Source organism: Micromonospora jinlongensis (assembly GCF_013410645.1).
GTDB lineage: Bacteria > Actinomycetota > Actinomycetes > Mycobacteriales > Micromonosporaceae > Micromonospora > Micromonospora zamorensis.
Genome location: NZ_JACCHK010000001.1, coordinates 115,343 through 173,013, shown reverse-complemented (window position 1 = coordinate 173,013; position 57,671 = coordinate 115,343). Strand labels below are relative to the sequence as shown.

The following is a 57,671-nucleotide window of genomic DNA, read 5'->3' as shown; positions in this document are numbered from 1 at the left end:
GGAAATCCCGTCTGGCAACCCTCACCCTGAGCCTGGCCACGGCCCTGGCCGCCACCCTCACCCTGGCAGCGCCCGCCGAGGCCGCTCCCAGCGACCATTACGTCGCCCTCGGCGACTCCTACTCTTCGGGGGTGGGTGCCGGCAGCTACACCGCCGAGAGCGGTTCCTGTCAGCGCAGCACCAACGCCTACCCGGCGCTGTACGCCACCAACGTGCAACCCGCGTCGTACCGTTCGGTTGCCTGCTCCGGTGCCACGACCGCCAGCGTGATCAACACGCAGCTCAGCGCACTCAGCACCACCACGACCCTGGTCAGCGTCACGGTCGGCGGCAACGATGTCGGGTTCGCCAACATCATGACCACCTGCGTGCTCTACGGGACCAACGACTGCGTGGCCGCCGTGCAGGCCGCCGAGGACAAGGCGCGGGCCGATCTCACCAACCTGCTGCGCACCGTCTACAACGGAATCCGCACCCGTGCGCCGTCGGCCCGCGTGGTGGTCGTCGGCTACCCGGTGTTCTACCAACTGGGCACGACGTGTGTCGGGCTCAGCGCCACCTCGCGCGCGAAGATCAACGAAGGTATCAACCTGGTGAACGACCTCACCCGAAGTGCCACCCAGGCCGCCGGCTTCACCTTCGCCGACGTCCGGTCGCAGTTCGTCGGGCACCAACTGTGCAGCTACGGCGACAAGTGGTTGCACGCCCTGAACTTCGTCAACCTCGGCATCTCCTACCACCCGACCGCGGCCGGCCAGTCCAGCGGCTACTACCCGGTCTTCCGCTCCGTCGCCGGCTGACGTCGAGGGCACGCGGGGCGAAACCCATCGCCCCGCGTGCCCCGTCGAGCTCGGTCGGCCCGTACAGGATCAGCACTCCGGCCTACGGGCCGAGGAGATGGTCACGTGAGGAAGCCGTGCAGCGCCGCCGTGAGGTCGTCGGGGTTCTCCTCGGCGACGTGATGCCCGGAGTCGATCGGGTGGCCGCGCAGATCGTCGGCCCAGGGCCGCCACACAGCGAGCGGATCACCGTACAGGTCCTCCATGTCGTCACGGGTCGACCAGAGAAACAGCGTCGGACAGCGGACTGTGCGACCGGCACGCCGGTCGGCTTCCTCGTGCTCCCGGTCGACACCCAGGCCGGCGCGGTAGTCCTCCAGCATCGCCCGGACCGTGGCCGGGTCATGGATGGCCTCCCGGAACTCCTCGTGATTCTCGGCCCCCATGCTCTGCGGCTGGGCCTTGCTGCCGTACCAGGCATCGGGGTCGACGGCGATGGCCCGCTCCGGCTTGTCGGGCTGCGCGAAGAAGAACCAGTGGTACCAGTCGTGGGCGAACCGCGCGTCGCACCTGGCGAGGGCCTCACTGATGGGCACACCATCGAGAACCACGAGCCGGCTGACCACGTCCGGGTGGTCCAGTGCCAGGCGCAACGCCACGTAGCAACCACGGTCGTGCCCGACCGCGGCGAACGTCGGATGACCCAGGTTGTCCATCAGTCGGACCATGTCCCCCGCGACCGCCCGTTTGGACTGCTGCGAGTGGTCCGGGAGGATCTTCGCCTTGCCGGACCGCCCGTAGCCGCGCATGTCAGGGCAGACGACGGTGAAGCCGCGTCTACCAACTGCGGTGCCACCCGGTGCCACGTCGACCCGGTGCGCGGATGCCCGTGGATGAGGAGCACCGGGGGCCCCTGTCCGGCATGCCGGACACGAAGGTCCACCTCCCCGACGTCGACCCTCTCGTCGGTGAAACCGTCAAACATGCGCGACGAGTATCCGAGCCGCCCGTCCCGCAAACCTGCGCCCACGTACCGTCTGGTCAGGGGCATCGACCCGGTTCCGGCCGCGAGGGCCGTCACCCTCGTAACCCCGGAAAAGCTCAGCGTGTACGGACGTCGCGCGTGGCGCCTTCGGCGATGGCCCGGAGTTTGTCGGGGTTGGCGACGTTGTGGATGGCGATGATGCGCCCGCCGGCTTCGACCTCGACGGTGACGGTGGCGACCACACGACCCGGACCGCGGAACACCATACCCAGCCCGCCATTGATCTCGACCAGCTCGGCGCTCATGTCGGCGGGCTCGACACCCTGGTAGGTGACGGTGCCGATGGCCGCGAACCAGGCGGCCACCGTCTGTGCCCCCGCCACCGGACGCATGGCCTGGCGGACCTTGCCGCCACCGTCGGTCCACAGTGTGACGTCCGGCGACAGCAGCTCCATGAGGGCGTTGATGTCGCCGCCGGTCGCGGCGACGAAGAACCGTCGGGTGACCTCGTGCTGCCGCGACCGGTCCGCGACGAAGCGTGGCCGCCGGGCCCGTACGTGCTCGCGAGCGCGGTGCGCGGCCTGGCGCACCGCGGCCTCGGAACGGTCCACCGCTTCCGCGATCTCGGCGTGGCTGAGGTCGAAGACCTCCTTCAGTACGAACACCGCGCGCTCCAACGGACTCAGTGTTTCCAGCACCACCAGCATGGCCATCGAGACGGACTCGGCGGTCGTGACGGCGTCGGCGGTGTCCCCGGTGGTGAGAATCGGCTCCGGGAGCCACGGCCCGACGTACGTCTCACGCTTGTGCCGGGTGGAGCGCAGCCGGTCCATCGCCAGGTTCGACACGATCCGCGTCAGATAGGCCCTGGGGTCAGCCACCTGCGCACGGTCGGCGGCCGACCATTTGAACCAGGCGTCCTGGATCACGTCCTCGGCGTCGGCCGCCGTGCCAAGAATGCGGTAGGCCACCGAGAACAGCAGGTTGCGATGCTCGTTGTAGACCCGCTGGTCGAGTTCCCGGAACGGATGGGTCACCGCGCGTCCCGGACCCGGGTGAAGCGGCCACCGCGGGGCCAGAACGCGCCCGCGGCGGGCATCCTCTTCATGCGGCCGAATGTCGGCCAGGGCGAAGCGCTCACCATCTCCTTGTACCAGGCCGCTCTGCGGCCGGTCAGACACATCCGTCGAGGACTGTCGTCGGGGTGGGTGAACTGGACGACGGCATCGTGCCGTCCCAGACTCACCGGCGTGTGGTAGTAGCCGAAGCGGAAAGGCCTGGCCTTCCTACCCTTGAGCGCGCGGACGATCGCGACCGCGGCGTGCACCCCGGTCGGCATGCCACCCTGGCAGGTGCCGTGCATGACGCCGTAGCTCTGACGGATCGCTGCCGCGTCGCCCACCGCGTACACGTCGGGATGCGACACCGACCGCAGCGCGGGGTCGGTGACGATCCGGCCGCGCTCCTCGACGCTGAGGCCGGCGGCCGCAGCCAGCGGCGACACCCGCGTGCCACTCGTCCACACCACGACGTCGGCGGCCATGATCTCCCCACCAGCCAACTCGACCGAATCGGGCAGCACCTTCACCACCTCGATCCCGCTGCGCACCTCGACGCCCATGCGCTCAAGCGCGGACCGCAGATACGCCCTGACCTTTCCGATCATGGTCGCGCCGGGTTCCTGCCGACCCAACAGCACGACGTTCAACTCCGGGTGCCGCTCGGCGATCTCCGCAGCCGACTCGACGCCGGTCAACCCACTGCCACCGACCACCACCGTGCCGCTGCCGAGCCGCGCCAGCCGGTCCGCCAGCAACTCGGCGTCCTGGACGCTGTTCAGCGTGTAGGCGTAGTCCTCGACACCCGGCACCGCCGCCGTGTCGGCCACACTGCCCAACCCGTACACCAGCGTGTCGTAGTGCAGCACCCGGTCGTCGTCGAGCCGCACGGTCTTCGCATCCGCGTCCAGCGCCGTCACCCAGCCGCGCACGAACTGCGCGCCCGTACCCTCCAGCAACTCCGGGATGCTCATCTCGGCGAGCCGCTGCCCGGTCGCCGTCATGTGCAGTCGCAGGCGCTCGGTGAACCGCTCCTGCGCGTTCACCAGGGTCACCCGCACATCCTGGCGGCGCTTGACCCGAGCCGCGAGCTGGATCGCCGCGGCCATCCCCGCGTACCCCGCCCCCAGAATCACCACCCGGTGCGCAGCCGCCCTCCCGACCTCGTGCTCTGTGCTCATCGTTCCGCCTCTCTCCTCCCGCTGACGACCACCAGACGCAAGCTGCCGCGGTGTCCGTGACATGAGATCGACGTGACGCACGACATGGTCGACGTTCGCGCCCGCGTTGATCCACACCTCGCCACCGCGTCCGGTGAACGTTCCCGTTAGAGCACCAGCCGAGCAGGGCGCGGAGTTTCGGGACGGCTTCGGTGCCGGCACTCCGCCCTGGCTGTCGACGCGTTCGTCCGACAAATTCGCTATCTGGCGGCCGGAGCGCAGTGATACACAACCGAGGTGCAAAATACCTTGGAGTTCCCCGAGGTCCTGCGGCTGATCGCCGACCGCTCGGCCGCGTTCCGCGCCGCGATCGCGTCCGCCCCCGACCTTGACGTCCAGGTCCCGACCTGCCCGGACTGGTCGCTGCGCGAACTGGCGCAGCACATCGGTGACGGCCGCCGCCGCCAGGCCGCCATCATCGCGGCGGGCCCGGGCGCTGAGCCCCCGGCGAGGACGGACCCGAAGGGTGCCCCGACCGCGCCCCGCGACCGCGAAGCCCTGGACGCCTGGCTCGCCGAGTCGACCGAGCTCATGCTTGACGCGATGCGCGAGGCCGGCCCGGACCGCGGCTGCTGGACCTGGTGGGGCAGCTCGCAGGCCCCGCAGACCAGCGGAGCCGTGGCCCGGCACCAGATCCAGGAGATGGCCGTCCACACCTACGACGCCCAGCTCACCCAGGGGGCCGCACAGCCGCTCCCGACGGACGTCGCGGTCGAGGGCGTCGACGAGTTCCTGACGACCGTCTCGGCGACGACCGTCCCCTGGCCGTTCAAGCCGGCGACCATCGACCTGCACACGACCGAGGGCCGCTCCTGGCGCCTGACCCTCAACGCCGACGGCGTCCGCTGCGACGACCTCGCCACCGACGCGGCGCCAGGCGACATGGCGATGCGAGGCACAGCGAGCGAAATGATTCTCTACTTCTACGAGCGCCTTCCGCTCGACGCACTGGAGACCACCGGCGACACCGAGCCGATGGAGCAGCTCGCAGACTGGGACCCGACCGCGTAAGCGCGCATTTGTGACGCATCTGTCGGTTGTGCTGGGCTCCGCCCGTACCCTGCGAAGGTCAGGCTCCGATCGCCGGTGTGTGGCTGCCGTGCCGCGGCGCGGCAGCCACACGGGGCGTCACTTGTTGTGCTTCTCCTGGCACGGCACGCAGAAGCGCGCGTGCGGGAGAACCTCGAGCCGCTCGGCCGGGATGTTCTGGCGGCACTTCTGGCAGGCACCGTAGGTGCCTTCGCTGATCCGGCTCAGCGCACCGGTGATCTGCTCGATGTTGCGGCGGGTGGCCAGCAGCAGCGCAGACTGGTTGTGGGCCTCGCTGGGGTCGCCGGTGTCCGCGTTGAGCTCGGTCAGTTCCCGCAGCCGAGCCGTTTGTGCGGCGAAGTCGTCCGCCAGGGACGCTCGCAGATCAGCCAGCCAGCTCTGATCAACAGCACGATGATCGACGCTCATGGTCTACCTTTCCAGGGAAAAAGAAAAAGGGCCGAAGCTCGAATAGCTTCGCCCTGCGGTCGTTCTGGGATGCAACGATTCCGCGGGAGGGTCTCGGCCGATTGGCGGCGGGCTCGACAGCTTGTGCGAGGGCGCGATGTGCAGCGCGCGGACAACCGGCACGCGCATCCCAACCGTCAGGCGTCGCTCCGTCGCTACGCGAGCAGCGGCAAGCGCTGCCAGCGCAGTGACGACAGACGAGCAGAAAGTCACCGACGGCATGCATCCACCATAGGGGGACTCCTGCGCTAAAGCCAACGCCTGCGGAGGGACCCCACCTTGGCCACGGCGTGCGACCCGAAACGTCTCTTCGCAGCTCAGACTGGACGATGACGGCACCGAGCCACCGGCAACGGAGGCCTGTAAAGCCGCGCCAGTCCGCTCGAAGACAACAGTCAGCTGGGCGGAGAGGGACATTCCAGGACGGCGATCGAGTTTCCGGCGAACAGCCCCAGGTGCGGATGCCCGGAGAAGATCTGAACTGCCTCGTCGTGCGAGCCCGCTTCCACGATGGTGTAGCCGGTCAGGGCGTCGGTGAAGTCCTCGACACCCCGCGCCGTGACCAGCTTCTTCGCGTTCAATGGAGCGCCGGGGTCGACGAGAGCCCTCTCGTTGGTCTGCGCCCATGACGCCCACGCGTCGAGAAACTCAGCCTGCTGCTGTTCGGTGAGTTCGGCCTTGCCGACCTCATCAGCTGCGCCGTTGAAGAGTGCAAGGAACTTACCCATCCCCGCATGTTACGACGGCCTGCTCATGCCACAGCGGGCCGAACTGTCGGAACGGAGTCCGGCCGCGAGGCTGGCTCTGGGTGTGCAATTCGACCCGACCTGGCCTGGTACCCCGCCGGCGTGGTCCCCCTGGTGGTGCTGCACCACCTGGCATGCGCCCACCACCGCCGCGCGAGGTTGCCCCTCCCACAGCCCGCCGACTGATACGCGCGAAACCTGGGACGGGCGATCAGCCGCTTCGGCGATTGCCGTACTGGCGCGGGCTCTGGACCGAGCCCCGGCCGCCGAGGTGCTGGCCCTTTCCGTGCGGTTGAGGCGAGACGACCTTGCCCTTCGCGCGACGGGCAGCCCGATTCGAGGGAACGGCAGGCTGGTCGGTCTCGTCCGTGGTTGAGGTGTCGGCGTCCGCCGCGTGGGCGTCTTCGACGGGCTCAGGCTCCGGCATCGGTATCTCCCTGGGTTCTTGGGCAGTGCGGACCATCGGCAGCCGACGGACGCGGGCTACTCGACGCCGGTGTGGGCACCCTGACGGTAGCGCAACGCCGGGACCTTCCGATCGACGGTCTCCAGCCGCCGCTGACGTTGCGGCGAGCACTCTTGTACGCCGCCGGGCTTCTTCGCGGCGTACCCCAGGCGGCAGGAGGTCGCCCGACGGCGGGCGCGCTGCGCCCGCAAGCTCGACTGTCGGCGACACCGGCGATCCACTCGACCAGGTCGGCTGGGCAGGGTGCCCGGCGGGGCGGTCGAGGCACCTCGGGGTACGCGACAGGGTGGCTGAACGCGAATCCCACCTAACTCGGTAATTCTGCCCCTAGATTCGATGCGCAGGACGCAGCCGAACCGGGGAGAGACGTGGACAGCTATCCGGCGATCGAGGATCACGGACTCATCGGCGACCTGCAGACCGCCGCGCTGGTGACGTGCGACGGGACGGTCGACTGGTTCTGCGCGCCGCGATTCGACTCGCCGAGCATCTTCGCCGCGCTGCTGGACAAGGAGAAGGGCGGTTACTTCCAGATCGCGCCGCACGACACGCGGTACGTGACCAAGCAGCTCTATCTGCCCGGCACACCCATCCTGATCACCCGGTTCATCAGCGCCGACGGGGTGGCCGAGGTGATGGACTTCATGCCGGTCACCGGCGAGCGGGCCACCGACGCGCACCGCCTGGTCCGCATCGTCAACATGGTCCGGGGGAGCATGCGCTTCCGGGTGGAGTGCCGGCCGCGGTTCGACTACGCCCGCGAAGAGCATCAGCTGGAACGCCATCGCAACGGCTATGTCTTCCGCAGCCGGTCGATGACGATGACGTTCAACCCGGTCGACCCGGTACGGCAACTGCTCGCCGAACGCGGGAACGTCCACCTTGAGGGCGGCGACCTGGTCGCGTACGGCACGCTCAACGAGGGTGACGCGGGCGGAGTGGTTCTGGAAACCGCCGGCACCGAGCCGCGCATCTTCTCGCCGGAAGAGGTCCAGGGCATGTTCGAGTGGACCCGGGACTACTGGCGGCGCTGGCTTGAGCGCTCCCGCTACACCGGCCGCTGGCGGGAGATGGTCGAGCGCTCCGCCATCACGCTGAAACTCATGACGTACGCGCCGACCGGCGCGATGATCGCCGCCCCCACCGCGGCGCTACCCGAACTGGTCGGCGGAACCCGCAACTGGGACTACCGCTACACCTGGGTACGTGACACGTCGTTCTCGGTGCACGCGCTGCTCGGCCTCGGCTTCACCGAGGAGGTCAGCCGGTACATGAACTGGCTGGACGAGCGGATCCGCGAGGCCGGCGAGCACCAGGATCCCCTGAAGATCATGTACCGGGTGGACGGCTCCTCCGACCTGCACGAGGAGGTGCTGGACCATCTGGAGGGCTACCGCGGCTCGCGGCCGGTGCGGATCGGCAACGGCGCCGCCGACCAGATCCAGCTCGACATCCACGGCGAGGCGCTCTACGCCATGCACCTCGCTGACGAGCAGGGCATCCGCGTCTCGCACCAGGTGTGGAAGAGCACCGTCCGGCTCGTCGACTGGCTCTGCCACAACTGGGACCAACCCGACGCCGGCATCTGGGAGAGCCGCCACCACCCCCGCAACTACACCTTCGGTCGGGTGATGTCCTGGGTCGCGCTGGACCGGGCCATCCGGCTGGCGACCCGCACCGGCCGCCCGGGGGACATGAGCTGCTGGACCGAGCAACGCAACCGCATCTACGACCAGGTCATGGCCCGCGGATACAACCGGGCGCGCGGCACCTTCGTGCAGGCGTACGACGAGTCCGTGCTGGACGCCTCGCTGCTCGCCATGCCGTCATTCGGTTTCGTCACGCCGAGCGACCCGCTGTGGCAGTCGACCCTGCACGCCATCGAGCGCGAACTGGTCTCCGACAGCCTGGTCCACCGGTACGACCCGGTCCACTCCCCCGACGGTCTCCCCGGCCACGAGGGCACCTTCAACATGTGCACCTTCTGGTATGTGGAGGCGTTGGCCCGTTCCGGCCGCCTGGACGACGCCCGACTCACGTTCGAGAAGATGTTCACTTTCAGCAACCACCTCGGCCTCTATGCCGAGGAGATCGCCGAGACCGGGGAGCAGATCGGCAACTACCCCCAGGCGTTCAGCCATCTTTCGTTGATCAACTCAGCACTGACGCTCAACGGCCTGCTCGACGCCGAGGCTGACACCCGGCGCCGCCGGTAGCGCGGGCACGCTCCGGTCGGCAGTGCAGACCCGGCGCTGGGATGGGCTTGACGCGCGGAGGTCCATCACGCATGGTCGACCTGCATCGACATTCTTGAATGCACTGACACGGGGAGGACTGATGAAGGCCTTCGTCACCACCGCCTCGGCCGCGGCCCTGCTGCTCCTGGCCTCGGGCGGCGCATCCCACGGTCGGCCAGCGGCCGACGCGCCCTGCACCGGACAGATCCACCCGAACCCGGGGTTCGAGCGGGGCACCACCGGCTGGACCGCCGGCCCCCGCATCGTGGTGTTCGGCGACGCGACCCGGCCCGCACACACGGGCCGCGCGTACGCCACGTTCGCGGGGCTGGACGTGACACGCACCGACCTACTGCGCAGCACCGTCACGGTGCCGGCCGGCTGCGACCTGACGGTCCGCTTCTGGGTCCGGACCATCACCACGGAGACCAGCCGCGGCGACTACCTGAACGTCGGCATGGCGGTCACCGGGATACCCCCGAAGACGAGGTTCTCGCTGGCCTTCGACGGCGGGCCGCAGTGGCGGCAATACAGCATGTCGACCGGGACGGCGACGACCGAACGCACCGCGACGGTCAGCTTCCTCGCCAGCGAGACGGCCGGCAACGGCGCCACGGCCTTCGACGTCGACGACGCGACGTTCGCGCTGAGCTGACCACAGCGTTTCGGCCCCTCCCGATGGTGCTGTCGTCGGGGATTCACATCGTGGGCGCGTGGATTGTCGAAATGCCCCCGCAGATCAGATAGCGACCGAACTGTCAATGAGCAAATCGCGATTGGGTGAGGCCACAAGCGACCCGGAACTGCAAGGCGTTGAGACGCCCATCTCGGTCGGCGGAGTTCCTGGCCGACGAGAGAATTGCTCCCTATGCTTGCCGGCGGAATGCACTGCGGCTCATCCGGGGCCGAGGGGAACACCCATACGAGGATTTGCGAATGCGCCGGAATTCTGCCCTGAACAACGGCACTGCTGATGCCAGCGGAGTAACACCGGGCGACGAACCGCCAACCTCCACCCCGGAGGGAGGCGCCCGCCAATCTGCCATCGCCGAGGAACAGGCGTTCCTCGACATGGCCACGGCCCGGCGCGACAGGCTGACCGAGCACCTGGAGGTCGAGCTCTCGTCGGAGGCCCTGGACGCGTTGGAACATGCCCGGCAGCGCATGCTCCGCCAGCAGTACGAAGAGCTGCGGCGAGCTGGGGAGGGGCTGGTCTTCGGCCGCCTCGACGGCCTTGATGGCACCGTGCGACACGTGGGCCGTATCGGTCTCCGCGACGACGTCGAGGACAGTGAGCCACTGCTGGTGGATTGGCGCGCTCCCGCAGCTCGGCCGTTCTACACCGCGACGGCCGTCGACCCCCAGGGTCAGGCGCGGCGGCGTCACGTACGCACGGAGGGGTCGACCGTCGTCGGGGTGGACGACGAGCCGCTGGACGGGAGCATGACGGCCGAACTCGTCGGTGAGGGCGCCCTCCTGGCCGCCCTCGACCAGCGGCGCACCGGTGTCATGTCGACGGCGATCTCCACGCTGCAACGCGAACAGGACGACATCATCCGGGCCAGGGCGACCGGCCCGCTGGTCGTTCAGGGCGGTCCCGGCACCGGCAAGACCGTGGTTGCGCTGCACCGCGTCGCCTACCTGCTGTTCACGTACCGAAAGATGGCCGACCAGGCGGTCCTGGTCCTCGGTCCCTCGCCACGTTTCCTCCAGTACATCGGCCAGGTGCTGCCCGCCCTCGGTGAGACCGCCGTCGTCTCGGCGACCTGCGACACCCTGCTGGCCGACATCCCCGTGGGCCGCGAGGAGAGCCGGGTTCTCGCCGAGATCAAGGGCCGCGCCCTCTGGCAGCCCGCGCTCGAGAGCTACGTCGCGTCGCTGCTCCCCCGACCCCGTGAGCTGAAGCTGCGCTGGGAGGGCGATTTCTACGTCATCGACGCCGCAACGGTGGCGCAGGCACTCGCCTCGGCGGTGCAGGGACGCCCCTACCACCGCGCCCGCGCGGCGTTCGCCGAGCAGTTGCACCACCTCCTCGCCGACGCCGTCGCCGAGCAGCGCGAGACGCTGATGAACGAGATGGAGGAGGGCTTCGAGGACATCCTCGCCCGCGTCGACAAGGGGATGGAACAGGACCACCGTCCCCTCCGGACGTCCACCGGCAGCGACGTCGACGGACTGCTCTCCGAGGAAGAGATCGAACACCTGCGTACCCGTATCGCCGAGAACGCCACCATCGCCCGGTTCGTCGAGGCATGGTGGCCCACCCTCGACGCCGAAACCCTGCTGGGTGACCTCCTGAGCGACCGCGCCCTGCTGGCCCGGATGGCCCCACAACTGTCCCCGGAGGAGATCACCGCCGTCTCGGCCGAGCCCGCCCCCTGGGCATCGAGCGACATACCCCTGCTCGACGCCCTCGCCGACCTGCTCGGCGACGCCGACGCCCCGCAACCACAGGGCGAGTTCGTCGCCGACCACGCTCGCCGGCAGCGCGGCTGGGTGTACGGCCATGTCGTCGTCGACGAGGCGCAGGAGCTGTCCGAGATGCAGTGGCAGATGGTCCTACGGCGCTGCCCCAGTCGCTCCATCACCGCCGTGGGCGACATCGACCAGGCCGAGGCAGCGCACCGGCACACCAGCTGGGCACAGGCGGTGCAGGCTGCTTTCGGAGACCGCTGGACCGCCGCGGAACTGACCATCTGCTACCGGACCCCACGTGAGGTCATGGACCTCACCGAACCGGTCTTGAAGAGGGCTGGCAGCCACAACGCGCCGCCACGGGCGGTGCGATCCTCCGGCATCGCCCCCTGGCAGCTCACGGTCACCCCCGCCGAGCTCGTCGACGCCGCCGCCCAGGCAGTGCGAGAGCTCCAGCAACGATGGCACGGCGGCATGGTCGGCGTCATCGCCCCCGCCGACCGCGTCGCCGAACTCCGGGCCGTGCTGAGTGATGTGCCAGTGCTCACCGCGACCCAGTCCAAGGGTCTGGAATGGGACGCGACGCTACTCATCGACCCCCAGGGCATCGCCGCCGAACCGCGCGGCTGGAACGGCCTCTACGTCGCGCTCACCCGATGCACCCAGGAACTCGGACAGCTGATACTCACGCCGTAGTCGGGCTCTTCACAGACGAGGGTGTAGTCGCGGACCTGGGCCTGCGGGTGGCGGGATCAGTCGTTGGTGGACGTCTCTGGTCCGGGCACGGCATATCGGGCGGCGATGGTGCGCACGGCCTCGTCGACCACCTGAGCGACGCGTTCGGCGCTCACCTCCCAGCCGGGCACGAGGAGTGTCGGCCAGAAGACGTAGTTGGAGATCATGCCCAGGAACTGGGTGGCTGCGAGCTCGACGTCTTCTACCCGCGCCGTTCCCGCCTCGTGCTCGGCCAGGAGGTAGCCGCGTACGGACTCGAAGTAGGGCATCTTCCCGTGCGAGAACTGCGCGTGGGCCAGCTCGGGGAATCGCGGCAACTCGGCGATGACGATTCGGAACAGGTCGGTCATCCGGGGCTGGCTCAACAGCTCGGCGTAACGGCGACCGATGGTGCTGAGCCCGTCGACGAGGTTGCCCGCCGGCGGAGGATCCTCTTCGTCAGCTGTTGCCCAGGACTCGTTGACGATGGCGTCGAACAGGGCAGCCTTGCTCGGAAACTGCTTGAACAAGGTGGCCCTCGAGACGCCCGAGCGCTCTGCGATCTGCGCCAGCGACGTCCGGTCGTAGCCCAACTCGAGGAACAGGGCGGTCGCGGCCGTCACGATCAGCGCGCGCTTCTCCTGGGCTACGCGCTGGTGGTACGTCGTCACGACCCTGCTCATGAACCGAGCATACGAGGTGAGTGGCTTGACTCACCACTTCCACGGGCCTAGTGTCAGGGCAATGGTGAGTCGCTTGACTCACCATCGGCCGGTGTTCATCACTGATGATCCCGGTCGGTCACCCCGTACCGAAGGAACATGCGATGAACCGCTTCGACAACCAGACCGTGCTCGTGACCGGTGGGACCGGCGGCCAGGGCTCGAGCCACGTACGGGCCTTTCACGCGGAGGGCGCGAACGTGGTGATCGGCGACATCGACGCCGAACGTGGCGCCGCTCTCGCCGACGAGCTCGGGACGCGTGCTCGCTTCGCCCACCTCGACGTCACCGACGAGAGCTCGTGGTCCGCCGCTGTGCAAACCGCCGAGAGCGCCTTCGGCGCCCTGAACGTGCTCGTCAACAACGCGGGCGTCCAGAACCCGCCGGCGCCGATCGAGAACACGGACCAGGCCACGTGGTCGCGCATCCTCGACATCAACCTCACAGGGACCTTCCTCGGCATCAAGGTCGCCGCCCCCGCTCTGCGCCGCGCAGCAGGGGGAACCATCGTCAACATCGCCTCGACGATGGGCCTGGGCGGCACGGCGCACTACGCGCCGTACGTCGCCAGCAAGTGGGCGGTACGAGGTCTCACTCGAACGGCAGCGCTCGAACTCGGCCGCGACCACATCCGTGTGAACACCATCCACCCCGGCGTGATCGCGACCTCCTTCATCCAAGAACCAGCAGCTGGCGCCACGATGGCAATCGCCGACTTCTACTCACCCGAGCCGTTCGCCATCCCCCGCCTCGGAGAGCCGACCGACGTCACCCGGCTTCTCCTGTTCCTCACGTCATCAGACGCCTCATTCATCACCGGCTCGGAGTACGTCATCGACGGTGGACTCCTCCTCGGCCCCGCCCTTCAGACCGAGACCGCATGAGCACTCCGGGCACGACCGGATGGAACGACTCCGCACGGGACGCGTCCCTGTCCCATCTGCCCGATCCCATCCGGCGAGCCATCGAGCTCACACCCGCCGCGGGCACCAGCGAACGGATCATCGACATCACGACGTTGGGGCGTCGCACCGGCCGACCACGCCGCATCGAGATCTTCTTCTACCGCGCCGCGGGCGCCACCTATCTGTGTAGCGGCGCTGGCGGGGCCGCTACCGACTGGCATGCGAACCTTCTCGCCAATCCCACCTTCACCTTCCACCTCAAGCACGGGATCCGTGCAGATCTGCCCGCACGGGCCACGCCGGTCACCGACCCAGCTGAACGTCAGGCCGTACTGGCGGAGATCGTCGCGGATCTCAATCAGCCCCACGACCCCGGCACCATCCGGCCGACCCGGCTCGAAGATTGGGCGGACAGCCGGCTGATGCGCATCAGCTTCCGCCCGCACCCTCAACCGTGAAGAGCCGGTATTCACCACACTCTTCGACAACACCTCCGGATGTTGGGCGTGTTCTCGGGCCGAGAGGAGCCGTAGGGGTTCCGAAAGCGTCCGCGGCCAGTTCGACGGTAGCGGCCGTCGTACCCTCCGGGGATGAGGACATCGATCTTCCGGTCGCCGATGACGTGGGCTGGTCTCGCCGCCGTTGTCGTCGTGGCGGTTCTGGCCGCCTACTGGTTCCAGCCGTGGAAGCTGTTCACCGACACGTACGTCGACGAAGCGCTTCCTCCGGCCGGGGCGACACCGGCCGCCACGACTCCCATTTCCACGCCCTCGTCCCCCACAGCATCGGCCACCACCCCTGCGGTCAACGAGATCCTGGCCGCGGGCGAGTTCGTCACCCATGAACACGAGACGACCGGCAGCGCCGAGATCGTCAGGCTCGCCAACGGGCGCCACCAGCTCGTCGTGAAGGACCTGAAGACGTCGAACGGACCGGACCTGCGGGTGTGGCTGACCGACCAACCGGTCACCCGAGGCTCGGACGGCTGGCGGGTGTTCGACGACGGCGAATGGGTCGAGCTGGCGAAACTCAAAGGCAACAAGGGCAACCAGGTGTACGAACTACCAGCCTCGGTTGACCCCCGCGACTTCCGGAGCGTCTCCATCTGGTGCAAGCGATTCGCGGTCTCCTTCGGCGCGGCCGACCTCACGAGCGCCTGACCGGGCACGCGCCGCCAGGGACACGGAGTGTCTCGGTTGCGCACCGCTGATTAGATGTGCTGATGGATCCGTGGGAAGCAACATTGCTCGTCATCGCCACGATCGGGTCGGTCGGGGCTGCGATCGGAGCCTGGTTCCAGGAGAGGCGCAGCTCGGCGACCCAGCTCGCGGCCGTGCAGCGGAAGCTCGATCTGGTTATGGATCACCTCGGCATCGTCGCGCCCGTGGAGTCGGAAGTGGTCCGGCATCTGGAGAGCGGACGGGTGATCCAGGCTGTTCGCGTGTACCGCAAGCAGACTGGCGCGAGCCTGGTCGAGGCGAAGCAGGCGGTGGACCGCATCGCCACCGGGCTCCATCTCCAGCGGTAGGGCCGCAGTCCACATCCTCTCAGAGGGTCAACCGGTCCCGGTGGCGAAGGGGCCGCCGTCACCGAACGCGAGCCGCGCGAAGTTCTCGGCGATACGGCGATGTCCGGCAGGGTCGGGGTGCACCTCGTCCGGTAGTGGGAGTTCGGCGTAGTCCGCCTCGCCGTACAGGTCGCGTCCGTCGAGGTAGTGCAGGTTCGGGTCGTCGGCCGAGCGCTGGTCGACGAGCCGGGCGAGTTCGTCACGGATGATGTTGAGAGTCAGCCGCCCAGCGCTGCGCTCGGCCGGATCGCCGGTGGCCTTGAACCGCAGGGTCCCGCCCGCGAAGTCCGGCGCGAGAGGGCCGGGCGTGTCCTCCTGAACCGGGCACAGGATGGCGGACACGACCAGCAGTGGTGTGGTCGGATGCCCCTCGCGGACAGTGTCGAGGAAACCATGGACAGCAGGGGTGAAGGCGCGTAGACGCATCACGTCACTGTTGACGATGTTGATGCCGATCTTGACGCTGATCAGGTCCGCGGGGATGTCCCGCATGGCGCGGGCGGTGAACGGGTCGAGCAGCGCGCTCCCGCCGAACCCCAGGTTGACCAACTCCACGCCGCCCTCGGCCGCGGCCAGGGCCGGCCAGATGGCGGTGGGATGATCGGCGTTCGAGCCATGGCTGATGGAACTGCCGTGGTGCAGCCACGTCCGGCGTCCGTTGGGCGGGGTCTGCTCGACAGGCGCGTCGGTGCGCAGCGCGATCAGCTCGGTCATCTCCCTGTGCGGAAGCCAGATCTCGACGTCTTTCTCACCCTCGGGCAGATCCGCGAAGCGGGCGGTGCCGGCCGACCCTTCGGCGAGCACGGAAGTCTGGGTGAGCATGTTGGTGACGGTCCGGACGTTGCCTCCGGCCACCGAGGCCTGCGCGGTCAGGCGGCCGTCGATCAGCAGGTCGTAGACGCCGTCCGGTGGCGGCGGAAAGCCCTGGTAGACCCGCCTGGTGGGCAGCGTGTCCAACTCGATCGTGGTGGCCCGGGTACGGAAAGCCAGCCGCACGCCGGAGGGCTGAGCCTCAGCCATGGCCAGTTGGTCGTCGGGGATCTGCCGGCGCGCCCGCGCGGTCAGCCGATGCGGCAGCAGACCGCGCGCGGTCACCTCCACGTCGACGAAGCCGCGCAGCAGGTCCGGAGTGACCGGGGTGGTCCAGTGCTGCCCGGTGGTCATTGACTCAAGCCTCTCAAGCTCATGGCCCCGCAGGATCGCCCGGGCCATCTGCGCGTGCCGGCTGCCAGCGCTGGCGGCCACCGTTCCCGGATCAGGGCGAAGTCGCATCACCTCGTGGTGACAGTAATTCTAGGATTCGGCTAGGGCCGCGCAGCCCGGAGACCAAGGATCACCTCGGGGCGAAGACTGTGCGCCCACTCGGAAGAACCACAGCAGGAAGGACAGCGGCATGACCGACCGCGACCGCGCCACCCCGGCCATCCCGGACGACGATCCGGGTCGAACCCTGACCGTGGCCAACCCCGACGACCCCGCAACCACCTACATCTCTCTCGCCGGTGGCACCTACGCCATGCTGATCACCGGCAAGCAGACCAACGGTCAGTACTGCCTCATCGACATGCGCATCCCCGACGGCGGAGGACCGCCGCCACACCGGCACGACTTCGAGGAGATGTTCACCATCCTCGAAGGCGAGATCGAGTTCACCTTCCGCGGAGAGAAGCACCTCGTCCGAGCCGGTTCCACCGTGAACATCCCGGCCAACGCGCCGCACAATTTCCGCAACACCTCCGGCGCACCCGCCCGCATGTTGTGCGTCTGCACCCCGGCAGGCCAGGACGAATACTTCCTCCGCGTCGGCGACGAGGTCGCCGGCAAGGACGCAGCGCCGCCACAGCTCACCGACAACGAGATGGCGGAGCGCCGGCAACGCGCGGCCGATCTGGCGCCCGAGTACCGCACCGAGATGCTCTGACCGACCAGGGCCGGCCAGAGAACCCGGGAGTAAGACGTCCGGCGCTCATCGCTCGACCCGTACCGGCGCGGTTTCCCGGGCGAAGCGCAGCAGGGCGGTGAATGCCAGCGCGGACGTCACCGCTCCGCCGGCGAGGCGTACCCAGTGGCCGGCGACGAACTCCTCGGCGACCTGGCGCAGATACTCCGGGGAGTGCGTGCCGACCGGGTCGACGAACATGATCTCGTTGCGCGGCCAGAAGAACACCACCGAGAACAGGAACTCGCAGGCGATGAAGACCACCGCGGCGGCGGCGACGTACCACCGCAGTCGCCGATTGCGCCACGTGAGGGCGGTCGCGGCGAGGCTCGTCAGGACGACCGAGGCGCCCAGCGGCGGGAAGTAGTCGCTCGGGCCGCCGGCGACCAGGAACTCACGGGCCCGGTCCAGCGAGGCGGGGGCGTCCCCGAAGATGTTCGGGTAGAGCATCACGGTCTCGGCCGCGACCCCACCAAATGACATCATCGCCGCCCAGACGAGCACGATGAGCACGATCCAGGTCAGTTTGATACGGGACACAGCAGCACTTCTCCTTGGTTTTCGGGCCCTGCGGGCACGATCTGTGATGTCGCCGTCGACGCTAGGTCGCCAACTCGGGACCGTCTGCCGCGCAGACGCGCTCGCTGGCATCGCTTCTCGACGTACGTGCCGGCGCGGGGGTGATGCCTGCGGACGGCAGCGGCGCGGACCCGCACCGACTTAGGCTCACGGACGTGCAGGCCACCTCACCCACCCGAACCGAGGCGCTGCTCGCCGTGGCCATCCTGGGCCTGGTCACGGCGGCGGTCGTGACCGAGGGCGCGTCAACCTCCCAGGCGGCGTTGGCCGGCGGATTCGGGGTCGGACTGGCCGTACTGCTGCTGGTGGCCCGGCGTTGGACGGTCCCCGCGCTGCTGGCGACGGCCGCCGGCATCCTCGGCTACTACGCGCTGGAGCTGCCGCCGGTCGGCGTGGCCGCCCCGGCCGCCGCCATCCTCTACGTGGCCGCGCAGCGGGGCCGGGTGGTCCCGGCCGCCGCCGTCGGCGGGAGTCTGCTGATCGTCTCGGTGGCCGCCCGGCTCGTCGAGGGAGACGACATCTCTGTCGTGATCGGTGCCGGTCTGGGTTCCGAGGCCGCCCTGATACTCGCCGTCATCGCTCTGGGTGACGCCGTCCGCAACCGGCGTTCGCTACGGGCCGCGCTGGCCCGGCAGGCCGCCTTCGCGGCCGAGGAACGCCGCCGGGAGGCCGCCCGGCAGGTCGAGGCCGAGCGGCTGCGCATCGCCCGGGAGGTGCACGACACGCTCGGACACACGATGTCGGTGATCACCCTCCAGTCGGCTGTGGCGCGGGAGGCACTTGCCGATGCCGAGCCCGGGCAGGCCGAGGCCGCCCTGGCCGCGATCCACTCGGTGAGCGGCAGCGCCATGGCCGAGCTGCGCGCCACGTTGGGCACCCTGCGTCGCGAGCCCGGACCGCGCGAGCCGGCCCCCGGTTTCACCCAGCTGCGTACGCTCGTCGAGGGCGTCCGCCGCGGTGGGCTGCCGGTCGAGCTGCGTCTCGACGGCTCGGTCGACGCCCTGCCCACGGTGGTCGGCAGCACCGTCTACCGGATCGTGCAGGAGGCACTGACCAATGTGCTGCGCCACGCCCACGCCACCCGCGCCACGGTGACGATCCGGGCGACCCCGTCCGGGTTGTCGGTGGAGGTCGTCGACGACGGCCAAGGATCTGCCGGCGGCACGGCAGGTGAGACGGGTCAGGGGCTGCGCGGCATGTCGGAGCGGGTTGCCCTGCTCGGGGGCACCCTCGATGCCGGCGAGGCCGCTGACGGCGGCTTCCGGGTCTCGGTCCACCTGCCGCTGGCCGGGATCGCCGCATGAGCGACGTACGCGTCGTCCTCGTCGACGATCAATACCTGGTGCGCACCGGACTCCGCGCGTTGCTGGAACGCGCCCCGGACATCACAGTGGTCGGCGAAGCCGACGACGGCCGGGCCGCCGTGGCAGTCGCCCGCGAGCAGCGGCCCGACGTCGTCCTGATGGATGTCCGGATGCCCGGTGGCGACGGCATCGAGGCAACCCGCCGCATCCTCACCGACCCGACGCTGGCCGACGTTCGGGTGGTCATGCTGACCACCTTCGACGACGACGAGTACCTCTTCGACGCCATCCGCGCCGGCGCTGCCGGCTTCCTGCTCAAGGACACCCCGCCCGACGCCCTGCGGGACGCTGTCCGCGTGGTGGCCGGCGGGGACGCGCTGCTGTCACCGGCGGTGACCCGGCGGGTGATCGCCGCGGCGGCCCGCTCCCCCGTCGCGGACCCGGCCCGGCTGACCGGGCTCACCGGTCGGGAACGCGACGTCCTGGCACAGGTCGGCACCGGACGGTCGAACGTGGAGATCGGGGCGGCCCTGCACCTCAGCCCGGACACCGCCCGCACGTACGTGAGTCGCCTGCTGCACAAGCTGAACGCCCGGGACCGCGCCCAGCTCGTGGTCATCGCGTACGAGAGCGGGCTCGTCCGCCCCGGCGATGGCTGAGCCTCTCCGCTGACGGTGGCCGGCCAGCGGGTGCTCCCCGCCGGCCGGCCCCTCGGGGTCAACGTCCGTAGAGCTCGAATTCGTAGAGCGAGAACCCGTACGAGGTGGCCCGCTTGACCCCGTACACCCGCACGTAACGGGCGCTGACCGGGGCGAAGGTGGCGTTGTCGACGCCGCCGTTGCCGGACGTGGTGCTGAACACCGGCTGCCAGGAGGTGCCGTCGCTGGAGACCTCGATCCGATACTCGCTGCCGTACGCGGCCTCCCAGCGCAGCACCGCCCGACTGACGGTCTGCGTCGAGCCGAGGTCCACCCGGAGCCACTGGTTGTCGTTGTAACTGCTGGACCACCGGCTGCCGAGGCTGCCGTCGACCGCCTTGTTCGGGGTGTTGCCGGTCAGGAACTGGGTGCTCGATGCGGTGGCCGGACGGCCCTGCGCCAGGTTCGTGAGGTTGTCGCCACGCCGCGCCGGGAACGAGACGACCTGCTGGTAGGTGGGGCGGTTCTGCCAGGCGATCAGCGGCTGGGTGATGCCGCCCAGCCCGGACTGGGCGATGGAGTCGGCGCACCACTGGTCGCCGGCTCCGCAGGACGCGTCACCGGGGTAGACCGTGGCGGTCGGCACCGCGGCGGCCTGGCCGAGCGCGTCGAGCAGGGCCTGCCGGCACGCGCCGAGGTTGCCGTTGCCGCAGTACGCGCGCCCCGGCCCGCCGGCGACGGGGTCGCCGAGCACGGTGCGCAGGTCCTTGTCCACATAGCCCCACCAGCCGTACTGGAACGACGAGCCCTTGTGCGCCTGACCCTGCGGCGTCCAGCTCACGGCGCCGTCACGCCCGCCGTTCTGGCCACCGGACGGCGCCTCGTTCACCTCGATCGCGTCGACGAGGGCGGCGTACAGGTCGGGCCCGAGGCCGGGGCGGAACTGGGCCGCGGCCAGCAACGGCCACCAGGCGTCGAAGATCCGGATGGCCTCGGCGTGCTGGTAGACCTTGGAGCCGGGTGCCGTCTCCACCCGGCGGGTGCCGGCCTGCTGCCAGGCCCGCAGTTTGCTCACCGCGGCGGCCAGCGCCGGGTCGGTGACCGGCGTGCTGTCGAGCACCCGCAGCAGCTCGCCGAGGACCTGCTGGCCGCGCAGATCGGTCACCGCCGCGTCTGCGGTGATCTGCACGACGTCGGCGCGGCCGAGCTTGCGTTGGGCGATGGCTGCGCGCACCGGACCGTCCAGCAGTTGAGCCCTGTGCACCGCGCCGTAGCTGAAGTTGCCGTCGGCCGCTCCGAAGTCCCGCGCCTGCTTGTTGTTCCAGCTCACGTAGTAGTCCTGGTCGACCGACTGGGGGTGGGCCGACGCCGGGGTGTAGGTCGCGTCGTTGGTGTCCGGGTTCCAGCCCACCCACTCGTAGGCCGGCTCGGCCCTCGTCGGCAGGTTCGGGTCGGCGGTGGAGGGTCGCACCGGGTTCGAGCCGGAGTTGAAGTACGCCGCCTCGGTCGAGTTGACGTAGAACCAGTTGAACGCGTACCCGACGTTCGCCGCGGACGCCTGGAACGCAGCCGCGCTGCCCATCGCCGACGGGTCGTTGTACGCCTGGAAGCCGATCGCCGAGTCGGCCTCGTGCCGGTAGGTGGAGCGCAGCTTGGTAAATGCGGTCGGCTGACCGTTGACCAGGCCCCGGTAGGACACCAGCCCGTACTTCGTGCGCAGTGCGCGCAGCGTGTACGAGCCGGCCGGGGTGGAGTCGGCGAGCGTCGGCGACCAGGAGTTGCGCCGCTCCAGTGCCTCCATCGCCAGGCACTGGCCCCGGTAGAGGTAGCGGTTGGAGCGCAGCGTCGGGGCGCTGCCGTCGGTGGTGCACAGCGGCACGGCGTACGTGTCGGTCAGGTCCTGGGAGGCGGAGGTGGCGCTCCAGGCGTAGTCCTGACCACGACCGAGCAGCACGTAGAGGTTCAGTCCGGCGAACGCGGCGCCGCGCGCGCTGATCCCCGGTCCCTGGAGTTCCTGGAGCATGAGCAGCTGCGGGGCGAAGTAGCCGGTCTGCGGGCCGAACACGGCGACCGGGTTGCCGGTGGTGGTGTGCCGGCCGGAGACCACCACCGCGTTGGACATGCCGTGCGCGCGCAGGTTGGAGAGCCCGCCGAGCAGCCCGTCGGTGGCGGTGCTGGCACCGGCGCGGGCGGCGGCCCCGCCGCTGGCGTCGTAGGCGAGGGGCTCGGCGACAACCGTGCCGGCGTCGGGGAGCACCGCGCTGGTCGCGCCCGGCGGTGTCGCGCCGTACGGGAAGCTCTGCCCGTCGTGCAGCGTCAGCACCGTCTCCGGGTCGTTCTGCGAACGGAACGCCTGCCAGACCCGGTCGCCCTCGGTGGTGCCGTACTTGGCCCGGGCGGCTACCCGGACCAGCGCGGACTGGACCTCGCTGCCACCGCCTCCGCCGAAGAGCCCGCCGACCACACCGGCGGTGGCGATCAGGTCCGTCATGGTGAAGTGCGTCGGTTTGCCGGCGCCGGTCAGCACGTACTCGCCGGGGTAGTTGTCGTCGGCGATCGACTTGTCGATGTAGGCATTGATGCCGGCGATGTAGTCGACCACGTCGGTGTAGAGCTGCTGACCCCGGGCACCCTTGGTGCGCAGCGCGTCCACCTGGGCCTGGAGATCCGCCTCGGTGTAGGGCGAGTTGGCCCAGACGCTCTGCTCCAGCTCTCGGTTGCCCGGCGCGCCGCCGGCGAACGAGGTGACGTTGCCTCGGCCGACGTGCCGCAGCAGGTCCATCACCCAGAGCCGGTCCTGGGCTCCGGCGTAGCCGGCGCCGAACATGGTGCCGGCGCGGGTGGTGCCGGTGATGTGCGGGACGCCGGTGGCCTTGTCCCGAACGATGGTGACGTCCGCGCGCGGTGAGACGGTGCTCTCGACCTGCCCGGCGGGGACGCCGAACGAGGCGTCGTTGTAGAAGTGGGCGATCTGCTCGTCGGTCAGCCCGGCGTAGTTGTAGACCAGGTTCGCGTACTCGTCGAGCTGGTCGCTGGAATGCGCCGGGCGGGTGCCCAGCGCCTGGTGGGCCAGGATGGCGACCAGTGTGGCGTTTCCGTTCTGCCCGGGGGGCAGGATGTCCGCGCACTGGCCGAGGCAGTAGTCGTCGGGGGTGAAGGTGGCGGCGAGCGCCGGTGACGGCGGGATGGCCGTCAGGACGCTCGCAGTCAGGACGGCGGTGGTGAGCGCCGCGAGGCGGGCGCGCAGGGCGGGTCTGGGCATGACGGTCCTCCGGGGACGCGGAGTCGGGCCGTTCGGGTACGCCCGGCTGCCGCTGCCGACCTGTCGCCATCCGTGCCCGGGCGTCCTACCCGGAGGCGAGAAAGACTCACGTCGATCTCGACAATGATCGGCACAGGATGACCCTTCGGGATAGTTCTCGTGCACCAGCTGCCAATGCCGACGTTTCGCCGCCCACCGCCGTCGGTTCGACGGGCAGCCCATATTCATCATCGTGAACGTCTTCACTTGACCAAGGTGAGCGCGTAACCTTCGTGAAACAACTACTGAAACGATTCATCCCAGCCCCCCGCCCCTCCCCCGTTCCGGGCCATCCACCGTCTGCGCCCGTGCCGGGAGACCGCCGCCCAGAAGGATGAGGACCTGGAATGATGCGCAGAACGCGCCGTCGCGCCGCACCCTCCGCGCTTCTCGTGCTGCTGCTCGGCCTGACGCCGTTGGTGGCTCCCAGCCCAGCCACCGCGGCGTCGGCAGCCGCGACGCTGACCGCGACCGACCTGACCACCGAACGCGCCACCGAACCGGTCGGCCTGGACGTGGCGCAGCCCCGACTCGGCTGGCGGATCGACGCCACCGCCCGGGGCGTGCTCCAGGAGTCGTACCAGGTGCGCGTCGCCACCAGCGCCGAGCGTCTCAACGCCCCCGACGTCTGGGACAGCGGCCGGGTCCGGTCGCGGCAGAGCGTCCTCGTCCCGTACGCCGGCCCGCAACTGCGACCGCGCACCCGGTACGCCTGGCAGGTCCAGGTCTGGGACACCGCCGGCAACGCCTCCGGCTGGAGCGCGCCCGCGTCCTGGGAGACCGGCGTACGCGGTGGCGCGGGCTGGCAGGCCGACTGGATCGGCATGCCGTCGGTGACCGAGGCCTGGACCGACTACACGGTGCAGACGACGGTACGGCTGGAACGCGACGCGGCCGGGATCTACCTCCGTGCCCGGGGCGCGGCGAACGCGTACATGTGGCAGTTCTCCATCACCAACGGCAGTGCCAAACTGCGCCCGCACGCCCGAGTCAACGGTGCCTGGACCTTGCTCAAGGAGGTGCCGCTCGGTGGAGTCGTCCCGGCCGACAGGCTGACGACGCCGCACACCCTTCGCATCACCGCGGCCGGGAACACCATCACCACCTGGGTTGACGGCACACAGGTCGACGTCACCACCAACACCGCGCACCAGGCCGGCTCGGTCGGCCTGCGTACCAACGGGCTGGAGTCCGGGGTCTTCTCCAACTTCTCGGTGACCAGCGGCGGCCAGACGCTCTTCGCGGCCCCGCTCACCGACGGGGTGAACCCGTTCGGGGCGGGCACGGCCACCTCGACCGGCCTGCGGGTCGGCGGGGACACCGAGGCCATGCTCACCGCGCTGGACGCGAACCCACTGCTGCGCCGGGGCTTCCGCGTCGACGGCACTGTCGCGCGGGCCCGGATCTACGCCACCGCGCTCGGCGTCTACCAGCTCTCCCTCAACGGCCAGCGGGTCGGCGACCACGAGTTGGCGCCCGGCTGGACCGACTACCACAAGCGGGTGCAGTACCAGACGTACGACGTGACCCGCCAGCTCCAACCGGGCGACAACGCCCTCGGCGCCCTGCTCGGCGACGGGTGGTACGCCGGCAGCATCGCCTGGTTCGGCACCGACAACTACGGATCCCGCCCGCACCTGACCGCCCAACTGGTCATCGACTACACCGACGGACGCAGCGCGACGATCGGCACCGACGGCTCGTGGCGCGTCACGGGCGGGCCGTTCCTGCAGAGCGACCTGATCCACGGCGAGACGTACGACGCACGGCGGCTGCCGGCGGGCTGGGACCGGCCCGGGTTCAACGACGCCGGCTGGAAGCCCGCCACCGTCGACGACGTCGACGCCACCGACAAGATCGTCGCCCAGGTCGACCCGCCGGTGCGGGTCACGCAGGAGCTGCCGGCCCGGACGCTGACCCAGCCCACCCCCGGCACCTGGATCTTCGACCTCGGCCAGAACATGGTGGGCAAGGTACGGCTGAAGCTCAACGGCCCGGCCGGCACGACGGTGCGCATCCGGCACGCCGAGGTGCTCAACCCGAACGGCACCGCCTACACCGCCAACCTGCGCTCGGCGCGGGCCACCGACCAGTACACGCTGCGGGGTGGCGGGGCCGAGGTCTACCAGCCGACATTCACCTTCCACGGCTTCCGTTACGTCGAGCTGACCGGCTATCCGGGCACCCCCGACCTGTCCTCGGTCACCGGGCTGGTGATGCACACCGACGGGGACCTCACCAGCGAGTTCCAGACCTCCAACGCGATGGTGAACAAGCTGCACAGCAACATCACCTGGGGGCAGCGCGGCAACTTCCTCTCCATCCCGACCGACACGCCGGCGCGCGACGAGCGGCTGGGCTGGACCGGTGACATCAACGTCTTCGCCAACACCGCGACGTTCAACATGGACAGCCTGACGTTCCTCAGCAAGTGGTTGCAGGACCTGCGCGACGCGCAGTCGGCCAACGGCGCGTACCCCGACGTCGCGCCGCGTGCCTGCTGCGGGGACGGCGCGACCGGCTGGGCCGACGCCGGGATCACCGTTCCGTACGCGTTGTGGCAGCGCTACGGCGACACCCGGGTCGTCGAGGAGCACTACGCGTCGATGGTGCGGTACGCGTCCTGGTTGGAGAGCACCAGCTCGGGCAACCTGCGTACCAACGCCGGCCCGTACCTCGACTGGCTCAACCTTGAGGACCCGACGCCGGCCGGTGTGGTCGGCACCGCCTACTACGCGTACAGCATCCGGCTGCTGGGAGAGTTGGCAGCCGCCATCGGGCGCGACGCCGACGCGACCCGCTACGCGGCGCTGTCCAGGGCCATCACCCAGGCATTCGTCAACGCCTACGTCGCGGCCGACGGCACGGTGCAGGGCGACAGCCAGACCGGGTACGTACTGGCCATCGGCATGGGCCTGCTGACCGATCCGCTGCGGGCCAGGGCCGCCGACCGGCTCGTCGCCAATGTGCAACGGCACGACTGGCACCTCTCCACCGGCTTCCTCGGCACCCCGGATCTGTTGCCGGCGCTGACCGCCACCGGGCACCTGGATGTCGCCTACCGGCTGTTGCTCAACGACACCTACCCGTCGTGGGGCTACGAGATCGGCAAGGGCGCGACCACGATCTGGGAGCGCTGGGACTCGATCAAACCCGACGGCAGCTTCGGCGACGTGGGGATGAACTCCTTCAACCACTACGCGTACGGCGCGGTGGGCGACTGGATGTACCGGACGGTTGCCGGCATCCAGCCCGACGCCGCCAACCCCGGGTACGAGCACGTCACGTTCGCCCCCCAGCCCGGGGGTGGCCTCACCTCGGCCAAGGCGTCGTACCGCTCGGCGTACGGGACGATCGGCAGTGACTGGGACCTCGACGCGCGCGGCGACATGCGGCTGCGTCTCACAGTGCCGCCCAACACCACGGCGACAGTGCGTTTCCCGACGCCCGGACGTGAAGCGGTCACCGAGGGCGGCCGGCCGGCGGAGCAGGCTGCCGGGGTGCGGTTCGTCCGGATGGACGGCGCGGTCGCCGTGTACGAGATCGGGTCCGGTTCCTACTCCTTCGCCGTGGTCCCACCGACGGGCGCGTACGACCACGTCGACCTCGGCGTCGCGGCGTCCGAGCAGGCGCACCGACTCGCCGCCTCCACCTACTCGGCCACCAGCACCGAGGCCGGGTTGACCCGCCGGTACACCGACGTGACCCGTCCCGGCGGTTGGTTCGAGTTCGACCTCGCGGTCAAACCGGGTGAGCCGTTCGCGCTGCGCTCGGTGGAGACGTACGACGGGCCGCAGCTCAAGGACTACCAGGTGGTCGTGGACGGGGTGGTGGCGCACACCCGCTCGTGGCAGCGCACCGCGGGCGGGCCGGGCACGGTCAGCTACCAGTTCGTCGTCAACCTGCCGGATGCGACCCGGGACGGCGTGGTGCGGGTGCGGTATCAGGACACCGGCACCGGCTACGACCCGTCGATCGCCGACGTCTGGGCGATGCCCGTTCCGGCGGCCTGACCAGGCCGGGTGTTGCGACAGGGGAGCCGGGCGGGCATCCGCCCGGCTCCTTTTTGGTCGGTGAGGCCGGTCAGCGCCGGGTGCGTCGGGGTTGGTCGCTGGATCGGCGTACGACCAGCTCGGGCTGGAACACCACGTGTCGGTGCCGGTGGGTGTCACCGGACTCGGCCTCTTCGAGCAACAGCTCGGCTGCGGCGCGGCCGAGCTGGTCGCGGGGCTGGCGCACCGACGACAGTGGCACCGCCGCTGCGCCCGCGAACTCGATGTCGTCGTAGCCGACGATGGCCACGTCGATCGGCACCCGCACGCCACGCGCGGTCAGCTCCTGAAGCACACCGAGCGCGATCAGGTCGTTGGCGCAGAACACGGCGGTCGGGCGCTTGCGGACCGGCAACGCGAGCAGTTCCTCGGCGGCGCGCCGGCCAGCGGCGACGGTCAGGCTGGGGGTCACCGCCACCCGGAGGTCAGCGGTGCTGTCGCGGTCCCGCAGAGCTGCGGCGGCCCCGGCGTGCCGGTCGGCAACCTGGGCGATGGTGAGTGGGCCACCGAGGTAGGCGATGCGTTGGTGGCCCTGGTCCAGCAGGTGGTCCATGGCGAGTCGGCCGCCGAGCACGTCGTCGACCGCCACCGAGCAACGGTTTGCCCGGCCCGTTCCCCGGTCCACCAGCACCACCGGGATGCCTCGCTCGATGAGCCTGTCCAGGATGGGCTGCGGGCCATGGTCGACCGGGGTGATGAGCACACCACGGACCCGCTGCTCCTCCAGCAGCTCCAGGTGGCGGCGCTCCCGGGCGCTGTCCTCGCCGCTGTTGCAGACGACGAGCATGGCGCCAGCTCCCTCGATCGCCTGTTCGGCCCCCCGGACCACGTCGGTGAAGAAGGGGTTGGCCACGTCCAGGACGACGATCGCGACGGTGCGACTGCGCCCGGCGCGCAGTTGACGAGCGGAGTCGTTGCGGACGTAGCCGAGGGTGGTGATGGCGTCGAGCACCCGCTGACGGGTGGCGGGGGCGACCGTGTCGGGTCGGTTGAGCACGTTGCTCACGGTGCCGAGGGAAACGCCGGCGTGCCGGGCGACCTCCTTGATGTTCGCCGTTGCCATGACTCCTCAGATGCTCCCTACGGTGGTCGCGGCCCGTGCCGACCGGGTCGCTCGGCAGTGTATAGCGCCTAAAACGTTTCATCGAGCGCACCAGCAGCGCTGCGAGCCGGCCCGGAGGCCGCGTCAGCAACGGCGAAGAAATAGCATCGAAACTCTTGACGCTCTCGAAGACCTACCCCTACCGTCCATGCAAACGACGCATGAAACGATTCAGGAGGGGTTCGGATGACCGCCGACGCACCGGGCACGCAGGCCCCGCTGCTGGTCCTCGACGGCGTGACGAAGTCCTTCGGGGCCGTCGCCGCGCTGCGGGGAGTGCACCTGGCGCTGCACCCCGGTGAGGCGCACGCCCTGGTCGGCGAGAACGGGGCGGGCAAGTCCACTCTGGTGAAGGTTCTGGCCGGCGCACACGCGCCGGACTCCGGCTCGATGACCCTGGACGGGCGGCCGCTGCGGCTGCGCGGTCCCGCCGACGCCCGGGCCGCCGGCATCGCGGTCATCTACCAGGAACCGACGCTCTTCCCGGACCTCTCCGTGGCGGAGAACATCTTCATGGGCCGGCAACCGCTGCGCGGTCTGCGTCGCATCGACACCGCCGCGATGAACCGCGACGCCGAGCGGCTGTTCCAGCGGCTGGGTGTGCGCATCGACCCGACCCGACCCGCGCGTGGCCTCTCCATCGCCGACCAGCAGCTCGTCGAGATCGCCAAGGCGATCTCGTTCGACGCCCGCGTCCTGGTCATGGACGAGCCCACCGCCGCGCTCTCCGGTGTGGAGGTCGAACGGCTCTTCGCGGTCGCCCGGTCGCTCTGCGAGGGTGGGGCGGCCGTGCTGTTCATCTCGCACCGGTTCAACGAGGTGTTCGACCTGTGCCACCGCGTCACAGTGCTGCGCGACGGCGCCTGGGTCTCCAGCGACGACGCCGCCGACCTGACCGTGGACGAGGTGGTGCGGCGCATGGTCGGCCGGGACGTCTCCGCGCTCTACCCGAAGCAGGCCGCCGAGCCGCGGGACACCCTGCTCGAGGTCCGTGGGTTGACCCGGGCCGGCGTCTTCACCGATGTGTCGTTCTCCGTCCGGGGCGGGGAGATCGTCGCGCTCGCCGGGCTGGTCGGCGCCGGGCGCAGCGAGGTCGCCCGCGCCGTCTTCGGTGTCGACCGCTACGACACGGGCGAGGTGCTGGTGGCCGGTCGCGCCGTCCCGGCGGGCAACCCGGGCCGGGCGATCGCGGCCGGCATGGCGTTGGTCCCCGAGGATCGACGGCAGCAGGGCCTGGTCATGGAGCTGTCGGTGGAGCGCAACGCCACGCTTGCCCGCCGCCGGGCGCTGAGCCGGCTGGGCCTCCTGCTCGGCGGCGCGGAACGCGCCGAGGCCCACCGCTGGACGCGGCGGTTACAGGTGAAGGCCTCCCGGCTCGGCGCGCCCGTGGCGACCCTCTCCGGGGGCAACCAGCAGAAGGTCGTGCTCGCCAAGTGGCTGGCCACCGAACCACGGGTCCTGATCATCGACGAGCCGACCCGCGGCATCGACGTCGGCACCAAGTCCGAGGTGCACCGACTGCTCTCCGAGCTGGCCGGCGAGGGCCTGGCCATCCTCATGATCAGCAGCGAGCTGCCCGAGGTGCTCGGCATGGCCGACCGGGTGCTCGTCATGCACGAGGGACGACTGGTCCGCGAGCTGCCCCGGGCCGAGGCGGACGAGGCCTCCATCATGTTCGCCGCCACCGGGCAAGGAGCGACCGCATGAGCCGCACCGACGTCGGCGCGCCCGAACGGGCCGCCGGGAACGCCCCGACCCACCCCGGTCGGCAGCGCCGCAGCCTCACCGAACGGTTGTTCGCCGTACGCGAGCTGAGCCTGTTGATCGTCCTCGGCCTGCTGGTCCTGGTGACCACAGTTCGCAACGACAGGTTCCTGAGCGGCCAGAGCATCAAGGACCTGCTGCTGGGCTGCGCGATCCTGGTGATCCTGGCGGTCGGCCAGACCCTGGTCATCGTCACCCGCAACGTCGACCTCTCCGTCGGCTCGATCCTGGGTCTGGTCGCCTTCGCCACCGGCTCGCTGTTCCTCTCCGCACCCGGTACGCCGTGGCCCGTGGCGCTCGTCGTGGGTGTCGCACTGGGCGCGCTGTGCGGCGCGGTCAACGGCGGCCTGATCGCGGTGGCCCGGGTGCCTGCCCTGGTCATCACGCTCGGCACCCTCTACGCCTTCCGCGGAGTCGACTACTACTGGGCCTCCGGCCGGCAGATCAACGCCGCCGACATGCCCCGGTCGTTCCTGCGGCTGGGCAACCAGACGGTGCTCGGCGTACCCGTGCTGTTCCTCGTCGCGCTGGTCGTCGTCGCCGCCGTCGGCTTCTACCTGCGCTCCTACCGCAGCGGCCGGGAGCTGTACGCGATCGGCTCCGAACCGGCCGCCGCCCGGCTCTCCGGCATCCCGGTGGGGCGGCGGGTGTTCACCGTCTTCGTGGCCAGCGGAGCCCTCGCCGGGCTCGCCGGCGTGCTGTACGCGGCCCGGTTCGGCACCCTCGACGCGGCCGCCGGCAGCGGCCTGGAACTCCAGGTCGTCGCCGCCGCCGTGGTCGGCGGGGTGGCGATCTTCGGAGGCAGCGGCAGCGCCTACGGCGCGGCACTCGGCGCCGTGCTGCTGACCACGATCGGCAGCTCACTCGCCGTCCTGCGCATCGACCCGTTCTGGCAGCAGGCCGTGGTCGGCGCACTCATCCTCGCCGCCATCGGGCTGGACCGGCTCCTGGCCCTGCGGGTGGCGGCCCGGCTCCGAGGGAGAAGCGCGCATGGCGCATGACAGCCTGTACGCCGCACCGACCACCGCCGAGGCCGAGCCGGGCGCGGGCCGCCTCGCCAGCCTGCGCGGGGTGTTCGTCTCCTGGGACGCGGTCATCGTCGCTGCCCTCGTGGTGGCCGTGCTGGTCGCCAGCCTGACCGTGGAGAACTTCGCCACCGGCCGCAACGCACAGTTCCTGCTGCTGGACCTGATGCCGCTGGCGCTCATCGCGCTGCCGATGACCCTGATCGTGATCACCGGTGAGATCGACCTCTCGGTGGCCAGCATGGTCGGGCTGTGCAGCACGCTGATGGGGCAGCTCTGGCTCTCCAGTGGGCTGTCCCTGGAGTTGATCTGCGTTCTCGTGGTGCTGCTGGGCGCCGTGCTCGGCGCGGTGAACGGTCTCTTCGTCACCGGCTTCGGTCTGCCGTCGCTGGCGGTGACCATCGGCACGCTCGCCCTCTACCGGGGGTTGTCCTTCGTGGTGCTCGGCGACCAGGCGGTAGCGGACTTCCCGGCCGACTGGACGGCTGCCGTGGTGCGCGCCATCCCCGGCACGTCGATCCCGGTCGTGGTGGTCCCGCTGTTGCTGCTCGCCGTGGTCTTCGGCGTCGTGCTGCACGCCACCGCCGCCGGTCGCGCGCTCTACGCCATGGGCAACAACGACCAGGCCGCCACGTTCACCGGCGTCTCGGTGGCCCGGACGAAGTTCTGGCTCTTCGTGGTCTCCGGTGCGGTGTGCGGGCTGGTCGGCATCTTCTGGACGCTGCGGTACGCCAGCGCCCGCGGCGACAACGCCACCGGCCTGGAGTTGACAGTGGTGACCGCCGTGCTGCTCGGCGGTGTCTCGATCTTCGGCGGCCGGGGTGCTCTGCTCGGAGTGGTGGCCGGTGTGCTGCTCCTCGGCGTCCTGCGCAACGCGCTGCAACTCGCCGACGTCGACGCCAACACGCTGACGATCGTCACCGGCAGCCTGCTCATCGCATCCGTCGTGCTGCCCCACGCCGTCGCGGACATCCGCGCCCGGCTGCACCGTCGACGACAGCGGCACCCCGTCGCTTCGTGACGCTCCCCCGCACACCCACCACCCCCGGAAAGGTCGACGATGTCCGCATACCGCAGAGGCCTCCGGGTCGGGGCCACCAGCCTCGCCCTCGCCGCACTGCTGCTCAGCGCCGCCTGTGGCGGCACCACCCGGGACAACTCCAACGACGACGCCGGCGCCGGCAACCAGGCGAGCGGCGCCGCCAATCCGGACGCCGCCATCAAGGCAGGTCTGAAGATCGCCTTCCTGCCGAAGGCCCTGAACAACCCCTACTTCACCGTCTCGGACAACGGTGGCAAGGACGCGGTCACCGAGTTCAAGGGTGAGTTCAAGGAGGTCGGCCCCTCCGAGGCAAGCGCCTCCTCCCAGGTCAGCTACATCAACACCCTGTCGCAGCAGGGCATGGACGTGATCGTCACCTCGGCCAACGACCCGAACGCGATCTGCGGGGCGCTCAACCAGGCGAAGGCGGCCGGCGCGAAGATCGTCACCTTCGACTCCGACACCAAGCCGGAGTGCCGCCAGATCTTCGTCAACCAGGTGACCGCTGAGGGCATCGCCGAGAACCAGGTCAAGCTCATCTCGCAGCAGATCGGCGGCGAGGGTGAGATCGCCATCCTCTCCGCCACCGCCAACGCGACCAACCAGAACGCCTGGATCGCGTTGATGAAGACCGAGCTGGCGAAGCCCGAATACAGCAAGATCAAGCTGGTCACCGTGGCGTACGGCAACGACGACGACCAGAAGTCCTTCCAGGAGACCCAGGGTCTGCTGCAGTCGTACCCGAACCTCAAGGGCATCATCTCTCCGACCACTGTCGGCGTCGCGGCGGCCGGCCGTTACCTCAGCGGGTCGCAGTACAAGGGCAAGGTCAAGCTGACCGGGTTGGGCACCCCGAACCAGATGCGCCAGTACGTCAAGGACGGCACCGTCGACGCGTTCGCGCTGTGGAGCCCGGCCGACCTCGGCTACCTCGCCGCGTACGCCGGCGCGGCACTGGCCTCCGGTCAGATCACCGGCGCCGAGGGCGACAAGTTCAAGGCCGGCAAGCTCGGCGAGTTCACCGTCGGCAAGGAGGGTGTGGTCATCCTCGGCCCGCCCACCGTCTTCGACAAGAACAACATCGACCAGTTCCAGTTCTGATCGCCCTCCCGGTCGGTGCCGGCACACGTCGTGCACCGACCGGGGAGTGGACGAGGTCTTCAACCTTGAGGCGCAGCTCGCCGCAGATCCTGCGGCGCGGTCCGCCGTAGAGACGGGAGAGACACCATGACGCAGCCCGACACGCGGACCCTCGAACGGGTCAAGCTGGCTCTGCGCTCCCAGCGCATCGAGACGCCATCCTGGGCGTACGCCAACTCCGGGACCCGCTTCAAGGTCTTTCCGCAGGAGGGGGTGCCGCGCAACCCGTACGAGAAGGTCGCCGACGCGGGGGTCGTCCACCAGCTCACCGGCGTCGCACCCACTGTGGCGTTGCACATCCCGTGGGACCGTGTCGACGACTACGCCGATCTGGCCGCGTTCGCCGGGGATCACGGCATCGGTCTGGGCGCGATCAACGCCAACGTCTTCCAGGACAACGACTACAAGCTGGGCAGCGTCACCAACCCGGATCCGGGGGTGCGCCGCAAGGCCGTCGACCACCTGCTCGAGTGTGTCGACATCATGGACCGCACCGGTTCCCGCGACCTGAAGCTCTGGTTCTCCGACGGCACCAACTACCCCGGGCAGGACGACATCCGCGCCCGGCAGGACCGGCTCGCGGCGGCGCTACGCGAAACCTACGACCGGCTCGGCGACGACCAGCGGCTGCTGCTGGAATACAAGCTGTTCGAGCCGGCCTTCTACGCCACCGACGTGCCGGACTGGGGCACCGCGTACGCGCACTGCCTGGAGCTCGGCCCGAAGGCCCAGGTGGTCATCGACACCGGGCACCACGCACCGGGCACGAACATCGAGTTCATCGTGGCCTTCCTGCTGCGCGTCGGGAAGCTCGGCGCGTTCGACTTCAACTCGCGCTTCTACGCCGACGACGACCTGATGGTCGGCTCCGCGGACCCGTTCCAGCTGTTCCGGATCATGTACGAGATCGTCCGTGGCGACGCGTTGGCCCCGGAGGCCGGCATCGCCTTCATGCTCGACCAGTGCCACAACATCGAGGCGAAGATCCCGGCCATCATCCGCTCGGTGCTCAACGTGCAGGAGGCGACGGCGAAGGCGTTGCTCGTCGACGCGGACGCGCTGGCCGCCGCACAGCGCAGCGGTGACGTGCTCGCCGCCAACGCCGTGCTGATGGACGCGTACAACACCGACGTCCGACCGCTGCTCGCCGAACTCCGTACGGACCTGGGGCTCGATCCGGACCCGATGGCCGCGTACGCCCGCTCCGGCTACTTCGACCGGATCCGCGCCGAACGCGCGGGCGGCCAGCAGGCCGGTTGGGGCGCCTGACCACGCTTGAGAAACGCAGACTGGGGACGTGAGGACATGCAATCCGAGGTTCAGGCGCTGATCGCGCGCAGCAACCGGCTCGGCGCCGACCCGACCACGACGAACTACGCCGGGGGGAACACCTCCGCCAAGGGCGCGGTCACCGACCCGGTCACCGGTGGCCCGGTCGAGCTGCTCTGGGTGAAGGGCTCCGGCGGTGACCTCGGCACCCTCACCCCGTCCGGGCTGGCCGCTCTGCGGATGGACCGGCTCCGCGCACTCGTCGACGTCTACCCCGGCATCGAGCGGGAGGACGAGATGGTCGCCGCGTTCGACTACTGCCTGCACGGCCGGGGCGGAGCCGCGCCGTCCATCGACACCGCCATGCACGGCCTCGTCCCCGCCGCGCACGTCGACCACCTGCACCCCGATGCCGGTATCGCGATCGCCGCTGCCGCCGACGGGCCGGAGCTGACCAAGGAGATCTTCGGCGACCGGGTGCTGTGGCTGCCCTGGCGGCGGCCCGGCTTCCAGCTCGGCCTGGACATCGCCGCGGTGGCACGGGCCAACCCGCAGGCGATCGGCGTGATACTCGGCGGTCACGGCATCACCGCCTGGGGCGCGACCAGCGACGAGTGCGAGCGCAACTCCCTGGAGATCATCCGGTCGGCGCAGGCCTACCTCGACGAGCGGGGTCGCGCCGAGCCCCTCGGGCCGGTCATCGCCGGCTACGAGCCGCTGCCCACCGACGAACGCCGACGTCGAGCGGCGGCGCTGTTCCCGGTGCTGCGGGGCCTGGCGTCCACCGACCGGCCGCAGGTCGGCCACTTCACCGACAGTGACGTGGTGCTCGACTTCGTGGGGCGGGAGAAGCACCCCGCCCTCGCCGCCCTCGGCACGTCCTGCCCGGACCACTTCCTGCGCACCAAGGTCCGCCCGATGGTGCTCGACCTGCCGCCCACCGCGCCTGTCGAGGAGGTGATCGCCCGCCTTCGGGAGCTGCACGCCGCCTACCGCGACGACTACCGCGCCTACTACGAGCGACACGCCGACGCGGACAGCCCGCCGATGCGGGGCGCCGATCCGGCCGTGGTCCTGGTGCCCGGTGTGGGGATGTTCAGCTTCGGCGCCAACAAGCAGACCGCCCGCGTCGCCGGCGAGTTCTACGTCAACGCGATCAACGTGATGCGCGGCGCGGAAGCCGTGTCGCGCTACGCGCCCATCGACGAGGCCGAGAAGTTCCGGATCGAGTACTGGGCCCTGGAGGAGGCGAAGCTTCAGCGGATGCCGAAGCCGAAGGCCCTCGCCACGCGGGTCGCGTTCGTCACCGGAGGTGGCTCGGGGATCGGCCGGGCGATCGCCCACCGGCTCGCCGCGGAGGGCGCGTGTGTCGTGGTCGCCGACCGTGACACACAGGCGGCCGCCGCCGTCGCCGCGGAGATCGGCAGCGCCGACGTGGCGGTCGCCGTCGGGGCCGACGTCAGCGACGTCGCGGCCGTCGCTGACGCCCTGCGTGCGGCGGTGCTCGCCTTCGGTGGGGTGGACCTGGTGGTGAACAATGCCGGGCTCTCGCTGTCCAAGTCCCTGCTGGAGACAACCGAGGCGGACTGGGACATCCAGCACGACGTCATGGCCAAGGGTTCCTTCCTGGTCTCCCGGGAGGCCGCGCGGGTGCTGCTGGCGCAGGGAATGGGCGGGGACATCGTCTACATCTCCAGCAAGAACTCCCTGTTCGCCGGCCCGAACAATGTGGCGTACGGGTCGGCGAAGGCCGACCAGGCGCACCAGGTTCGACTGCTCGCCGCCGAACTCGGCGGCCACGGCATCCGGGTGAACGGTGTCAACCCGGACGGGGTGGTCCGCGGCTCCGGGATCTTCGCCGGCGGCTGGGGTGCGCAGCGGGCGGCCGTCTACGGCGTGCCGGAGGAGAAGCTGGGCGAGTTCTACGCCCAGCGCACCCTGCTCAAACGTGAGGTGCTGCCCGAGCACGTCGCCAACGCGGTCTTCGTGCTCACCGGCGGCGAGCTGTCGCACACCACGGGCATGCACATCCCGGTGGACGCCGGTGTCGCAGCGGCCTTCCTCCGCTGATGACCGCCGTGCGACTGGCCGCTGTGGACGTGGGCGCGTCCAGCGGCCGGGTCATGCTCGCGCGCGTCGGGCCGGGGAGGTTGGAGCTCGTGGAGGCGCACCGGTTCCGCAACGAACCGGTGCGGGTCGCGGGCACCCTGCACTGGGACATCCTGGCGCTTTACCGGGGTGTGCTGGAAGGGCTCAGGGCTGCCGGCCCGGTCGCGGGCATCGGCATCGACACCTGGGCGGTCGACTACGGGCTGCTCGACGCCACCGGCGCTCTGCTCGGCAACCCGGTGCACTACCGCGACGAACGTACCGAGCGCGTCAGCGACCGGGTGGCGCAGCAGCTCGGACCGGAGCGGCTCTATGCCACGACCGGGCTGCAACACCTGCCTTTCAACACCCTCTACCAGCTCGCCGCCGCCGCCGGAACACCCCAGCTGGAGGCCGCGCACCAGCTGCTGCTGATCCCGGACCTCGTCGCGTACTGGCTCACCGGTGAGGTCGGCGCCGAAGTCACCAACGCCTCCACCACCCAGCTGTACGACCTGCGTCGCCGCGCCTGGGCGACCGACCTGATGACCGACGCCGGGATCCGCAGCGAGCTGTTCCCGCCGCTGCGCGAGCCGGGCACCCGGATCGGCCCGGTCCTGCCCGCGCTCGACCTACCCGGATCGCCCGACGTCATGGCGGTGGGATCGCACGACACGGCCTCCGCGGTGGTGGGTGTGCCGGCGGCCGATGAGCACTTCGCCTACATCTCCTGCGGCACCTGGTCCCTGGTCGGGGTCGAGCTGGACGCCCCGGTGCTCAGCGAGCCCAGCCGGTGGGCCAACTTCACCAACGAATCCGGCGTCGATGGCACGATCCGCTACCTGCGGAACGTGATGGGCCTCTGGCTGCTGCAGGAGTCGCTGCGTACCTGGGGCAGCACGGACCTGCCCGCCCTGCTCCGGCAGGCGGCCGAGGAGCCGGCCTTCCGCTCCGTGGTGGACCCGGACGACCCCACCTTCCTGTCGCCCGGCGACATGCCCGCACGCATCAGCCGAGCCTGTTCGCGTACCGCTGAGCCCTTGCCGGACAGCCCGGCGGCCACGGTCCGGTGCATCCTGGACAGCCTCGCGCTGGCGCACCGGCGCGCCGTCGGGCAGGCGCAACGGCTCTCGGGTCGGCACGTCGACGCCGTGCACGTCGTCGGCGGGGGCGCCCGCAACGACCTGCTGTGTCAGCTCACCGCCGACGCCTGTGGCCTGCCGGTGCTCGCCGGGCCGGTCGAGGCCACCGCCCTGGGCAACGCGCTGGTGCAGGCCCGCGCCCTCGGCGTGATCGGCGGTGACCTGGCGTCGCTGCGGTCCGTGCTGCGCGAGACTCAACAGATCGTGCGGTACGAGCCACGCGGCGACACCGCGGCGTGGCGGGCGGCCGCCGGACGCCTCGGATGGGACGACTGACCCGGCGAACACCTCCGGTACCGGCCGGCTGAGTCACCGCTCATCCCGGCGCCGGTTTGTGGGCGGAGGACAGGGGTATCCGATTTCGCAGTGCTTCGGACGCAACCCGGGCCGACACATCCGCTACCGCTTCGGTCCAGGAGGCAGCAAATGCGAGCAATGGTCTACCGCGGTCCATACCGCCTGCGCGTGGAGGAGAAGGACCGTCCCGCAATCGAGCATCCCAACGACGCGATCATCAAGGTGACGCGTGCGGCCATCTGCGGTTCTGACCTGCACCTCTACCACGGAATGATGCCCGACACCCGGGTCGGGATGACCTTCGGTCACGAGTTCGTCGGCGTGGTCGACGAGGTCGGTCCGTCGGTGCGCAACGTCCAGCCGGGTGACCGGGTCATGGTTCCCTTCAACGTCTACTGCGGGTCGTGCTTCTTCTGCGCCCGGGGGCTGTTCAGCAACTGCCACAACGTCAACCCCAACGCCACCGCCGTCGGCGGCATCTACGGCTACTCGCACACCTGCGGCGGCTACGACGGCGGCCAGGCGGAGTACGTCCGGGTGCCGTTCGCCGACATCGGCCCGAGTCTGATCCCCGAGTGGATGGACGACGACGACGCCGTCCTGCTCACCGACGCGCTCGCCACCGGTTACTTCGGGGCCCAGCTCGGCGACATCGTCGAGGGTGACGTGGTCGTGGTCTTCGGTGCCGGACCCGTGGGCCTGTACGCCGCGAAGTCGGCCTGGCTGATGGGTGCCGGCCGGGTCATCGTCATCGACCACCTCGACTATCGGCTGGAGAAGGCGGCGTCGTTCGCCCACGCCGAGACTTACAACTTCGGCGAGTACGACGACATCGTCGTACACCTGAAGAAGATCACCGACCACCTGGGCGCCGACGTGGCCATCGACGCCGTCGGAGCCGAGGCGGACGGCAACCTCCTGCAGCACGTCACTGCCGCGAAGCTGAAGCTGCAGGGCGGCTCCCCGGTCGCCCTCAACTGGGCGATCGACTCGGTCCGCAAGGGCGGCAACGTCTCGGTGATGGGGGCGTACGGGCCGATGTTCAGCGCGGTGAAGTTCGGCGACGCGCTGAACAAGGGTCTGACGCTGCGGATGAACCAGTGCCCGGTGAAGCGTCAGTGGCCGCGCCTGTTCGAGCACATCCGCAACGGCTACCTCAAGCCCAGCGACATCGTGACCCACCGGATCCCGCTGGAACACATCGCCGAGGCGTACCACATCTTCTCCGCCAAGCTCGACGGCTGCATCAAGCCGCTGATCGTTCCGAACGCCGCCTGACCGGACCGGGAGACCGACCATGGCCTACACAGCCGACAAGCCGAAACTGGCCGAATCCAGCGACGAGCTGCGTGCGCGTATCCCCGGGTGGGGTGTCGACCTCGACCCAAAGGACCGGCCTTCGGTGCCGAAGGAGCGGTTCGACCCGACCCTCAACGGTGCGCACTGGGAGTTCCCCGAACGGCAGCCTGAGAAGTGGCCGCGGGAGAGGTCGATCGAACACAAGTTCCTCACCCCGGTCTTCGGCACCTCGTGCCCGCCCAAGGGGCTCTCCGGGGTGATCCGCCGGTACTCCTACCGGAAGTACAGCGAGGGACGGGCCGCCCACTGGCTGCTCCTGCTCGCGGCGGACCGGGTGGACGCGGTGGAGAGCACGGTCGGGTCGTTCCTGAGCCGCCACCCCGACAACCCGATCGCCGAGACCGGCGTGCTGAGTGAATTCACCCATCACGGCCTCTCGTCGCGCCTGCGCGGCAAGCGGGTCGACCGCGTACACCATCTGATCGACCCGGTCATCGTCGCCGCGCCGTGGGTGCTGGCCGCAGGGGTCGGCTATCTGGCCCTCCGTCGAGTGGCCGGCCGCGGGCGAAACTAGGGCCCTCTCCGGGTGGAGCCGCGTCGAAGTCGGGTCGGCCGTCGACGAGCATGGTTCGGCGACGGTCGACCGGCTCCACCGCCCGGCGACCCGGGTGCAGCGCCGGGGCACCGCCGCGTCGGCAGGCCCGACACCACCGACGCGATCCGTCCTACAGGTCCATGGCGTACACCCGGACCTGTCGGCCGGTGTCCGGCTGCACGGTCTCGCGCTCCAGCGACATGCCCAGCTTGACCATCACCCGGGCGGACGACTCGTTGCCGACGACGTGGATGCTGACCAGCCGCCGCAGGTCCAGCTCGGCCCGAGTGTGGGCGACAACGGCCTGGGCCGCCTCGGTGGCCAGGCCCCGGCCCCAGTACGCGCGGCCGAGCCGCCAGCCGATCTCCACGGCCGGCATGATCTCGGGTAGGAAGGTCGGCACCGCCAGTCCGGTGAAACCGGCCAGCTCGCCGGTCTCCTTGATCTCCACCGCGTACAGGCCGAAGCCGCGCTCGTCCCAGTGCCGCTGATAGTTGGCCAGACGCTCCGCGGTCGCGGCCCGGTCCAGCGTGCGGCCATCATGGATGTAGCGCATCACCTCGGGCTGCGCGTTGACCGCGGCGAGCCCGTCCAGATCATCGCTTCGCCAGCGGCGCAGGAGCAGTCGCGGAGTTTCCAGGGACGTGGCACCAGCAGAACTCGTCGGGTCGGACACGTCCTCTTCGTAGCAGATCGGCACTTCGCACTCCACCCAACTTCCCGGGATCTGTAAACAACCCTTGATATTAAACTTCACGAACGTCAATATGTGGAGGTCGCGGGTCGCCGAAGCCTGGGGAGCGAGCCATGAGAAGCCGTCGGATTTTCGCAGTGGTAGCCGGGGCGGCGATGACCCTCACGGCCGCCGTCGCCTTCGTTCCCAGCAGCATGGCGGCCGTGTCCTCGGCCACCGCCGTCCCGATGGTCGCCTGCGCCGCCCCGGCCTGGGCCGAGGGCACCACCTACCAGGCGGGCGCCCAGGTCACCTACGGCGGCCGGCTCTACCAGGCGCTGGTCACCCACACCGCGCACCCCGGCGCCGGCTGGAACCCCGCCGCGACCCCCTCGCTGTGGCGTGACCTGGGCGCGTGCTCGGGAAGCACCCCGCCGCCCACCACGCCACCGCCGACGACCCCTCCCCCCACCACCCCACCACCGACCACCCCTCCCCCCACCACGCCGCCGCCAACCGGGGGGACCTGCGCGGTGAAGTCGCGGCCCACCGGCAAGGTGTTGCAGGGCTACTGGGAAAACTGGGACGGCGCCTCCAATGGCGTACACCCCGGCCTCGGCTGGATCCCGATCACCGACAGCCGGCTCACCCAGCACGGCTACAACGTGATCAACGCGGCCTTCCCGGTGATCCGCTCAGACGGCACGGTCCTCTGGGAGAACGGCATGGACGCCGGCGTGAAGGTGGCCACCCCGGCCGAGATGTGCCAGGCCAAAGCGGCCGGCGCCACCATCCTGATGTCGATCGGCGGGGCCGCCGCAGGCATCGACCTGAGCTCCACCGCGGTCGCCGACCGGTTCATCGCGACGATCGTGCCGATCCTGACCGCCTACCACTTCGACGGCATCGACATCGACATCGAGACCGGCCTGACCGGCAGCGGCAACATCAACACCCTGTCGACGTCGCAGGCCAACCTGATCCGGATCATCGACGGCGTGCTGGCCCGGATGCCGTCGAACTTCGGCCTGACCATGGCACCGGAGACGGCCTACGTCACCGGCGGCAGCGTGGTCTACGGCTCGATCTGGGGCTCGTACCTGCCGATCATCAAGAAGTACGTGGACAACGGCCGACTCTGGTGGCTGAACATGCAGTACTACAACGGCAGCATGTACGGCTGCGCCGGCGACTCGTACCCGGCGGGCACCGTGCAGGGCTTCACCGTGCAGACGCAGTGCCTGAACAACGGCCTCACCATCCAGGGCACCACCATCCGCGTCCCGTACGACAAGCAGGTCCCGGGCCTGCCCGCACAGATCGGGGCGGGCGGCGGCCACATGTCGACGTCGCTGGTCACGCAGGCCTGGAACTCCGTGCCTGGCCTCAAGGGCCTGATGACCTGGTCGGCGAACTGGGACGGGTCGAAGGGCTGGACCTTCGGCGACAACGTGAAGCGCCTACAGGGCCACTGAGGGGTGACGGCGCCGGGCCTACCGCCAGCCGGCCTATCGGCTGACCCAACAATCGACGCCGGCACGACGAGGGAGCTGTGCGGAGTTCGTGGATTCGCTGTGGACGTGTGAGCGTGCCTACGCTCTCGGCCGCCGTGACGTCCCAGCCCCGATGCTTTCGCTGAACAAGTCGAGAACCGCCCGCCACGCACGCGCGGAGTGGGCGGCGTGGTGGCCCACGCCGGGCACGGTGGGGCTGAGGTGGTCAGCGCCGCCGGTAGGTGTCCCGTCAGGCTGAGTCGGAGCGGCCCAGAAGGCATGTTTGGCTCCGCCATAAATGTGTGCCCGCCAATCGACGCCAGCGTCCTGGAGGGCGCTGCCGAACGTCAAGATTTGAGCGGGAGTACAGAGCGGATCTTCGGAACCCGTACAGAGCAGGAAGGTGCCACCGGCATTCGTCCAGTCCTCGGCGCGCGGGGTTGGCAGGCCGGGGTGGATTACGGCGAGCGCTTTGAAGGGCACTCCCGTCCTGCCGAGTTCCAGCACGATTCGACCGCCGGCACCGTAACCGAGCGTGGCAAGTTGATTGTGATCGGCGCCGGGTTCAGCGAGTAGCACGTCGAGCGCGGCCTGACCGATGGTCAACATGCGGGCGGGGTTGGCCATCAGCGGCAGGGCCCGGTCCAGCATCGCTTGCGGCTCGCCGAAGAAGGTCCGGCCGCCGTGGTAGTCCATTGCGAAGGTCAGGTAGCCGTGTTCGGCGAGGTCGTCGGCTCGGCCGCGTTGATAGTCATCGAGACCGACGCCGTCATGTCCAAGAAGCACGGCCGGCCACGGCCCACCGCCCCCGGGCCGCGACATGTGACCGACCATCGTCAACCCGTCGATGTCATACCTGACTTCCCGCCTTGCGATCATGAGGTCGACGCTAGCCGAACCGTGATGCGTTGTTGGACTGCGTTCGCTTCCAGCAGACCTGAATGCGGAATTGTGAAGTGCGACCTGACCAGAATCTGCGCGTGAAGGACGAGGCTGCGCGGTCGCACCAGCAGCGCGGGGTAGCCGATTCCTTCGGTGTGGATGCCGCGCGGTGCGACCACACCCCTCCCCGTTCCACCGTGTACGGCCACCCCGACAAGGCCAACGTCGGCAGGCGACCACGACCGCCCGGCAGCGATGCCGCCCACGTCGCCCGACCACTTTCGACACACGGCCGAGGGCCCACGGACGGGGCCGCACGCCATATCTGTACAGATCCCGTGCCGTACTCGGCCAGAGATGCCGGTCGCGCGTCCGTCACGGCGTCGCTCGATGAGTGCGCCGGAGAGGGAACGATTCGCTGGGAGCGATACCAGGCGGGGCGGAATTCAACCCTCCCGATCGCTACACTCGCCGCAACGCCGGCCCGCAGACCTCAGCCTGCGCTATCCCCATCGAATGGAGACGCCTGTGACCCGCGACAAGGCGGCACCCCCCGGCATCGACCCCAACATTCCCAGCGTGGCGCGGGTCTATGACTTCTTCCTGGGGGGCAAGGACAACTTCGAGGTCGACCGAAAGGTCGCCGAGCACGCCCTGCGGATCACACCGGACGGGCCGGCAGCCGGCCAGGCGAACCGGGCCTTTCTGCGTCGAGTGATCCGCTTCCTCGTTACCGAGGCGGGCATCGACCAGTTCCTCGACATCGGGTCGGGGCTGCCCACCCAGGGCAACGTGCACGAGGTCGCCACCGAGCAGAACCCGAAGGCTCAGGTGGTCTACGTGGACAATGACCCGATCGTGCTGACACACGGACGGGCCCTGCTCGCCGCGGAGGGCACCGCGACGGTGATCCAGGCGGACGTTCGGGAGCCGGAGGCGATCCTCAACCACCCGGACGTACGTCGGTTCCTCGATTTCGACCGGCCGATCGGGTTGTTGCTCTTCGCGATCCTGCACCACCTCGGCGACGACGAGGACCCGCGAGCGGTGGCGGCCGCGTTGATCGACGCGCTGCCCTCCGGCAGCTACGTGGCGATCTCGCACTTCCGTGACCCGGGCGAGCGAGACCCGGAGGGCTCCCGCAAGGCCCGCGAGGTCGAGCGGGTCTTCAACGAGTCGTTGGGCACCGGCCGCTGGCGTACCGACGAGGAGATCCTCTCGTTCGTCGATGGGCTGACGCTGCTGGAACCGGGTCTGGTGCCGCTGGCCGAGTGGCGCCCAGAGCCGGGTACGCCCGCTCCAGAGCAGACCGACACCTATCACACCTTTGTCGGGCTACTCGCCCGCAAACCGTAGGCTCCGCCTTCCGCTGAGGTCGGCGAGAGCGCGCGCCTCTCTGAACTGCGTGCCCCCTTCTGCACCGGCTGCCCGGCGGGTCACACCCCGCCGGGCAGGACCTCATGACGATGCGCGAGGCACGCGCTCGGCCAGCGACGGATGCATGGCCGTCGGCACGGCCCGGAGCCGTCCAGCAGGTCCCGGTCGGGCAGCGGGGGCAGGGCCCGGAGCAGTTCGTCCTCGCTCGCCGGACGGGCCGCCAGCGCCGCCTCCCGTAGCAGCGACCGGCTGACGGAGACGCCGCCGGCGACTTCGACGTTTACATCACCCCGGCGGAGCACGTACGCGTGGCTGTCCTCGCGCCGAACGTAGGTGAGCCCGGCGGCCTCGGACGTGCAGGTGGCCTGGAAGCAGGGATCCTGCCCGGCGAAGGTGACGTGCAGCGCCACGCGCACACTGGCGGCGGCGCAGCCGGTGTGGTCGGCGAGGGCGTAGCCCACCCGGGGGATGCCGAGTGGCTGGACCCGGCAACCCGGCCGGTCGATCACGAACAGGTCGACCGGCCCTTCCTCGGTGGGCAGATCGACGACGGTCGCCGGGCACACGGCGAGAACGGAACGCTGACAGCTACGACGGCATGGTGGCGAACGGACGGGATTGTGCCCACACCGATGCCGGACACGACGTGGGTCCTAACCCGGCCGCCGCTGAAGCTGCTGGAGCCCGATGACGCGAAGCAGGTCGAGCTTCTGCTCGTCCTCGGAGTCCGGCACCGCCGTCATCATCACTATCGTCTGGTCACCGGGGCCGCCGGTGAACGTGTCGCAGTCCACGACGATGTCCCCCACCAGCTCCGTGTGCAGGGTCTTGCGGCTGGTCCGTAGTTCCCCGACCGTCCCGGCCTTCCAGCGCCGGGCGAAATCAGGGGAAGCCTTGAGCAGACGATCGATCAGCTGGGGGATGTCCGGGTCGTCCGGGTAGCGGCCGGCCGCGGTACGCAGGTGACCGACGAGATCTCGCGCGTACGCCTCGTCGTCCTCGGGGGTGTGCGTCACCGGGATGGAACCCGCGAAGTACATCCAGGTGACATTGCGCTCCAGCCGGGTCTGGCTGGACGGGTCACCGAACAGGGCTGCCCAGAGCGGATTCCACAGCACCAGTTCACCGATCGCGGTATGCACCGCCACAGCCACCGGGGCGTTGCGGAACCGGTCCACCATCCGCTGCGCGCTCGGAGTCACCTGTCGGGGCACGATTCCGGCCGGCGGTACGGCCGCGCCCGCGACCCGGAACAGGTGGTCGCGTTCCAGGTCGTTCAAGCGCAGCGCCCGGGCCAGCGAGGCGAGCAGCTGCGGCGAGGGGTGACGGGCCCGGCCCTGCTCCAGGCGGACGATGTAGTCCACGCTCACCCCGGCGAGCTGAGCCAGCTCCTCACGACGTAGCCCGGGAGCGCGACGAGTCAGGCCCGGGGGCAGGCCCACATCCGCCGGGCGTATCCGGTCCCGCCATGCTCGAAGGACCTGCGCGAACTCATCCACGTCATCCATGATGCCCGGCATCCGGAGCAGTGGGTGGTACTGCTGGTCCCACCGTCGAACAGGGCCTGCCGGTCGGTCCGGCGGCGGCGCACATTGGGTGGCATGACCACAACTTTGGTGACCGGAGCAAACAAGGGCCTCGGTCTGGAAACCACCCGCCGCCTGATCGCCGCCGGCCACACCGTCTACGCCGGCATGCGTGACCTGGCATCCGGCGATGCCGCCCGCGACCTCGGAGCCGTCGCGGTTCAGCTCGACGTCACCGACCAGGACAGCGTCGACAAGGCGATCGGGTCGCTGCCAACACTCGACGTATTGATCAACAACGCGGCCGTCGTGGGCCCGTCGTGGGGCCTCGACGACCTGGACGTCGACGCGATGCGCGTGGCCTTCGAGACCAACGTCTATGGCGTCGTACGGGTCACACAGGCCGCCCTGCCCCTGTTGCGGCAGTCGTCCGCGCCGGTGATCGTCAACGTCGCCTCCGGACTCGGCTTCCCCCGCGCCCTGCTGGACCCCGAGGACGACTCCTTCAACGGATACATGATTCCGTACGCCAGCTCAAAGGCCGCGGTGCTCGCGCTCACCATTCAGTACGCCAAGAACCTGCCCGGAATGCGGATCAACGCCTCCGACCCCGGCTACACCGCCACCGACCTCAACAGTCACAAGGGGCACCAGACCGTCACCGAAGGCACCGACGCCACGGTCGCCTTGGCCCTGATCGGCCGCGACGGTCCCACCGGTGAGTACCACAACCGCCAGGGCCGGATCACCTACTGAACGAGGGGAACAATTGCAGTGACCGACACCGACATGCGTGACTGGTACCTGCGGTACATCGCGACCCTCAACGCCCATGAGCTCGACCGGATGGACGAGTTCATCGCCGACGAGGTCATGCTGAACGGCGAGCCGGGGACGCGGGACGATGTCCTCGCCGACATGCGGTCCATCATCAACGCCGTTCCGGACATGCACTGGGAGGTTCAGGAACTGCTGTTCGACCGCGACCGCATCGCCGCGCGTGTGGTCAACACCGGCACCCCGGCGAAGGAGTGGCTCGGCGTCGCTCCGATCGGAAAGTCGTTCGAGATCGTCGAGTACGCGATCTACAAGGTCAACGACGGCCGATTCGTGCAGATGACCAACCTGCACGACTCAGCCGATGTGAGCCGGCAGCTGACCAGCTGACCACCTGACGAAGGTCGGGCGGCCGCAAGGTCGTCCGCCCATCGCCTGGGTGTCCCGGGACTCGCGCCATGAGCGTGCGCCTGCAGGTGGAGGCACGAACAAGGGCGCAGCCTGATCTGCTCCACGGAGCGGCGTCATAGCCCACACCACCCGACGTTGGTGCATCATGGTTTCTCATGTTCGTGGACCAGCGGCCGGCGGCCGCCCGCCGGTGACGCTCGTATGAGCTTGGTGTCGGCGTTCGTACCGATCTGGATCCTTACCGCGGTCGGCTACGCGGCCTGTCGTTGGGGCCTGCTGGGCGAGGCGGCGGCGTCGGTGCTCGGCCGATTCGTGTTCCATCTCGCGATGCCGGCCGCCCTGTTCCTAGCCCTGTCCCGAATGCCGCTTTCCGGGTTCGCCGGCCGTTCGCTGCTCGCCTTTGGGGTGAGCACTGCCGCGGTCGTCGGGTTCGGGTGGGTCGGCGCGAGCCGGCTGTTCGGTCGCGAGCCCGGCGAACGGCCGATCTGGGGCATGGCCGCCGGGTACGTGAATTCGGCGAACCTCGGCATCCCGATCGCGACGCAGGTTCTCGGCGACGTGTCGTTCCTGGCGGAGGTGGTGCTGCTGCAGGTGCTGGTGGTGACGCCCGTGATCCTGGTCGCCCTGGACCGGCACAGCGACCCGGCCGGGCGGGTAAGGGTCCGCCGTATCGCCTCCCTGCCGGTACGCAACCCTGTGATCCTGGCGTCGCTGCTCGGTGTCGCGTGCTCGGCTACCGGCCTGCATCTGCCGTCGACGGCCAGCGCATCGCTCACCCTGCTGTCGGGCGCCGCGGTTCCGGCCGCCCTGGTCGCGCTCGGCGCGTCGCTGCACCGCACGGCGCCGTCGCGGGCCGGGCCGGCCGAGATGGCCAAGCCGGCCGAGCTGGCCGTGATCACCGCGCTGAAGCTCGTCGCACAGCCGGTCATCGCGTACGCGGCCGGGCTGGCCTTGCACCTGTCCGCGCCGCAGTTGCTCGCCGTGGTGGTGTGCGCGGGCCTGCCGACAGCGCAGAACACGTTCATCTACAGCCAGGAGTACGGCGTCGGCGAGGCGGTGGCCAACCGGGCGGTGGTGGTGACCACGACGCTGTCGCTGGCCACCCTGGCCGCGGCGGCGACGCTGCTCGGGTAGGTCCGTCAGCTGAGTCGTCCAGCAATCGTGGTGAGTCACGCCGACCATGGCTCGGTAGCGCCCGGCTCGAAGGCGACCTGGACGACCTGCTCCGCGATAATTAGTGATCTCGGTCGCGGCGGAGGAAGCACGACAGCAGTTGCCTGAACTCGTGCGGGTGCTCGATCGCCGGCACGTGCCCGCATCGGCCGAACACGTGCAGACGGACGTCGGCCAGGTGTTCGAGCAGGGGGTGGGCTGCCGTCTCGAGCGGGGTGACCCGGTCCTCGGCGCCGTGAACGAGCAGCACGGGCGCGCGCACCGCTTCCAGCGTTTGCGCCGAGAGGGTGAGCTCGTCGACCCATCGTGCCCTGGGTGGAGGGAACAACGACGCGAATGCGGCCGCCCCCGCTCGCATAGCAGCCGCACGGGCATCGACGGCCGAATCGGTCACGAGCGCTTGGTCGAGGACGAGGCGACTCAGCATGTCCCGTGCCCCGAGCGGGCCGGCGGGGGCGGCCCAGACCGCGTCGAGCTCGGCGGACAGCGGCGCCCCGGGGGCGCCCATCGTCGAGACCGCCACGACACGGGTGACCTGCTGGGGGCGCGCGGCCGCCAACGCCAGCGCCACGGCACCGCCCATGGAGTGACCCACGACGGCGTAGTGGTCGATACCGAGAGCATCCATCAGGCCCGCGGCCTGCTCCGTCCACAGCCGGAGCCCACCCCTGGAGCCCGCCGGGACGGGCGTGCGGCCGAAGCCCGCCTGGTCAGGCGCCACCAGGTGCCAGGACGTGCCCAGCGCCTGGGCCGTCGTTGCCCAGGCGCCGGACCCGGTCGTGCCGGGTCCGGAGCCGTGCAGCATCAGCACCGCGGGCCCGGTGCCGCTCTCCAGGACGTGTACGGGGGACCCGTCGACTGTGACGGTCCGAAGTGCCGTCATTGGGGCAGGGCAGGTGTGCTCATGCCGATGCGGGGCTGACGGACTTCGAGAAGAGCTCCATCATCGCCCTGCCGAATTGCGGCATGTCGGGCCATCCCCGGCAGGAGACGAGGTTGCCGTCCACGACGTCGGGAGCGTCGATGACTGTCGCGCCCGCGTTCTCCATGTCACCGGTGATCGGGGGGAAGCACGCCGTCTTTCGACCCTTCAGCAGCCCGTACACCGCTGGTACCTGTGCGCCGTGGCACACCAGCGCGATGGGGAGGTTGCGCGCGAAGAAGTGCTCGGTGATGCGCCTGACGTCGGCGTCGACCCGGATCCACTCGGGGGCACGTCCCCCGGGGATGATGAGGGCGTCATAGCGCTCGACGTCGACCTCGGCCCAGGGCACGTCGACCGGCAGCTTCCGGCCGTTCTTCTCCACGTAGGCGTCGGAGTTGGGGTCGAACTCGTGGATGACCAGTTGCACGTCACGCATCGTCCGTGACGAGACGTCGACGTCCCAGCCGCCCTCCTGCACACGGTAGTAGGGATACATGGTGTCGAGCTCCTCGGCGGCGTCGCCGGTCAGGAGCAGCGCTCTGGGCACCTGCTTCTCCTCGCATCTGGGGGCGGGTGAGGTGGATCCAATCCGATCCGATCAGGATTGAGTTAGCATTCCTCGGCCCGGCGTGCCCGTCAAGCCTCTACCGCCACCCCTTCCGCGCCCTCGATCTCGTCGAACAATCGTCGGAAACGCTCGCCGGACCGCAGGATGTGCCGACGCATCGCGTAGGCGGCGGCGTCGGGATCACGCGCGGCGATCGCGGCCACGACTTCCTCGTGCTCGGCCATGGCCAGGTAAGTGACCTGGGTGTCGTGGTGAAGCCGGAAGAGGTGCACGTGGCTGTGCAGGCGAGCGAGCGCTTCACGGATGACCTGGTTCTCCGCGCTCAAGGCGACGAGATCGTGAAAAGCGGCGTCGCGTAGACCGAAGGCGCCATAGGCCATGGGGCCGTCGCCCCTCTCCAGCTCCGCCATCTCCTCCAGCATTCGCCGCAGAACGGTCACCTGCTCAGAGGATGCGCGTTCGGCGGATCTGCGCGCCGCCGCCGGCTCGAGGAGCAGGCGGACCTCGAGCATGTCCTCGAATCGTTGACGGGTTATCTGGGGCGGAATGCGGTAGCCGGCATGGGGCACACGCACGACCAGGCCCTCGGCCTCCATGCGGTTCAGAGCGTCTCGGATCGGCGTCTGCGAGACCCCCAGTTCTCGCGCGAGGACGTCGATCGTGACGCGGGAGCCAGGCTCGATCCGTAGCGACATCAACTGGCCGAGCAGCCTGTCGTACACCTCGTCGGCAAGCCGGCCACCAGATCTTCCCGGCGGCATTCCGCCCGTCACGGCCCTACGGCCCCGCGCGATCATCGCTTCGTCGTCCATCGTGACGTGAGGTCCTTCCTTGCGTCTTCCGGAAGCTGTTGACATCGATCGCAACGCTGCGGGATGCTGACGCCCCCACTCAGATCGTATAGGAAAGGTGTCGGATGCCGGCCATCCTGCACCCACGGCGGAGTCGCCCGCCACCGCTCTACTTCGATCACCTGAAGCTCCCCTGAGCGTGTTCGACGTCCTGCTCGGTTCGTCACCGGGCGGTAGATGGGCCGAAGGACATCTCGACAGCATGCAGACCCAGTACATCGCGGCGTACTCGTGACACCGGCCCGCGGGTCGGCCCCCGCGACAGCCGGGCGACACGCCTGAACAACCCAGCAACTGCTCGGCGAAGCACATAGCGAGGTTCTAGAAGTCCCCACCCAGAAAGCAGGCATACAAATGGGCTATCCGAAGCGAATAGCAAGAATGTCCGTTCCCGGTCGGAAGGCGCGGCTGGCGACGGCGGCCATGCTGCTGGTGGCCACGACCGTGACGGCGTGCGGCGACGGCAAGGAGGACGGCGGGAAGGCGAGCGCCCCCAAGGCACCGGCGACCATCCCGGAGCTCAGCAAGGACCCGCTGACCCTCAGCTTCATCTGGTTCGACTGGCCCCCCGCCCAAGCACTGGAGACCTTCGCGAACGCGGAGTACAAGAAAGAGCGGCCGAACGCGACCATCAAGGTCAACACCGTGCCGAACGCGAACTGGCACGACGCGATGTTCACCCAGTTCGCCGCGCGCAAGACCGACTTCGACATCGCGATCCTGGACTCGCAACACATCGGCGAGGCCGTGACGAACGGCAACATCCTCGACCTCACCGACTTCGTCAAGAACAACATCGACGTCACGGCCTACAACCCGTACCTCCTGGCGGCGTACGGCCAGTTCCCCCAGGCGGAGACCGGCAAGCGCGACGAGAACGCCAGCCTGTACGGACTGCCGCTGCTCGGCGACACCTGGACGATGATCTACCGCAAGGACCTGATCGGCGACAAGCCACCGCAGACCTGGGATCAGATGATCTCGGCCGCCGAGAAGTGCCAGGCGGACAACCCTGGCGTCAGCGGGCTGGCTTTCCACCAGGCCAACGGCTCCGACGCCGCGGCCGTCACCTACAACACGGTCAACGGCGTCTACGGCGGCAACCTCTGGGACCCCAAGAACCGCAAGATCGAGGGTGTCCTCAACGACGCTGCCGGCCAGGAGGCGATGGACGTCCTGGTCAACAAGATGAAGCCGCTGACCGCGAAGGGCTCCGGCAACTGGTTCATCGACGAGGTGAACGCGGCGGTCGCCCAGGGCAAGGCCTGCATCGCGTTCAACTGGATCGCCGCGAGCGGCGGCCTGCTCGATCCGAAGCAGTCGACGCTCGGCACCACGCGGGAGCAGATTCTCGACAAGCTGGGCTTTGCCACCCTGCCGAGCCAGAAGACGAACCTGGTCCCGCTCGGCGGTATGGGGATGCACGTCTCGGCCTACTCCTCCACGGCGAACCAGGCGGAGGCCCTGAACTTCATGAAGTGGTTCGAGCAGGCTGACGTCCAGAAGAAATGGGCCGCGGCCGGCGGCGTCCCATCGCGTACGGACGCCCTGGAGTCGCCCGAGTTCCTCGATGCCGGGCCGTTCAACCAGGTGTACACCGACTCAGTGCCGCGGATGCGGGACATGTGGAACGTGCCCGAGTACGCGCGCCTCGTCGACATCGAGAACACCAACGTGAACGCGGCTCTCAACGGCGCGAAGAAGCCGAAGGATGCGCTCGACGACATCGCCAAGGAGCAGCAGAGCGTGCTCGACTCGAGCAACCGCAAAGGCGGCGGCGGACTGTGAGTGACGCCGTCCCTCTGACGACCGACAGCCCCGGGCAGGTGGCGTCCGCGACGCCACCTGCCCGGGGCCGGTCCCGCCGGTTGAACGACCGCTGGCTCGCCGTCACCTTCATCTCCCCCGCGATGCTGCTGTTGCTGGCCATGTCGGTGTTCCCGTTGCTGTGGGCGTTGTACCTGTCCTTCACCGACTACTCGGCAACCCGCGGCGGGCCCGCCAATTTCATCGGGTTCGGGAACTACACCGCCATCCTGACGTCGGCGCAGGTCCACACGAGGGCCTTGACGACGGTGATTTACGTGGTCGGCGCAGTCGGCCTGCAGACCGTGCTCGGATTCGGCATCGCCTACCTGATCTCACGGCGCACGCATGGGCGAGGAGTGCTGACCACCCTCTTCCTCGTTCCGATGATGCTGTCGCCGGTCGTGGTCGGGCTGTTCTGGCGATTCATGCTCGACGCGCAGTTCGGCGTGGTCAACAGCATGCTCGGCTCGCTCGGCCTGGGGCAGGTGGAGTGGCTCACCCGGCAGCGAACAGCGCTGCTTTCCCTGATCGTGGTCGACACCTGGCAATGGACGCCGTTCATCATGCTCATCGCGCTTGCCGGCCTCACCGCGGTTCCCAAGTACCTCTACGAGGCCGCCTCGATCGACCGGGCGTCCGAGTGGTTCCGGTTCCGCACCATCACTCTTCCGCTGGTATGGCCACTGCTTCTCATTGCCGTGATGTTCAGGGCCATCGAGGCATTCCGGCTGTTCGACCTCGTCTACATCCTCACCAACGGAGGCCCGGGCGTCTCCACCGAGACGTTGTCGTTCCACATCTACAAGGTCGCGTTCCTCGGCTTCAACACCGGAACCGCCTCGGCGTACGGGATCCTCATGGTCCTCGTCGTCATCGTCCTCACGCAGCTCTACCTGCGCTACCTGAACAAGCTCAAGGAGGGCTGATGGCCGTCTCCGTCGACGAGGCCGTGTCCACAGGTCCTGCCCGGGGTAACCCGCCCCCCGCGCGCCGTCTTGGCGGCCGGGGCCGCTCCCTGCTGGAGGTCGCGCTGCTGACCGTGCTGGCCGTCGTGATGCTCTTTCCGGTCCTGTGGATGATCGAGACGTCCATCAAGGAGAACCGGGACGTCTACGCCATTCCGGCCAGGTTCCTCGACTTCAAGATCACTCTGGACCATTACAGGGATGTGTTCGTCGGCCCCGACGGCGGTCGTTCAGCCTTGTCCGTCTCGTTCCTCAACTCCGTCGTGGTCGCCGGAGCCTCCACGGTGCTGGCCACCGTGTTGGGGGTCCCGGCGGCCTGGGCCTACTCGCGCTTCGCCGTGAAGGCCAAGAAGGACCAACTGTTCTTCATCCTGTCCACCCGCTTCATGCCGCCCGTGGTGGTCGTGATCCCGATCTTCCTCATGTACCGCCAAGTCGGACTCATCGACAACAAGCTCGGCCTGATCCTCATCTACAGCGCGTTCAACGTCCCGTTCACGATCTGGATGATGAAGGGGTTCGTCGACGAGGTGCCCGCGGAGTACGAGGACGCCGCCATGCTCGACGGCTACACCCGTTTGCAGGCGTTCCGGCGATTCACTCTCCCCCTGCTGGTTCCCGGCATCGCCGCGACGGCGGTCTTCGCCCTCATCTTCTCGTGGAACGAGTTCGTGTTCGCCACCTTCCTCACCTCCAGCGACAGCGTCCGGACAGCCCCACCCGCCATCGCCGGCCTCATCGGCGGCACCACTACGGACTGGGGTCTCGTGGCCGCCGCCTCCGTGGTGTTCGCCCTACCGGTGCTCGTCTTCGCGTACCTGGTGCGCAAGCACCTCATCGCCGGTGTGACGCTCGGGGCGGTGCGACGCTGATGGCGGGCATCGAGGTGAGCGCCCTGCACAAGCGCTACCCGGACGGGACGGTCGCGGTTGACCACGTGGACCTGTCCATCGGCCACGGCGAGCTGTTCGTGATGCTCGGCCCTTCGGGTTGCGGCAAGACGACCACGCTGCGGGCCATCGCCGGCCTGGAGAGGCAGACGACAGGCGACATCCGCATCGGCGACACGCTGGTCAACGACCTGCCGCCCGCCGAGCGCGACATCGCCATGGTGTTCCAGTTCTACGCCCTCTACCCGCATCTGCGAACCCGCGACAACCTGGCCTTCCCCCTGCGGGCCGAGGGACTGCCCAAGCAGGAGGTGCACGCGCGGGTCGAGGAGGCTGCCCGGCTGATGCGGCTGGGTCCGCTCCTGAACCGGCGACCGCGCCAACTGTCCGGCGGGGAGCAGCAGCGCGTCGCGCTGGCTCGCGCCCTGGTGCGACGACCGCGCGCTTTCCTCATGGACGAGCCTCTCACCAATTTGGACGCCGAGTTGAGGGCGGACATGCGTACGGAGATCAAGCACCTGCAGGGGGAACTGGGCGCGACGATGGTCTACGTCACCCACGACCAGGTCGAGGCGATGTCCCTCGGTCACCGAATCGCCATCCTCAACAAGGGCCGCGTCGAGCAGATCGGCACACCATTGGAGGTCTACGACCGTCCGGCGAGTCTCTTCTGCGCCGCGTTCATCGGCTCCCCGCCCATGAACCTGATCGAGGTGGAGATCGCCGACGGGCGACTGCACGGTCAGGGCGGACTGGTCCTCACGCCACCGCCGGGCCTGCCACGCGATCGTCGCCTGGTCGCCGGCGTCCGGCCGGAGGCGCTGGAGGTCACCGCACCGGGGGCGGAAGGCTCGATCCCGGCCCGCGTGGTCTCGGTGGAGTGGCTGGGCGACGAAATCATCTACGTGCTGGACCACGGCGGCCAACGTGACGTGCGGGTCCGGATGCCACCGACTGTTCATTTCGCCGCTGACGCGAAGGTCGGGCTGCGGCACACCGGCGGAACCCCGACGGTCTACGACGTGAGCACGAAAGAACTGGTGGCCTGATGGGAACCGTGGCAGCACACGGGCTGCGCAAGTCCTTCGGCAAGGTCCAGGCCCTGGACGGGGTGACGCTGGACGTGCCGGACGGCGCGTTCTTCGTCGTGCTCGGGCCCTCCGGGGCAGGCAAGACGACGACCCTGCGAGCGATCGCCGGCCTGGAGAAGCTCGACGCCGGGTCGGTGCGCCTGGACGGAAGGGACGCGACCGGTGACGCCCCGGCCGCACGCGACCTGGCCATGGTCTTCCAGAGCTACGCCCTCTATCCGCGACACACGGTGTACGAGAACATCGCTTCGCCGCTGCGGGCACGCCGCTGTTCGTCGAGCGAGATCGCCGCTGCCGTGGAGAAGATGTCGAGCCTGCTGCACATCGAACGTCTGTTGCAGCGTCGTCCCGCGCAGTTGTCGGGCGGTGAGATGCAGCGTGTCGCCCTGGCCCGGGCGCTGGTCCGTAGCCCACGCGCGTTTCTCATGGACGAGCCGCTGACGAACCTCGACCTCAAGCTCCGAGTCGAGATGCGCACCGAGCTGACCCGCATCCACCGGAGCCTCGGAGCAACCTTCGTCTACGTGACCAACGACCAGGTCGAGGCCCTGTCCATGGCCGACCAGGTCGCGGTCCTCAAGGAGGGGAAGGTGCAACAGGTCGGAACGCCGACCGAGGTGTACGAGCGTCCCGCCAACCAGTGGGTCGCAGGATTCGTCGGAAGCCCGCCGATCAGCCTGCTCGCCTGCCACACCGAGGGCGATCGTCTGGTCGGCGCGGAAGGCTGGACGCTGCCGCGGCCCCGCTGGACCACGGCCGAGGACGGTCGTGCGCTGCTGCTGGGCCTGCGCGCGGAGGACCTGTCCGTCGAGCAGCGTGGAAACGCGTCGTTGTCGGGTGAGCTCTACGGGCTTGAGCCGCTCGGTGACCGAACAGTGGTCGACGTGCGAGTGGGGACGGAGATCCTCAAGGTCAAGGCACGGCCCACAGTCACCGGTACGCCGGGCGAGCGGCTGCTTGTCACTGTCGACCTGGACCGTGCGCACCTGTTCGACGCGGGCACCGGGCTGTCGCTGTCCGAGGCGGGACGGTAACCGCGCCGGCGGCGACGGCACCATGCGTCCGCACCGGGCAGTCGAGCGTCCGATCGCTGAGGCAGGCCGGACATCACCAGGAAGATCACAGGAGGCGACGCGATGAGTGATCCGATGAACGTCCTGGCCCCCGAACACCGGCGGCTCCGGATCGGCGACGCCTGGCGCGACGCCGCAAGCGGAGCCACCTTTGCCGTCGAGGATCCGGCCACCGGCAAGACCATCGCCGAGGTGGCGGACGCCGACGTCGTCGACGGGCTCGCCGCTCTGGACGCGGCGAGCACGGCAATGGCGGAGTGGGCGGCCACCCCGCCGCGGAAACGGTCGGAGTTGTTGACCGCGACGTACCGGGCACTGGCCGAGCGATCCGAGGAGGTCGCCCGGCTGATAACGCTCGAGATGGGCAAGCCGCTCGCCGAGGCTCGGGGAGAGGTGGCCTACGGTGCCGAGTTCTTCCGTTGGTTCGCCGAGGAGGCGGTGCGCGTCGAGGGGCGCTACAGCACCGCTCCCGCAGGTGGATATCGCATCCTCACCGTGCCGAAGCCGGTCGGGCCGTGCGTCTTCGTGACGCCCTGGAACTTTCCGTTGGCCATGGGTGCCCGCAAGATCGCTCCCGCGCTGGCTGCGGGCTGCACGACGATCACCAAGCCAGCAGCCCAGACGCCACTCACCATGCTGTTCCTGGCCCGCATCATGGAGGAGGTCGGCGTTCCGCCGGGCGTCGTCAACGTGGTGACCACCAAGCGTGCCGGCGAGGTGGTCTCCGCACTGCTGGCCGACAGTCGGACCCGCAAGCTTTCGTTCACCGGGTCGACCGAGGTCGGGCGCGTGCTGCTACGACAGGCTGCGGACAACGTGCTGCGTACCTCCATGGAACTGGGCGGCAACGCGGCCTTGATCGTGTGTGCCGACGCTGACCTGGACGTCGCGCTCGACGGTGCCATGGTGGCCAAGATGCGCAACATCGGGGAGTCCTGCATCGCGGCCAACCGGATCTACGTCGAGGAGCCGGTGCGCGAGGAGTTCACGGCGCGCTTCGCCGAGCGGATGGGCGCGCTTTCGGTGGGCCATGGTCTCGACGACGGCGTGGACGTCGGGGCGTTGATCGATGAAGCCTCGGTCACCAAGATCGACGAGCTCGTCGCCGACGCGGTCGATCGCGGCGCCCGGGTCCTGGTAGGCGGCGAGCGCCCGGATGGGCCGGGCCACTTCTACCCGCCAACCGTCCTCGTCGACGTGCCCGAGGATGCGCGGATGCTGGAGGCGGAGATCTTCGGCCCGGTGGCGCCGATCATCTCGTTCACGTCCGACGACGAGGTGATGGCGAAGGCCAACAACA

The 57,671-nt window shown here is 69.4% G+C and carries 50 protein-coding genes (2 of these 50 running past the window's edge); 33 read left to right on the top strand and 17 right to left on the bottom strand.

The window, feature by feature from the left end; translation table 11 throughout:
- Positions 1–800 carry the 3' portion of a GDSL-type esterase/lipase family protein gene (locus tag HNR22_RS00725; RefSeq protein ID WP_179778532.1) on the top strand. Its footprint begins 4 nt before the window's first position, so the window shows 800 of its 804 coding nt (coding positions 5–804); its start codon lies beyond the left edge, outside the window; it ends in the stop codon at positions 798–800.
- A 101-nt stretch (positions 801–901) separates the two neighbouring features.
- On the opposite strand, the gene HNR22_RS00720 is transcribed toward HNR22_RS00725, so the two are convergent.
- The 3 genes from HNR22_RS00720 to HNR22_RS00710 form a co-directional block, all read right to left on the bottom strand.
- On the bottom strand, positions 902–1,588 hold the full coding sequence (locus HNR22_RS00720; RefSeq protein WP_246380565.1) for an alpha/beta fold hydrolase: 687 nt from the start codon (positions 1,586–1,588) through the stop codon (positions 902–904).
- Between the two features lie 292 nt (positions 1,589–1,880).
- Complete coding sequence (locus HNR22_RS00715; RefSeq protein WP_179778531.1) at positions 1,881–2,801, bottom strand: RNA polymerase sigma-70 factor; 921 nt, start codon at positions 2,799–2,801, stop codon at positions 1,881–1,883.
- Positions 2,798–4,003: an NAD(P)/FAD-dependent oxidoreductase gene (locus HNR22_RS00710; protein ID WP_179778530.1), complete on the bottom strand. Its 1,206-nt coding sequence runs from the start codon at positions 4,001–4,003 to the stop codon at positions 2,798–2,800. Before HNR22_RS00710 ends, HNR22_RS00715 begins: the two co-directional genes overlap by 4 nt.
- 276 nt (positions 4,004–4,279) lie before the next feature.
- Between HNR22_RS00710 and HNR22_RS00705 the strand changes: the two genes are divergently transcribed.
- Positions 4,280–5,053 (top strand): maleylpyruvate isomerase N-terminal domain-containing protein, encoded by a 774-nt coding sequence (locus HNR22_RS00705; protein ID WP_179778529.1) that lies wholly within the window; start codon positions 4,280–4,282, stop codon positions 5,051–5,053.
- A gap of 117 nt (positions 5,054–5,170) precedes the next feature.
- Here the strand turns inward: HNR22_RS00705 and HNR22_RS00700 are convergent, their stop codons facing one another.
- Together HNR22_RS00700 and HNR22_RS00695 are read right to left on the bottom strand one after the other, a co-directional pair.
- Positions 5,171–5,500, bottom strand: a complete 330-nt coding sequence (locus tag HNR22_RS00700; protein ID WP_179778528.1) for a TraR/DksA family transcriptional regulator — start codon at positions 5,498–5,500, stop codon at positions 5,171–5,173.
- Positions 5,501–5,934: 434 nt separating this feature from the next.
- Entirely contained in the window at positions 5,935–6,267 is a 333-nt protein-coding gene (locus HNR22_RS00695; protein ID WP_179778527.1) for a YciI family protein, read from the bottom strand.
- Between the two features lie 852 nt (positions 6,268–7,119).
- On the opposite strand from HNR22_RS00695, the gene HNR22_RS00690 reads away from it, so the two are divergent.
- The 3 genes from HNR22_RS00690 (at position 7,120) to HNR22_RS00680 (ending at position 12,099) form a co-directional block, all read left to right on the top strand.
- Positions 7,120–8,967: a glycoside hydrolase family 15 protein gene (locus tag HNR22_RS00690; RefSeq protein WP_179778526.1), complete on the top strand. Its 1,848-nt coding sequence runs from the start codon at positions 7,120–7,122 to the stop codon at positions 8,965–8,967.
- A gap of 121 nt (positions 8,968–9,088) precedes the next feature.
- Positions 9,089–9,643 (top strand): hypothetical protein, encoded by a 555-nt coding sequence (locus HNR22_RS00685; RefSeq protein ID WP_179778525.1) that lies wholly within the window; start codon positions 9,089–9,091, stop codon positions 9,641–9,643.
- Positions 9,644–9,924: 281 nt separating this feature from the next.
- Entirely contained in the window at positions 9,925–12,099 is a 2,175-nt protein-coding gene (locus HNR22_RS00680) for a HelD family protein (protein ID WP_179778524.1), read from the top strand.
- A gap of 56 nt (positions 12,100–12,155) precedes the next feature.
- Here the strand turns inward: HNR22_RS00680 and HNR22_RS00675 are convergent, their stop codons facing one another.
- Entirely contained in the window at positions 12,156–12,800 is a 645-nt protein-coding gene (locus HNR22_RS00675; protein ID WP_179778523.1) for a TetR/AcrR family transcriptional regulator, read from the bottom strand.
- Between the two features lie 143 nt (positions 12,801–12,943).
- Between HNR22_RS00675 and HNR22_RS00670 the strand changes: the two genes are divergently transcribed.
- The 4 genes from HNR22_RS00670 to HNR22_RS00655 all read left to right on the top strand — a co-directional run bounded on the left by HNR22_RS00670 (position 12,944) and on the right by HNR22_RS00655 (position 15,272).
- Complete coding sequence (locus HNR22_RS00670) at positions 12,944–13,723, top strand: glucose 1-dehydrogenase (protein WP_179778522.1); 780 nt, start codon at positions 12,944–12,946, stop codon at positions 13,721–13,723.
- Positions 13,720–14,202 carry a nitroreductase/quinone reductase family protein gene (locus HNR22_RS00665; protein ID WP_179778521.1) on the top strand — a complete coding sequence of 161 codons (483 nt, stop codon included), beginning with the start codon at positions 13,720–13,722 and terminating at the stop codon, positions 14,200–14,202. Before HNR22_RS00670 ends, HNR22_RS00665 begins: the two co-directional genes overlap by 4 nt.
- Before the next feature lie 132 nt (positions 14,203–14,334).
- A complete protein-coding gene (locus HNR22_RS00660) occupies positions 14,335–14,904 on the top strand; it encodes a DM13 domain-containing protein (protein ID WP_179778520.1) in 570 nt (189 codons plus the stop codon).
- A 62-nt stretch (positions 14,905–14,966) separates the two neighbouring features.
- Positions 14,967–15,272: a hypothetical protein gene (locus tag HNR22_RS00655; RefSeq protein WP_218906115.1), complete on the top strand. Its 306-nt coding sequence runs from the start codon at positions 14,967–14,969 to the stop codon at positions 15,270–15,272.
- Positions 15,273–15,299: 27 nt separating this feature from the next.
- Here HNR22_RS00655 and HNR22_RS00650 read toward each other — a convergent pair whose 3' ends face one another.
- A complete protein-coding gene (locus tag HNR22_RS00650) occupies positions 15,300–16,475 on the bottom strand; it encodes a GDSL-type esterase/lipase family protein (RefSeq protein WP_179778519.1) in 1,176 nt (391 codons plus the stop codon).
- A 229-nt stretch (positions 16,476–16,704) separates the two neighbouring features.
- Here HNR22_RS00650 and HNR22_RS00645 point away from each other — a divergent pair, with 229 nt between their 5' ends.
- The gene (locus HNR22_RS00645; RefSeq protein WP_179778518.1) at positions 16,705–17,232 is read left to right on the top strand and encodes a cupin domain-containing protein; all 528 of its coding nucleotides are present in this window, start codon (positions 16,705–16,707) and stop codon (positions 17,230–17,232) included.
- Positions 17,233–17,277: 45 nt separating this feature from the next.
- On the opposite strand, the gene HNR22_RS00640 is transcribed toward HNR22_RS00645, so the two are convergent.
- The gene (locus tag HNR22_RS00640; RefSeq protein WP_343059623.1) at positions 17,278–17,790 is read right to left on the bottom strand and encodes a DUF1772 domain-containing protein; all 513 of its coding nucleotides are present in this window, start codon (positions 17,788–17,790) and stop codon (positions 17,278–17,280) included.
- 194 nt (positions 17,791–17,984) lie between these two features.
- Here HNR22_RS00640 and HNR22_RS00635 point away from each other — a divergent pair, with 194 nt between their 5' ends.
- Complete coding sequence (locus HNR22_RS00635) at positions 17,985–19,133, top strand: histidine kinase (protein ID WP_179778517.1); 1,149 nt, start codon at positions 17,985–17,987, stop codon at positions 19,131–19,133.
- On the top strand, positions 19,130–19,792 hold the full coding sequence (locus tag HNR22_RS00630) for a response regulator transcription factor (protein WP_179778516.1): 663 nt from the start codon (positions 19,130–19,132) through the stop codon (positions 19,790–19,792). The genes HNR22_RS00635 and HNR22_RS00630 overlap by 4 nt, the downstream gene beginning before the upstream one ends.
- 58 nt (positions 19,793–19,850) lie before the next feature.
- Here HNR22_RS00630 and HNR22_RS00625 read toward each other — a convergent pair whose 3' ends face one another.
- Positions 19,851–23,033 carry a penicillin acylase family protein gene (locus tag HNR22_RS00625; RefSeq protein WP_179778515.1) on the bottom strand — a complete coding sequence of 1,061 codons (3,183 nt, stop codon included), beginning with the start codon at positions 23,031–23,033 and terminating at the stop codon, positions 19,851–19,853.
- A gap of 386 nt (positions 23,034–23,419) precedes the next feature.
- Here HNR22_RS00625 and HNR22_RS00620 point away from each other — a divergent pair, with 386 nt between their 5' ends.
- The gene (locus tag HNR22_RS00620; protein ID WP_218906111.1) at positions 23,420–27,085 is read left to right on the top strand and encodes a family 78 glycoside hydrolase catalytic domain; all 3,666 of its coding nucleotides are present in this window, start codon (positions 23,420–23,422) and stop codon (positions 27,083–27,085) included.
- Between the two features lie 70 nt (positions 27,086–27,155).
- On the opposite strand, the gene HNR22_RS00615 is transcribed toward HNR22_RS00620, so the two are convergent.
- Complete coding sequence (locus HNR22_RS00615; protein ID WP_179778514.1) at positions 27,156–28,187, bottom strand: LacI family DNA-binding transcriptional regulator; 1,032 nt, start codon at positions 28,185–28,187, stop codon at positions 27,156–27,158.
- Between the two features lie 225 nt (positions 28,188–28,412).
- Here HNR22_RS00615 and HNR22_RS00610 point away from each other — a divergent pair, with 225 nt between their 5' ends.
- From HNR22_RS00610 to HNR22_RS00570, 9 genes are all read left to right on the top strand, one after another.
- A complete protein-coding gene (locus HNR22_RS00610) occupies positions 28,413–29,933 on the top strand; it encodes a sugar ABC transporter ATP-binding protein (protein WP_179778513.1) in 1,521 nt (506 codons plus the stop codon).
- A complete protein-coding gene (locus HNR22_RS00605; RefSeq protein WP_179778512.1) occupies positions 29,930–30,991 on the top strand; it encodes an ABC transporter permease in 1,062 nt (353 codons plus the stop codon). Before HNR22_RS00610 ends, HNR22_RS00605 begins: the two co-directional genes overlap by 4 nt.
- Positions 30,981–32,036 (top strand): ABC transporter permease, encoded by a 1,056-nt coding sequence (locus tag HNR22_RS00600; protein ID WP_179778511.1) that lies wholly within the window; start codon positions 30,981–30,983, stop codon positions 32,034–32,036. Before HNR22_RS00605 ends, HNR22_RS00600 begins: the two co-directional genes overlap by 11 nt.
- Before the next feature lie 39 nt (positions 32,037–32,075).
- The gene (gene rhaS / locus HNR22_RS00595; RefSeq protein WP_088947654.1) at positions 32,076–33,158 is read left to right on the top strand and encodes a rhamnose ABC transporter substrate-binding protein; all 1,083 of its coding nucleotides are present in this window, start codon (positions 32,076–32,078) and stop codon (positions 33,156–33,158) included.
- A gap of 126 nt (positions 33,159–33,284) precedes the next feature.
- Positions 33,285–34,466, top strand: a complete 1,182-nt coding sequence (gene rhaI / locus HNR22_RS00590) for an L-rhamnose isomerase (protein ID WP_179778510.1) — start codon at positions 33,285–33,287, stop codon at positions 34,464–34,466.
- 36 nt (positions 34,467–34,502) lie between these two features.
- Positions 34,503–36,536, top strand: a complete 2,034-nt coding sequence (locus HNR22_RS00585; protein WP_179778509.1) for a bifunctional aldolase/short-chain dehydrogenase — start codon at positions 34,503–34,505, stop codon at positions 36,534–36,536.
- The gene (locus HNR22_RS00580; RefSeq protein WP_179778508.1) at positions 36,536–37,972 is read left to right on the top strand and encodes a rhamnulokinase; all 1,437 of its coding nucleotides are present in this window, start codon (positions 36,536–36,538) and stop codon (positions 37,970–37,972) included. The genes HNR22_RS00585 and HNR22_RS00580 overlap by 1 nt, the downstream gene beginning before the upstream one ends.
- A gap of 150 nt (positions 37,973–38,122) precedes the next feature.
- Positions 38,123–39,271 (top strand): zinc-dependent alcohol dehydrogenase, encoded by a 1,149-nt coding sequence (locus tag HNR22_RS00575; RefSeq protein WP_179778507.1) that lies wholly within the window; start codon positions 38,123–38,125, stop codon positions 39,269–39,271.
- Positions 39,272–39,290: 19 nt separating this feature from the next.
- On the top strand, positions 39,291–39,866 hold the full coding sequence (locus HNR22_RS00570; RefSeq protein WP_179778506.1) for a hypothetical protein: 576 nt from the start codon (positions 39,291–39,293) through the stop codon (positions 39,864–39,866).
- Between the two features lie 151 nt (positions 39,867–40,017).
- Here HNR22_RS00570 and HNR22_RS00565 read toward each other — a convergent pair whose 3' ends face one another.
- Positions 40,018–40,644 (bottom strand): GNAT family N-acetyltransferase, encoded by a 627-nt coding sequence (locus HNR22_RS00565; protein ID WP_343059622.1) that lies wholly within the window; start codon positions 40,642–40,644, stop codon positions 40,018–40,020.
- A 92-nt stretch (positions 40,645–40,736) separates the two neighbouring features.
- On the opposite strand from HNR22_RS00565, the gene HNR22_RS00560 reads away from it, so the two are divergent.
- On the top strand, positions 40,737–42,035 hold the full coding sequence (locus HNR22_RS00560) for a carbohydrate-binding protein (RefSeq protein WP_425488036.1): 1,299 nt from the start codon (positions 40,737–40,739) through the stop codon (positions 42,033–42,035).
- 117 nt (positions 42,036–42,152) lie between these two features.
- Here the strand turns inward: HNR22_RS00560 and HNR22_RS00555 are convergent, their stop codons facing one another.
- Positions 42,153–42,932, bottom strand: coding sequence for a dienelactone hydrolase family protein (locus HNR22_RS00555; RefSeq protein WP_179778504.1), 780 nt, complete (start codon positions 42,930–42,932; stop codon positions 42,153–42,155).
- 519 nt (positions 42,933–43,451) lie between these two features.
- On the opposite strand from HNR22_RS00555, the gene HNR22_RS00550 reads away from it, so the two are divergent.
- Positions 43,452–44,291: an SAM-dependent methyltransferase gene (locus HNR22_RS00550; protein WP_218906109.1), complete on the top strand. Its 840-nt coding sequence runs from the start codon at positions 43,452–43,454 to the stop codon at positions 44,289–44,291.
- A gap of 80 nt (positions 44,292–44,371) precedes the next feature.
- Here HNR22_RS00550 and HNR22_RS00545 read toward each other — a convergent pair whose 3' ends face one another.
- Both HNR22_RS00545 and HNR22_RS00540 read right to left on the bottom strand, forming a co-directional pair.
- Positions 44,372–44,878, bottom strand: a complete 507-nt coding sequence (locus tag HNR22_RS00545; RefSeq protein ID WP_179778503.1) for a hypothetical protein — start codon at positions 44,876–44,878, stop codon at positions 44,372–44,374.
- Between the two features lie 87 nt (positions 44,879–44,965).
- Entirely contained in the window at positions 44,966–45,811 is an 846-nt protein-coding gene (locus tag HNR22_RS00540) for an MmyB family transcriptional regulator (protein WP_218906108.1), read from the bottom strand.
- Between the two features lie 102 nt (positions 45,812–45,913).
- Here HNR22_RS00540 and HNR22_RS00535 point away from each other — a divergent pair, with 102 nt between their 5' ends.
- The 3 genes from HNR22_RS00535 (at position 45,914) to HNR22_RS00525 (ending at position 48,160) form a co-directional block, all read left to right on the top strand.
- Complete coding sequence (locus tag HNR22_RS00535; protein WP_179778501.1) at positions 45,914–46,594, top strand: SDR family NAD(P)-dependent oxidoreductase; 681 nt, start codon at positions 45,914–45,916, stop codon at positions 46,592–46,594.
- An 18-nt stretch (positions 46,595–46,612) separates the two neighbouring features.
- Positions 46,613–47,005, top strand: a complete 393-nt coding sequence (locus HNR22_RS00530; protein ID WP_179778500.1) for an ester cyclase — start codon at positions 46,613–46,615, stop codon at positions 47,003–47,005.
- A gap of 222 nt (positions 47,006–47,227) precedes the next feature.
- Positions 47,228–48,160 (top strand): AEC family transporter, encoded by a 933-nt coding sequence (locus HNR22_RS00525; protein WP_179778499.1) that lies wholly within the window; start codon positions 47,228–47,230, stop codon positions 48,158–48,160.
- A gap of 100 nt (positions 48,161–48,260) precedes the next feature.
- On the opposite strand, the gene HNR22_RS00520 is transcribed toward HNR22_RS00525, so the two are convergent.
- The 3 genes from HNR22_RS00520 to HNR22_RS00510 form a co-directional block, all read right to left on the bottom strand.
- A complete protein-coding gene (locus tag HNR22_RS00520) occupies positions 48,261–49,004 on the bottom strand; it encodes an alpha/beta fold hydrolase (RefSeq protein WP_246381035.1) in 744 nt (247 codons plus the stop codon).
- Between the two features lie 97 nt (positions 49,005–49,101).
- A complete protein-coding gene (locus tag HNR22_RS00515) occupies positions 49,102–49,671 on the bottom strand; it encodes a DJ-1/PfpI family protein (RefSeq protein ID WP_179778497.1) in 570 nt (189 codons plus the stop codon).
- 89 nt (positions 49,672–49,760) lie between these two features.
- Positions 49,761–50,504: a GntR family transcriptional regulator gene (locus HNR22_RS00510; protein WP_179778496.1), complete on the bottom strand. Its 744-nt coding sequence runs from the start codon at positions 50,502–50,504 to the stop codon at positions 49,761–49,763.
- 420 nt (positions 50,505–50,924) lie between these two features.
- On the opposite strand from HNR22_RS00510, the gene HNR22_RS00505 reads away from it, so the two are divergent.
- From HNR22_RS00505 to HNR22_RS00480, 6 genes are all read left to right on the top strand, one after another.
- Entirely contained in the window at positions 50,925–52,331 is a 1,407-nt protein-coding gene (locus HNR22_RS00505) for an extracellular solute-binding protein (RefSeq protein WP_246380563.1), read from the top strand.
- Positions 52,332–52,411: 80 nt separating this feature from the next.
- On the top strand, positions 52,412–53,278 hold the full coding sequence (locus HNR22_RS00500) for a carbohydrate ABC transporter permease (RefSeq protein WP_246380555.1): 867 nt from the start codon (positions 52,412–52,414) through the stop codon (positions 53,276–53,278).
- Complete coding sequence (locus HNR22_RS00495) at positions 53,278–54,189, top strand: carbohydrate ABC transporter permease (RefSeq protein WP_179778493.1); 912 nt, start codon at positions 53,278–53,280, stop codon at positions 54,187–54,189. The genes HNR22_RS00500 and HNR22_RS00495 overlap by 1 nt, the downstream gene beginning before the upstream one ends.
- Complete coding sequence (locus HNR22_RS00490) at positions 54,189–55,256, top strand: ABC transporter ATP-binding protein (protein WP_179778492.1); 1,068 nt, start codon at positions 54,189–54,191, stop codon at positions 55,254–55,256. The genes HNR22_RS00495 and HNR22_RS00490 overlap by 1 nt, the downstream gene beginning before the upstream one ends.
- Positions 55,256–56,332, top strand: a complete 1,077-nt coding sequence (locus tag HNR22_RS00485; protein WP_179778491.1) for an ABC transporter ATP-binding protein — start codon at positions 55,256–55,258, stop codon at positions 56,330–56,332. The genes HNR22_RS00490 and HNR22_RS00485 overlap by 1 nt, the downstream gene beginning before the upstream one ends.
- A gap of 102 nt (positions 56,333–56,434) precedes the next feature.
- A protein-coding gene (locus HNR22_RS00480; protein WP_179778490.1) for an NAD-dependent succinate-semialdehyde dehydrogenase crosses the window boundary here: on the top strand, positions 56,435–57,671 show its 5' portion. It continues 224 nt past the right edge of the window; the window shows 1,237 of its 1,461 coding nt (coding positions 1–1,237); it begins with the start codon at positions 56,435–56,437; its stop codon lies beyond the right edge, outside the window.

Coding starts and splice junctions, on each gene's coding strand:
- HNR22_RS00720 (WP_246380565.1), bottom strand. CDS start 1,588: ATGCGCGGCTACGGGCGGTCCGGCAAGGCGAAGATCCTCCCGGACCAC.
- HNR22_RS00710 (WP_179778530.1), bottom strand. CDS start 4,003: ATGAGCACAGAGCACGAGGTCGGGAGGGCGGCTGCGCACCGGGTGGTG.
- HNR22_RS00700 (WP_179778528.1), bottom strand. CDS start 5,500: ATGAGCGTCGATCATCGTGCTGTTGATCAGAGCTGGCTGGCTGATCTG.
- HNR22_RS00695 (WP_179778527.1), bottom strand. CDS start 6,267: ATGGGTAAGTTCCTTGCACTCTTCAACGGCGCAGCTGATGAGGTCGGC.
- HNR22_RS00685 (WP_179778525.1), top strand. CDS start 9,089: ATGAAGGCCTTCGTCACCACCGCCTCGGCCGCGGCCCTGCTGCTCCTG.
- HNR22_RS00680 (WP_179778524.1), top strand. CDS start 9,925: ATGCGCCGGAATTCTGCCCTGAACAACGGCACTGCTGATGCCAGCGGA.
- HNR22_RS00675 (WP_179778523.1), bottom strand. CDS start 12,800: ATGAGCAGGGTCGTGACGACGTACCACCAGCGCGTAGCCCAGGAGAAG.
- HNR22_RS00670 (WP_179778522.1), top strand. CDS start 12,944: ATGAACCGCTTCGACAACCAGACCGTGCTCGTGACCGGTGGGACCGGC.
- HNR22_RS00665 (WP_179778521.1), top strand. CDS start 13,720: ATGAGCACTCCGGGCACGACCGGATGGAACGACTCCGCACGGGACGCG.
- HNR22_RS00660 (WP_179778520.1), top strand. CDS start 14,335: ATGAGGACATCGATCTTCCGGTCGCCGATGACGTGGGCTGGTCTCGCC.
- HNR22_RS00655 (WP_218906115.1), top strand. CDS start 14,967: ATGGATCCGTGGGAAGCAACATTGCTCGTCATCGCCACGATCGGGTCG.
- HNR22_RS00650 (WP_179778519.1), bottom strand. CDS start 16,475: ATGACCACCGGGCAGCACTGGACCACCCCGGTCACTCCGGACCTGCTG.
- HNR22_RS00645 (WP_179778518.1), top strand. CDS start 16,705: ATGACCGACCGCGACCGCGCCACCCCGGCCATCCCGGACGACGATCCG.
- HNR22_RS00630 (WP_179778516.1), top strand. CDS start 19,130: ATGAGCGACGTACGCGTCGTCCTCGTCGACGATCAATACCTGGTGCGC.
- HNR22_RS00625 (WP_179778515.1), bottom strand. CDS start 23,033: ATGCCCAGACCCGCCCTGCGCGCCCGCCTCGCGGCGCTCACCACCGCC.
- HNR22_RS00620 (WP_218906111.1), top strand. CDS start 23,420: ATGATGCGCAGAACGCGCCGTCGCGCCGCACCCTCCGCGCTTCTCGTG.
- HNR22_RS00615 (WP_179778514.1), bottom strand. CDS start 28,187: ATGGCAACGGCGAACATCAAGGAGGTCGCCCGGCACGCCGGCGTTTCC.
- HNR22_RS00610 (WP_179778513.1), top strand. CDS start 28,413: ATGACCGCCGACGCACCGGGCACGCAGGCCCCGCTGCTGGTCCTCGAC.
- HNR22_RS00605 (WP_179778512.1), top strand. CDS start 29,930: ATGAGCCGCACCGACGTCGGCGCGCCCGAACGGGCCGCCGGGAACGCC.
- HNR22_RS00600 (WP_179778511.1), top strand. CDS start 30,981: ATGGCGCATGACAGCCTGTACGCCGCACCGACCACCGCCGAGGCCGAG.
- rhaS (WP_088947654.1), top strand. CDS start 32,076: ATGTCCGCATACCGCAGAGGCCTCCGGGTCGGGGCCACCAGCCTCGCC.
- rhaI (WP_179778510.1), top strand. CDS start 33,285: ATGACGCAGCCCGACACGCGGACCCTCGAACGGGTCAAGCTGGCTCTG.
- HNR22_RS00585 (WP_179778509.1), top strand. CDS start 34,503: ATGCAATCCGAGGTTCAGGCGCTGATCGCGCGCAGCAACCGGCTCGGC.
- HNR22_RS00580 (WP_179778508.1), top strand. CDS start 36,536: ATGACCGCCGTGCGACTGGCCGCTGTGGACGTGGGCGCGTCCAGCGGC.
- HNR22_RS00575 (WP_179778507.1), top strand. CDS start 38,123: ATGCGAGCAATGGTCTACCGCGGTCCATACCGCCTGCGCGTGGAGGAG.
- HNR22_RS00570 (WP_179778506.1), top strand. CDS start 39,291: ATGGCCTACACAGCCGACAAGCCGAAACTGGCCGAATCCAGCGACGAG.
- HNR22_RS00560 (WP_425488036.1), top strand. CDS start 40,737: ATGACCCTCACGGCCGCCGTCGCCTTCGTTCCCAGCAGCATGGCGGCC.
- HNR22_RS00555 (WP_179778504.1), bottom strand. CDS start 42,932: ATGATCGCAAGGCGGGAAGTCAGGTATGACATCGACGGGTTGACGATG.
- HNR22_RS00550 (WP_218906109.1), top strand. CDS start 43,452: ATGGAGACGCCTGTGACCCGCGACAAGGCGGCACCCCCCGGCATCGAC.
- HNR22_RS00535 (WP_179778501.1), top strand. CDS start 45,914: ATGACCACAACTTTGGTGACCGGAGCAAACAAGGGCCTCGGTCTGGAA.
- HNR22_RS00525 (WP_179778499.1), top strand. CDS start 47,228: ATGAGCTTGGTGTCGGCGTTCGTACCGATCTGGATCCTTACCGCGGTC.
- HNR22_RS00520 (WP_246381035.1), bottom strand. CDS start 49,004: ATGCTGCACGGCTCCGGACCCGGCACGACCGGGTCCGGCGCCTGGGCA.
- HNR22_RS00510 (WP_179778496.1), bottom strand. CDS start 50,504: ATGGACGACGAAGCGATGATCGCGCGGGGCCGTAGGGCCGTGACGGGC.
- HNR22_RS00505 (WP_246380563.1), top strand. CDS start 50,925: ATGTCCGTTCCCGGTCGGAAGGCGCGGCTGGCGACGGCGGCCATGCTG.
- HNR22_RS00495 (WP_179778493.1), top strand. CDS start 53,278: ATGGCCGTCTCCGTCGACGAGGCCGTGTCCACAGGTCCTGCCCGGGGT.
- HNR22_RS00490 (WP_179778492.1), top strand. CDS start 54,189: ATGGCGGGCATCGAGGTGAGCGCCCTGCACAAGCGCTACCCGGACGGG.
- HNR22_RS00485 (WP_179778491.1), top strand. CDS start 55,256: ATGGGAACCGTGGCAGCACACGGGCTGCGCAAGTCCTTCGGCAAGGTC.